Here is a 56275-nt window from a genome sequence, read left to right as displayed (position 1 = left end):
TGCTCGGCCGCGGCGTCACCCCCGGCCCCCCCCCCCCCCGGGGGGCGCCCCCGGGCCGGGGTCCGCCCACAGCGTCTCAGGCCGCCATCGCGTCCCGTTCGCCCCCTCCTTCTCCCCGTTTCCCGCCGTCGCGGTGGATCGGCGTCCCCGAGCCGGTCAGCGGGGCGCCGGAGCCGCCGTGCCGGGCCGCGACGATCTCCGCCGCGATGGACAGCGCGGTCTCCTCGGGCGTACGGGCGCCGAGGTCGAGGCCGATCGGCGAGCGCAGCCGGGACAACTCGAGTTCGGTGAGTCCCACTTCGCGCAGTCTGCGGTCGCGGTCGGCGTGCGTGCGCCGTGAGCCCATGGCGCCGACGAAGGCGACCGGCAGCCGCAGGGCCGTCTCCAGGAGCGGTACGTCGAACTTGGCGTCGTGGGTGAGCACGCACAGCACCGTGCGCGCGTCGGTGGCCGTGGAGCGCAGGTAGCGGTGCGGCCAGTCGACCACGATGTCGTCCGCCTCGGGGAAGCGGGCCCGGGTGGCGAAGACGGGGCGGGCGTCGCACACGGTCACGTGGTAGCCGAGGAACTTGCCCGCGCGCACCAGGGCCGCCGCGAAGTCGATCGCCCCGAAGACGATCATGCGGGGCGCCGGCACGCTGGACTCGACGAACAGGGTGACGCCGCCGGGGCAGTGCGAGCCGTCCTCGGAGAGTGCGACGGTGCCGGTGCGTCCGGCGGCGAGCAGCGCCCCGGCCTCGGCCGCCGCGGTGGCGTCGAGCGCCGGGTGGCCGCCGAGCCCGCCCTCGCGGGAGCCGTCCGGGCGGACCAGCAGGGCGCGCCCGAGCAGTTCGGCCGGGCCGTCCACGACCCGGGCGACGGCCGCGGGCTCGCCCCGGGCGGCGGCCGAGAGGGCCTGCCGCGCCACTTCTGCCCCCGGGGCGTCGGCGCGCACCGCCGTGACCAGGACCTCGATGACGCCGCCGCAGGTCAGGCCGACCGCGAAGGCGTCCTCGTCGCTGTAGCCGAACCGTTCGCGCACCGGGCGGCCGTCTCCGAGGACCTGTGCGCACAGCTCGTAGACGGCGCCCTCCACGCAGCCGCCGGAGACGGAGCCGATCGCCTCGCCCGCGCTGTCGACGGCGAGGGCGGCGCCGGGGTCGCGCGGTGCGCTGCCGCCGACGGCCACCACGGTGGCGACGGCGAAGTCCCGGCCCTCCTCGGCCCATCGGTGCAGGTCGGCGGCGATGTCAAGCATTCCCGGCACCTCGTGTTCCCGCGGCGAGCACCCGGTCGGGCCGGATCGGCAGCGCGCGGTGGCGTACGCCGGTGGCGTGCCAGACGGCGTTGGCGATCGCCGCGGCGGCGCCCACGATGCCTATCTCGCCGACACCCTTGATGCCCACCGGGTCGTCGGGGTCGGTGTCCTCGACCCAGTCCGCCTCGACGCGGGGCACGTCGGCGTGCGCGGCGACGTGGTAGTTGGCCAGGTCGGGGCCGACGTGGCCGCCGGTCGCCGGGTCCCGTACGGCCTCTTCGTGCAGGGCCATGGAGATGCCCCAGATCATGCCGCCGGTGAGCTGGTTGCGGGCGGTCAGCGGGTTGACGATCCGGCCCGCCGCGAAGATGCCGAGCATCCGGCGCACCCGGACCTCGCCGGTGGCGGTATCGACCGCGACCTCGGCGAACTGGGCCCCAAAGGAGTGCCGTTCGCGCTGGGCGAGGGCGGCGAGGGCGTCGGTGGTGTCGGAGCGCGCGGTGACGCCCTCCGGCGGGATCCCGGCGGTCAGGGCGAGCCGCTCGCGCAGGTCGCGGGCGGCCGCCATGACCGCCCAGGACCAGGAGCGGGTGCCCATCGAACCGCCCGCGATCCCCGCGGGGCCGAAGTCGCTGTCGCCGATCCGCACCCGGACCCGCTCCGGTTCGGTCTCCAGGGCGTCGGCGGCCACCAGGGTGAGCGCGGTCCGCGCGCCGGTGCCGATGTCGGCGGCGCCGATCCGCACGGTGAAGGTGCCGTCCGGGTGCGCGGTCACGGTGGCGGTGGAGGGCAGGGCGCCCGCGTGGAAGGAGGCCGCCGCGGTGCCGGTGCCGAGCAGCCAGCGGCCCTCGCGGCGGACGCCGGGGCGCGGGTCGCGCTCCGCCCAGCCGAACCGGCGGGCGCCCTCGCGGAAGCAGGCGAGCAGGTTGCGCCCGGCGAACGGCAGCCCGGAGACGGGGCCCGCCTCGGGCTCGTTGCGCTCGCGCAGCACGATCGGGTCGATGCCGCACTTCTCGGCGAGTTCGTCGAACGCCGACTCCAGCGCGAAGGAGCCCGGTGCCTCGCCCGGGGCGCGCATCCAGGTCGGCGTCGGCACGTCCAGCTCGACGACCCGGTTGACGGTGCGGTGCGCGTCGGCGTCGTACATCACCCGGGCGGGACCGGCGCCGGGTTCGACGAACCGGTACACCGTGGAGGTCTGGCTGAGGCTGTCGTGCTCCAGCAGGCGCAGCCGTCCGTCGGGGTCGGCGCCGAGCCGGACGCGCTGGGTGGTGGGGCTGCGGTACCCGGCGAGCGAAAACATCTGACGCCGGGTCATGACCACGCGCACGGGCCGCTGGAGGACCGTGGCGGCCAGCACCGCGGCCACCTGGTGGGCGCGTACGCCCTTGGAGCCGAAGCCGCCGCCGATGTGCTCGGAGACCACGCGCACCGCGCCCGGGTCGAGCGAGAACATCATCGCGAGTTCGCCCGCGACCCAGGCGGTGCCCTGGTTGGAGTCGACGATCTCGAGCCGGCCCTCGTCCCAGCGGGCCGTCGCGGCGTGCGGCTCCATGGGGTTGTGGTGCTCTTCGGGGGTGGTGTACTCGGCGTCCAGGACGACGGCGGAGGAGGCGAGCGCAGCCGCCGCGTCGCCCTTCTGCGCCACCGCGGGCATCGTGCCGTCCGCCTCGACGGCGTCGGGCCGCCCGGCGTGGAAGTCGATGTCGTGCGGCTCCTGTTCGTAGTGCACGACCAGCGCCTCGGCGGCCTCCCTGGCCTGCTCGGAGGTCTCGGCGACGACCAGCGCCACCGGCCAGCCCAGGCACGGCACCCGGTCGTGCTGGAAGACGGCCGCGGTCGGGTCCGGCGGGACGCCGAGCATGCCGATGAAGTCGGACTCGACGCGCGGCGCGTTGCCGTGGTGCAGCACGGCCAGCACGCCGGGCATCGCGAGGACGGGCCCGTCCTCGACCGAGCGGATCCGGCCGCGCGCGACGGTGGAGAGCACCAGCCAGCCGTGGGCGAGTTCGGTGAACGGGATCTCACCGGCGTACCGGGCGGCGCCGGTGACCTTGTCGCGGCCCTCGACGCGGGTGTGCGCTACACCGACGGAACCGACGGAGGTCTTCGGGCGGGTCGCGGTGGTCATCGGGCGGCCTCCTCGGTGAGTCGGGTCAGCTCGGCCACCACCAGGTTGCGCATCAGGGTCACCTTGTATCCGTTGTGGGGCAGCGGCGCGGCGGCGGCCAGTTCGGCGTCCGCTGCCGCCTCGAAGCTGCCCGCGTCGGCGGGCGCGCCGGTCAGCAGGCGCTCGGCGGTACGGGCCCGCCAGGGCCGGGAGGCGACCGCGCCGAAGGCGAGCCGCACATCCCGTACGACGCCGCCCTGGACGTCGAGCGCGGCGGCGACCGAGCCGATCGCGAAGGCGTACGAGGCGCGTTCGCGGACCTTGCGGTAGCGCGAGCGGGCGGCGACCGGGACGGGCGGCAGGGTCACACCGGTGATGAGCGCCCCGGCCGGCAACCCGGTCTCCAGGTGCGGGGTGTCGCCGACCGGCAGATAGAACTCCGCGAGCGGCAACTCCCCCGGCCCGTCGGCGGTTTCGTACGTCACCACCGCGTCGAAGGCGGTCAGGGCCACGCCCATGTCGGAGGGGTGCACGGCGACGCAGTGCTCGGTGGCGCCGAGGATGGCGTGGTTGTGGTGCTCGCCCGTCACGGCCGGGCAACCGCTGCCGGGCTCGCGCTTGTTGCACGGCTGGGAGACGTCGGCGAAGTAGCCGCAGCGGGTGCGCTGGAGCAGGTTGCCGCCGACGGTGGCCATGTTGCGCAGCTGCCCGGAGGCGCCGGCCAGGACCGCCTGGCTCAGCGCCGGGTAGCGGCGGCGGACCTCGGGGTGAGCGGCGAGGTCGCCGTTGGTGACGGTGGCGCCGATGCGCAGTCCGCCGCCGGGCGCCGACTCGATGCCGTCCAGCGGGAGTTCGCGGACGTCGACGAGGCGGGCGGGCCGCTCGACGCCGGTCTTCATCAGGTCGACGAGGTTGGTGCCGCCGCCGAGATAGCGCGCCTCGGGGTCGGCGCCGAGCAGCGCGAGGGCGCCGGAGACGTCGTGCACCCGCTGGTAGCCGAACTCCCTCATGCCGCCCTGCTCTCTTCCGTGCGGCCCGCCTGTTCACGGCCGCGGGTCCGGTCGTCGGCCGCCCGTGCCACGGCCTCCACGATCGACACGTACGCGCCGCAGCGGCACAGGTTGCCGCTCATCCGCTCGCGGATCTCCTCAGGACTCAGCGGCGGCGGGCCCGCCTCGGGCCTGACGTCCTCGGTGACGGCGCTCGGCCAGCCGGCGGCGTGCTCCTCGATGACGGCGACGGCGGAACAGATCTGGCCCGGCGTGCAGTAGCCGCACTGGTAGCCGTCGAGGTCGAGGAACGCCTGCTGGACGGGGTGCAGCCGGTCGCCGTCGGCCATCCCCTCGATGGTGGTGATCTCGCGCCCTTCGGCGGCGACGGCGAACTGGAGGCAGGAGACGGTCCTGCGGCCGTCGACCAGCACCGTGCAGGCGCCGCACTGCCCCTGGTCACAGCCCTTCTTGGTGCCGGTCAGATCGAGCCGCTCGCGCAGCGCGTCGAGCAGGGTGGTGCGGTGATCGACGGTCAGCGGGTACTTCTCGCCGTTGATGTGCAGGGTGACGGCGCTGGACGTCGATGGAGCCATGAGCAGCCTTCTCTCGTACGTCTTCGTAGACAAGGGCGGAGGCGGAGTAGTGGCCTGAGCAGGGCAGGGCAGGCTAAAAAGAGCGCCGGCGGGGTAGAGTGGACGCTAACCGGACAGCTGTCCGTTACCCGGAAACTTAACGGACAGCTGTCCGGTTAGCAAGGGCGGGGTTCCGGCCACGACCCTGGAGGAGGACCAGTGGGGCCCAAGAGAGACGCTCCCGTGCGCTCGGACGCACAGCGCAACCGCGAACGCATCCTGGACGTGGCCCTGACGGAGCTGACCTGCTGCGCCGACACCCCCCTCAGCACGATCGCGAAGAAGGCGGGCGTCGGGCAGGGCACCTTCTACCGCAACTTCCCCAACCGCGAGGCACTCGTCCTGGAGATCTACCGGCACGAGATGCAGCAGGTTGCGGACGCCGCCCGCGAGTTGCTCGCGACCCGGGAACCGGAGCGGGCGCTGCGCGAGTGGCTGGACCGGCTCGCCGAGTTCGCGATGGCCAAGGCCGGGCTCTCGGAGGCCATCCGCCAGGTCACCGCCGGGCCCGACGGACCGGAGAAGCCGAAGTACACCTCCGTCACCACGGCGACCGAGCTGCTGCTGCGGGCGAACGAGGAGGCCGGCACCATCCGGCCCGGCGTGAGCGCGGACGACTTCTTCCTGATCATCGGCGGCCTCTGGCAGATCGACCCCGCCGCCGGGGACTGCCGCGAGCGCATCGCCCGCCTCCTGGACTTCATCATGGACGGCCTGCGCGCGGGCGCCCCGCCGGCCTGACGACACGACACGACACAGCACGACACGGCACGACACGGCACGACACGGCACGACACGGCACAGCACGGCGCCGTCCGGAATGACCGGGCCTGATCGGAATCATTCGCCCCGCTCCGTCGTTTCCCCATCGGAACGAACGGAGGCGGACCGGTGCACGGTGAATACAAGATCCCCGGCGGCAAGCTCGTCGTGGTGGATCTGGAGGTCGAGGGCGGAAGTCTGCGCCACGCGCGCGTGGCGGGCGACTTCTTCCTCGAACCGGACGAGGCGCTGGACGCCGTCAACCACGCGCTGGACGGCGCCCCGGCCGACACCGACGCCACCGGGCTCGCCGCCCGGATCGACGCCGCCCTCCCCGAGGGCACCGTGATGTACGGACTGACCTCCGAGGGCATCGGGATCGCGGTGCGCCGGGCGCTCGCGCACGCCACCGACTGGACCGACTACGACTGGCAGCTCATCCACGAGAGCCCGCAGGCACCGGCGCTGCACATGGCCCTGGACGAGGTGCTGACCGCCGAGGTCGCGGCGGGCCGCAGACCGCCGACGCTGCGCGTGTGGGAGTGGGCCGCCCCCTCGGTGATCATCGGCAGCTTCCAGTCGCTGCGCAACGAGGTCGACCCGCGGGGCGCCGAGCGGCACGGCATCGAGGTGGTCCGCCGCATCTCCGGCGGCGGCGCGATGTTCGTCGCAACGCGAAGGCACTACTGCCTCGCTGCCTAGCCTTCGGGCGACGCCAAAGCACTACAAGTGCGGCAATCGCGACAAAGGTCGGCCGGAAAAACGACTTACTCTGCGCGATTGTGAGCATCACTGTGACAACCGCACCACTTCGGCTGCGCCCCTTGGAGGAGCAGCCCGCCTCCGCCGGCCGCCGTAAGCGCGGCCTGATCTACGTCCGGGTCTCGAAGGCCCGCGACGACATGATCAGTCCCGAACTCCAGGTCGGCCACGCCCAGGCCCTCGCCAGGTCGGAGAACATCGACGTCATCGCCGACCCCATCATGGACCTCGGCGAGTCGGGCCGCCAGTTCGAAGAGCGCCGGATCGAAGAGATCAAACAGATGGCGCGCGACGGGCAGTTCGACGTGCTCATCCTGTGGATCTGGTCCCGCTTCGGACGCAACCTCCGCGAGTCCCTCCAACACCTTGACGCGCTCATGGACTACGGCGTCGAAGTACGGGCCGCCAAGGAGGACTTCGACGGCAAGACCACCATCGGCCGCTTCGCCATCGCCCAGATGCTGAACATCGCCGAGCTGGAGTCGAACCAGAAGGCCGACTCCTGGCGCGACACCTTCGAGCGCCGGCGGAACAAGGGACTCCCCCACTCCAACCGCGGCCGGTTTGGGTACTACCGCTGCGAGACCTGCCCCAAGTGGGAGTTCGGCAAGAAGCTGGAGACGTGCCCGAAGTGCCGCAACGGGATCCTGAAGGTCGACCCGGTGACCGGCCCCGTATTGGCCCAGCTCTACCGCGACTATGCCGCCGGCATCTCGGTCCGCAAATTGGTGACTGACCTCAATCGACGGGGCATCAGGACCTTCACCGGCGCGCCCTTCACCTCCGGCGACCTCCATGCCGTCCTCGACAGCGGCTTCGGCCTCGGCTACGTCCGCTACCTCATACCCGAGCTGTCCCACCAGGTCGTCACGAACGACGACGGCAGTACGAAGAGGAAGAGGGTGAACCGGCAGCGCGACGTCACGGCGTTCCTGTACTACGGCGGCGCCCACGACGCGGTCATCGACGACCCGTCCGAGTGTGAGCGCATCTGGGACGCCTACGCCAAGCGCCGCATGGCCCAGAGCGGCCAAAGTTTCTTCTCGAACCGACCGCGCTACTCGCTCTCCCGACACCTCCGCTGCTCAGGCTGCGGCGGCCGGATGCAGACCGCCCTGCGCAACAAGAAGTACCGACGCCCACTCGTCGACGGTCTCCCCAACCCTCTCGACGTGACATTTCGGTGCGCCAACCACATCGACTCGAAGTCCTGCCCCGTCAAGGGCACCTACGTATCCCTGGCCGTCGCGGAGAAGTGGTTCCTCGAGTGGCTCGACCGCGAAGCACAGATGAGCGAGCGGGAGGCTGAGGCGCTCGCGGCAAGGACGGCCGCGCTCAGGACGCAGAACGACGGCGACCAGGCCCTCTTGCGCCGCCTTGAGGACGTCCAGAGCCAGTTGCAAGGTCTCCGGACCAAGGACGACAAGCTGACCGACGCCGTCCTCGCGGAGCTGGTGTCCGAGGACTCGGCACGCCGCAAGCGGACCGAGCTGGATGCCCAGCGGCATGCCCTGATCCGGGAACAGACCGAACTGCGCACCAAGTTGAAGGAAGTTCCGGTGCAGCAGCCCCGTCCGCCCCAGGGGGACCTCCTCACGGCCCGCAAGATCTACCTGGCCGCAGGCCAGGCAGACCGGCGCGAGCTCGTGTCGAAACTCGTCCGCGAGATCCGCGTGAACAAGGGCAGGAGCGGCCCAGAAAAGCTTCACGTCTATCCACTCTGGGAAGCACCGCCGCCATGGGTCCTTCGGGAGCCATCATCCGACTCGTGACCATCAGTAGCAACTTCGTACCGAACGGCTAGGACGACCGCCAAATCCCAGAAGTCCTTGAGGCACTCTTCCTTGCTCAGGATGTCTGCCCTCATCACGATCTCGCTCTCTGTGGTAGTTGCTGACCCTCCTGCTTGGAGGGGCGGCAGACCAGCCGCCCCTCCAGGGTTGGGAATTCTCCCGATTTGCACCGACCGAATTCTGGTGCTAGCGCAAGAGGCCTCGGCGACAGCACTCTATGTACGTGAAGTACGGCCGCCCTCACCCGTACCGCGTCTGCGCCTCAGTCGCCCTGCTCGTCGGTGGGCAGGGTGGAGGGCAGTCGGTCCGGTGCCGGCCGGATCTTCAGGGCGAGGGAAGCAAGGTATTAACCTCGCGCTTTCATGAGGAGGACTGTCCAGAGGTTGATCACAAACACAGAAAGTGCCCTTGACCTGCAACGATAGGACTTGCTGTGGGTCCTGTTGGCTGCAAGGAAAAGAGCACTTTCCAGGTGAAGCACTCTATCGGGTCCTATCCCCGTGTCCGCGTCCAGGACGACGGCCGCCAGGTCGTCTCCCAGGCCGGGTCGGTCCTGCTCGTCGAAACGGTCCGCAAGACCGGTCTTGACCAGGCCATATCCCAGGCTCTGGCTCCGTGGCGGGAAACCGCGGGCCGTCCACGATCCCGGCAAGGCACTCCTGGAGGTCGCACTGGGCGGGGACTGCCTCGCGGACGTTGCGATGCTGCGGTGTGAGCCGGCCGTCTTCGGCCCGGTCGCCTCCGACCCGACCATCTCCCGCCTGATCGACACCCTCGCCGCCTCCGGCGAGAAAGCTCTGCGGGCCGTCCGGTCCGCACGCTCCGAAGTCCGTCGGCATGTCTGGTCGTTGGCTGGCGAGAACGCCCCGGACGCGGACGGTCAGGTCGTAGTCGATCTCGACGGTGTCCTCGTGGTCTGTCGGCGTACACGTGAACGTGGCCCTGGCAAGATTTCCGTAGGTGGAGATCACGGCGGGGCTCGGGCTATCGGCATGCAGATCAGCGGGCATCCTCTGCTCGTGTGACAACGAACTCTTTAAGCTGCTACCGCACTTGACGTCGGTGGTCATCGTCTCGGTCGAGGCCACGGGCCCCATCGTGGCCATCCAGGGCCGCACCTTCGACGCTGTGTCCGCATGCTGTACGGGCTGCGGTGTCATGAGCGACTGGGTCCACAGCCGCTATGTGCGCCACCTCGCCGATACCGCTCTCGGCGGTCGGCCTGTCCGCATCGACTTGAGCGTACGGCGCTTGTACTGCGAGAACCCGGCCTGCACGAAGGTCACCTTCGCCGAGCAGGTCGACGGACTGACGGTGCGCTACCAGCGCCGCACTCCGCTGCTGCAGAACCTGGTGGAGACTCTCGGCATTCTCCTGGCTGGTCGTGGTGGTGCGCGGCTGCTGTGCATCCTGAACACGGTGCTGTCGCGCACGAGTGTGCTGTTTCATCTGATGAGAGTGCCGCTGCCGCCCACGGTCACACCGCGGGTGCTGGGCGTGGACGACTTCGCCTTGTACACGGGCACCTATGGGACCCTTTTGGTTGACGTCGGCACCCGGCTTCCGCTCACTCTGTGGCAGGGCCGTGACGCCGAGACGCTCGGCCGCTGGCTCGGCGAGCATCCTGGAGTGGAGGTCGTGTGCCGGGACGGCTCGCCTTCCTACCGGCAGGGCATCACCGCCGGCGCACCGAACGCGCTGCAGGTCAGCGATCGCTTTCATTTGTGGCAGGGGCTGTCCAGGCGGGTGCAGGAGATCGCTGCCACACACCGGGGCTGCCTGCCCGCCGCGACACCCGAACCCGAGCCCGTCATCCCTGAGCCTGCGGCGATCAGGAATCCGGAGGCGGCCGATACGCCCGCGCGACGGCACGCGAAGCGGCTGTTCGAAGCGGTGCACGCAGTGACCGACACCGCCCACGGCCGCAGCTACCACTCCATCGCCCGCGAGCTTGGATTGAACCGGCGCACCGTGCGCAAGTACGCCCGCGCCGCCACCTGGCAAGAGTGCATCCGTCGCCGCTACCCGCGCAGGCCCTCACCGCTCGACCCGTATCTCGGCTACCTGCGCCAACGCTGGGACGAGGGCGAGCACAATGCCTTCGCCCTCCACCAGGAGATCGCCGCCAAGGGCTACCGAGGCCACTACCAGCAGGTGAAACTCGCCGTTCAGCCCCTTCGTCGTGGACTCCCCTTGGAAGAAGTGCACGAACGGGCACCCACACCGCGGGAAGTCGCCCGGTGGATCGCCACCGGTCCTGACCAGCGCGTCCTTCACGTCCGCGAGCGGCTTTCCCGCCTCTTGGAGCACTGCCCGGAACTACAGCGCACCCACGAACTGGTCCGCGAGTTCGACACCATGCTCGACACCCAGGACGCAGTCCTGCTGCCCGTCTGGCTCGACCGGCTCACCTCCTCGCACCTCCCTGCCCTGGCCAGCCTGGCCAAAACCATCCATGAGGACGAGGCAGCAGTCGTCCAGGGGATCACCACGTCCTTCAGCTCGGGAGTCAACGAAGGGCGCATCACCGACGTGAAGCTGCAGAAGAGAATCATGGGAGGACGGGCCGGTATCCCCCTGCTCCGGCAACGAGTCGTCCTGACCGCACACCTCCGCCGCCGCTATCCAGGCTCCGATCCACAGGCCCCGCCGTGATCTCCACCTACGGAAATCTTGCCAGGGCCACACCGGGAGAGTACGCGGACAGGTGGTTCTTCTTCACGACGGCGATGTAGTGGGCTCCTCGTGAGCGCAGGTAGGTGCCGTGGCCGTGCTGAGTGTGCAGGGCGTCCGCCGTGATCACGGCATGGGTGAGGTCGACGCTGTTCAACAGCGGAGCGAAGAAGGAGATTTTGTTGCTGCTGTCGGCGACCTGGCCCTGGGCAAGGACCTCTCCGCTGTGCGCCATCGCCGACAGCAGCGAGCAGGAAGGCGCCGATCGCGGCATCCAGTGCGTCGCCGTCCAGACGGGCGAGGAGACGGCGCACCGTCGCCGGGTGCGGGATCACCACCTGCCCGGTCAGGAGATCCGGAGCGAAGCCGAGGGCGCCCACGGCCCAGCGCGGTGCGTCCGTGATCCACTCACCGATCGCAGCCAGGGAGCGGGCGTCGGCCAGCACAGCAGCCGCTGCCGCCGCCAGCAGTGCGGAAAGCGGATACAAGCGGCCCCTGCGGTCCCGCGGGTCGGGCACCGCGTCCAGGAAAGGACGCAGACCGGCTGCGTCGATGAGGGGTGCGGAAGAAGGAGCGTGGGCCAGGTGCTTCAGCACGACCGGGATGGGAGATGATGCAGGGGCAGGCACGGTCTCGTTCGGTTCTCATGGGTCTCGACAACCACATGATCACCGGCGCCGTGCCTGCACTGCTTCCCGGCCCTAGAACAGGACATCACACGACGTCACGCACGGGGCGCGTGAACCGGACGGAACCGCTTCATACAATACCCCTGGAAGCCGTAGCACGAGGTCCAGTCCGTCCGGTCCGCGGCGCTTCCGAACCGGTGCGCGAGACAGCGCACAGAGAAGTGCGAGAGTCGGATGCGACAGGCGTGATCAGGAAAGACTGCGACAACAGGGTCTCCTGGGCGCTCGATTGGCTTTGCAGTCCCGAGCTACCGGGGAGCCGTGTCTTCATGCGCCGCTGCTGTCGGGACTACCCGATCCGCACCCCAGTTCGACTGACCGCGCCCATCGAGGGGTATGCGGAAACTTTCTGAAGCACGCTAATCTCCCAGATTTTTCCACTGCAGTCTGTTAATGAATGCGGCGCGACGGGATCCCCCTGCGTTCCAGTCGTTGTTCGGATCCAATGCGCCTCCTGGTCCATGGCATTGCGCGCAGAACTGATTGACGTTCTCTCCGTTCCGGAATCGCTGCATGTTCCTTTCCATCAATACCGGGTCGATGGCGACCCAACCTCGTGGCCTCATCTCGTAGACCATGATGGGGGCGGCAATGATCAGCCCGACGCCCGATGCGGCTGCGCCCATCTCTGCTACGCCTGCCGCGCCGAACGCTGCCCCACCAATCTCCAGGCCTCCACCTATGAGACTGGCGGTCCCACTGGTGATCTTCCCCGCGGTGACGATTCCGGGGTCTCCCTCGGTGTCCACGCTGGCGAGCATGAATCCGCCACCGGCCATGTTGAAGACGCCCGCAGCTCCGGTGAGCCAACGCGCGCCCGATGACATGGAAGCAAAATCCGAGATCACCGGCGCCCCCGTCGTGGTTCCAGGCGGCAGTCCGAGCTGTCCTCCGGAGGCTTCCCAGACCATCTCCGCTGTCTGCGCGGTTCTCCGGCTCACAGCGATCCCGCCAATATCGACCGCAGGCTGATCCACGACAGCGGCACCGACCCGCGGATGCTCGACGGTCAGGTTCTGGAATTGATTTTCCCAGGCATCCTGCAGCATCAATCGCTCGGTGCCCCCGAGTTTGTCGCTGCCCATGTGACCCATCTGTACGAGGTCGGGTGCATCCGCCAGTTCGGCGTGCGACAAGCCTCTCGTCGGTTTGAATTTGCCGTTTTCGCCCAGCAGATAGCGCAACAGATGGTTCGGATCATTTGAGATGATCGCCTGTGCTGCACTGCGCATCTGAGATCGTGAGGTCCCGATCAGCACTCCTTCAACCGGCGTGGCCAATGGCGCGGCCGAGCTCAGGACGTTGCCGGCCACGGACAGGCCGGTACCGACACCGAAGGACCCGGACGGCGCCGAGGCTCCGGGCGGCGGCAGGTTGCGCTCACTCTCCGGGAGCGACTGCTGCAGCGCCTCTTCACGCGCCGTGGGTTGCGTCGGGTCAATGCACGACTGCAGGGTCGGATCGCAGGTCGTCCCGGTCGGGTCGCTGAACGTCAGCGGATTGTTCCGGCCGTAGGAGAAGAGATTCACTCCGTCGGCCATGCCATCCGGGTCGGCGCTCGTCCAGCGTCCCAGCCACGGCGGGTAGTACCTCGCCCCGTGATAGTAGAAGCCGCTCTCCTCGTCCCGCTCCTTCCCCGTGTAGCGATACCGCTTCGTCGTTTCGGTCTGGCTGCGCACGGCTTGATAGGTCGAGGAGCCGTACGGTGCGTATTCCTCGTAGGAGATGATTAGCGCGTGGTCGTCCAGCTCGAGACTAGTGGAGCCGAGGTGGTTGCCGAGCTGATACCGGATGAGACGCCTCGGCGCCTTGTCGTCTCCTACGCGGTCGAGCGTGCGCGTCTCGACAAGCGCCAGGCGCCCGGTGTCGTCCATCACGTGCAGCGTCTCGCGCTCGAACGTCGACGTCTGTTCGCCGTCGAGGTTCTCACGCCTGCGAAACAGCTCAAACCCGCCGAGATAGATGCGCTCCTCGGCAAGGCTCGATGTTTTCTCCCAAACCTTGCGCACGCGCTGGCCGGAGGCATCGTAGACGTAATAGGCTGTGCCGCCGCCACCAAGATCCGTCTCGTGCAGCTGATCCCTGTAGTCCCAGCGCATGTTCGGTTCCGGTGAGCCGCTGCCGAGGTGCGGCATACGAAGCATGTTGCCGTGGGCGTCGTAACCATCGGCGCCGGTGCTGTACGTCTCTGTCGTCGCCCCGATCGTGGTACTTGTCAGGCGGTTACTCTGCTTCCCAGGTTCGAGCTGACTCGTCTCATCGTAGGCGTAGGTCCTCGTCCACCCGGATCGAGCCGGATCACTGCCGCGGTGTTGCATCGAGAGGACGTTGCCCGCGACGTCGTAGGCGTACCGCTCGAGGTAGTGCCCCATCGCGGTGCCGTCGTTGGGGTGCGGCAAAACGACGCGTGGGGCGTCGTCGTAGGAGTACGCGATCGGCGCGTCCGCCTGCCCCACGTGCTCGCGCCCCGTGGCCTCGATCAGTCGGTAGATGGCGTCGTAGGTGTAGTCGGCGCTCGGCTCCACGCGGGTGTTGCGGAAGTAGACTGTCTGCTGCGCTTCGTCGCGGATGGAGGTGATGTTGCCCGCCGCGTCGTAGGCGTAGTGAAGATTCTGCACCTGGCAACCTGGCTGGCCGGCCGGTGGCGGCTGCGGGCAATCACCCGGAAATGTGGCGGCATCGCGGCGGGTGAGCAGATGCGTGAGGCGGAAGGTCAGCAGGTCGTAGCTGTAGGTCGTCGTGGCGCCGTTGCCGTAGACGATCCGCACGCGCCGGCCCTTGGCGTCGTAGTCGGTGTCCGTGACCGCGTGCACGTCCGCTGTGGCGGGATCGAGGAGATGGCCTGGCTCGGCACCCTGGTTGAGCCAGGCATCCACCCGCTCCAGGAGATTGGCGTCGTTGTAACGGTGCTGAACGACGTTGATCTCCGCCCCCGGCTGATCACTGTGCGGCGCGATCGACTGCGTCACACGGTTGAGGGCGTCGTAGCGGGTGTGGCCCGTGTACGTCTGCGGCTCCAGCGGCAGCGCCTCGGACCAATCCAGAATCGCGCTGTACTCCACAGCCAGTCGGCGGCGGCTTTCCAGCAGATTGCCTTTGAAATCGAAGCGATCGCTCGTGACAACGCCTGCCTGGTCGTCGACCTCGGCCACCTTGCCGCGCAGGTTGTCGTCTTCCGGGTGCGGGCGTCCCTCGCCGTAGATGTTCCGCACGACGACCAGCTCCGGGCCTCCGGCTTCGCTCAGCAAGGAAGCTGTTGGCCGCCGCAGCGCGTCGTAGGCGATCCGCATGCGGCGGTCGCGGCTATCCCAGGCGTAGAGCGACTTGCCCGCGACATCGTGCAGCACCCAACGCTCGCCGGCCTCCATGCTGGCTTGGTGGACCGGGTTACCGAGCATGTCGTAGGCGTAGCGCATGACGACGCGATCTCTGGCGTCGATGATCTCGCGCTGGTTACCTTCGATGTCGAGGAAGACTCGCGTCGCGTGGAATTGCTCGACGGGCGGATCCGTTGTCGGCGTGTCACTGTACTTGGCCTTGTTGGAGGCAACCGTGAGGAAGGTGCGGCCCAGCGGGTCGGTTTGGGCGATGGTCGGCGTCGCAGAATGAACTCGCGTCTTCTCGGCGGCACGCGTCTCGTTCGCGCGAACGGTGGGGTCCGGATAGCGCGCCGCAAAGGCTGCGGCATTGGCCGCATCGGTGCGCAGCGCGTGCCAGGTCGGCAGGTAGCCGGCGTTCGGTAAGCGGGCGAAGAAGTCGGCCACATCGGCATCGGTCTTGGGGTCGGCGATCAGGACCGTGTCGTTGACGTCCCAGGTCTCCTGTCGCCAGGCGTCGAAGATGGCCTTGTCCCAGGTGTGCTCGGGGTGCAGGGTCGCGACCGTTCGTTCGACCGGGTCATAGAAGAGCACGGGGCTCACGCCGATCTTGACGTCGAACTCGAAGCGGTGGGTGTCGGTGAAGAACGGCTCGTACTGGCGGACGGGCTTGCCCTTGTTGTTGAAGACCGTCCAGTCGCTGCCCACCCAACGAGGGCTCACATCGTGCGGCGTCGTCAGGGGGTGGCCGTCCGGGCCCAGGATGATCCTGCCGCTGCCGTCGCGTCGAGGCACGGGACCTGACTCGGCCTGGATCTTCTTCTGGATCTTCCGGCCGAAACCGTCGGAGTACGAGAGGCTGACCTGGATCTTCGACTGCTGACCCGCCGGAAGGTCGCTCAGGTGGGTCTCGCGGGCGACGGTGGCAGCGACGGCGGGCGGCTTCTTGGCCGGATCGGGCTCGCGCCAGTACGCGGTCAGGTCATAGATCACGCGGGTGGTGGCGCCGGCGAGCAGGGTTGCCGCGACCGGGCCCCTCGGATCGGCCAGGAACTGGTCGATCTCGGCGTGGGTGAGGTCGGGGGCGAACCCGTCCAGACCATCACCCTCCACCGCGGCCGGCGTTGGCTTGCCCATGACCGCGGTGCCGACGACCATGCCGAGGGCGTCGAAGGCGACCGCTGTCCGGTTGCGGTTGGCATCCATCACCAGCTTGGGCTGCAGCACGCGGTAGTCCTGCGCGCGACGGACGAGCCGCTGATCGGGACCGGCGTCTCGCTCGCCTGCGGTGACCCGGTTGTCCAGCGCGTCGCGCGTCTCTTCGATCAGGAGATCGTACGCATCGTAGGCCACGAAGCTCTCGGTACTGACCGCATCGGTATGGAATGGATCGCGGTAGCGGTGTGGTAGGAAGAAGTGCTGCCGGGCGTACGCCAGCTCCTGTACGGGCGTGTCGCCCGGGTCGCTGGAATAGAAGACCTGCCCGGACGGAATCCACCAGTTGGCGTCGCCCCCGGTGTGCACGTAGCGGCCTTCGTTCGCCAGCACCGCGTCGGGGACGCGGCCGCCGTAGACCGCGGCGACCAGGCCCGGCGTGAAGGCGAGCTTGTAGCTTTCGAAGGGCAGCGCCAGCGACTGCATCACCCCTTGTGGTAGAGACCCGCTGAGGTCGTTGCGTCGGTAGTAGGTGCGCACGTGCTTGATCAGACGCTTCTCCAGACGGCCGGGGGTAGCCTCCTGCTCGTAGTCCAGCGGAACGGCCGTGGACGCCGCCTCCAGAACTTCGTCGAAGGTGAAGCGGCCGCGCCCCGGCAGCAGCCTCAGGCCGGTCAGCTCGTGGGTGCGCGACTCGCACGAAACCGGCGTGCGGTAATGATCGGCCTCGTCGACAGCGTTCGTATAGGCGGTATCGGTCGCCGAGATCCAGGTCTTCGCCTGCGCCGTCTGATCGATCGGGTCCAGTGCCGGGTCCGGTTGGCGCCGCCCGTATCCCACAGTGGCCGACCGTTCCACGTTCCCGTAGTCGTCGACCGCGAGCGTGAACGCGTGAGTGGTGCGCGGATCCGGCGGAATGCGTTCGTAGTGGCGGGAGATCGCCTCCAGAGGGTGAGTGAGGAACACGGCATGCCGGTTCGGGCCGCGGTCCTGCAGCAGCCGGACCGTCACGTACTGCTCTGTGACCGTGTACGGATGGACGGACTGCGGTGTGCCGTCGTCGGCGTAGATCTCCTGGCGCAGCATGGACCCCTTCAGCGCCCGGCATGCCTCGCGCCGTGCACCGGTGTCGAGCCCTGGCGGCAGCACCGTGTCGGGCAGCAGCATCGCTGCCGCCTCGGCGTCGGTCAGCCCCGGTTCACGGTAGTACTCAGCGGCGAGGTGAGCCGAGACCTGTTCGCCCGGGCGGAAGACCCCGGTGTGGTACCAGGTCACCGTCCGTGCCGGCGGCACGTGGGAGACCTCGTCCTCGTTCGTCGCCGCGGCGCCCTGGGCCAGCTCCGGGTAGGTCTCGGTGTCCGACTGCTCGACCCGGCCGAATCCACGGAACTCGCGTTCCAAGCCGTCGAAGTACCCGTGGGCGTAGCGGAATCGACTGACGAACCGGTTACCGCTGATCCGGTCGATGGTCTCGACCCTGCTGACGCAGTGCACAGGGAAGGGCAGTCGGGTGGCCCACGGCCGGCCGGCCTTCAGATCATCGAGGTAGAAGCGGGTGGACGGTGCGTACTCGACCGCGGTCTCGCTGCCGAGATTGTTGACCGACCGGACGAGGAGATGCGGCTTCATGCCGCCCATCAGGTCGATGTACCGCACCGTCGTCCGGGTGTCTGCGGGCGCAGGCGAAGACCACACAAGGCACGCCGTGCCGTTGCCAAGCAGATCAGCGACCTGAACCGCGCTGAACTGACTGACCGGCGGAAAGCCCCGCAGGCGAAGCGGATCCGTCAACCGGTTGCCGGATTCATTGACATAGAGCCGTACGCCGTCGCGGCCGAGGTAGATGATATCCGTCGCGTTCGAGCCGTCGATGTCGGCGAGCCGGATCCGCCGCTGGTCGAAGGCCTCCGTGCGGTCGAACCAGGGCGAGTTGCGCAGGATGACGCGCGACCCGAACCGGCCGTACCCCAGGCTCGGCCAGTAGACGACCTGTCCGTTGCGGATCCGCACCAGGTCGACGAGGCCGTCGCCGGACATGTCGGCCAGATACACCGCCTGCTCGCCATCGGCGAAGACCAGCCGCGGCCCGGCACCGGCGTCGTCCGGCTGCGCAAGGCGCTGCCCGGCGGCGAAGCCGTCTTCGCCGAGCGAGGGGTACCAGGTGAAGGCGTCGGCCTCGGTCAGCAGGATGTCCGCCAGGCCGTCGCCGGTCAGGTCGACGAACCGCAGGTTCGGGTCATCGGGCCGGACTGTGGGGACGGCGCTCACAGCGCGCCACGGCGTCCAGCTGCCGTCGTCGGTACGGCTGCTGAAACCCGGCGCCGGTCCGTTCAGCACTGTGGCGTCGAGCCGTCCGTCGCCCTGTAGGTCCAGCAGTTGGCCGCGGCCGGTTCCCGGCGTGACGGCGGCCGGTGTGTCCCGCAGTGGGGTCGTCGGGCCGAGTCGGCCGGATCCGAGATTGGCCTTCCAGTACCAGGTTCCGTTCTGCGCGCTGAGTGCACCCGGCAGGCCCACGCCTTCCAGGTCGACCCACTGGTACAGCGCCCCGTCCAGACCGATTGGCAGGTTGCGCAGGCTCTCGTCGTCCAGGGTGTGCACGGTCGGGTCGATCACCGGCTTGCTGTAGGTGAACTCGACCGGTGGGAAGGAACTGCGCAGGTACCGGCCGTCGGGCTGGCGGATGTAGCCGGACTGGGTGACCGACATCAGGAACGACGCGATGCGGGTGCTCCCTTGATGGGCGAGTTCGTCCTCGGACGTCACCTGACCATCGTCCGCGAGGTCGCGGTAGTCGAACTCGGTCGACCGGACCAGGAAAGGGCCCCGGCCGAGTTCCGGGATCCGGTGGAACATCAGCACCGCGGTGCAGCGGCGATGGGTCCGGATCTCGAATCCTGCCCGGTAGCTGGAGAACGGATCGGGCCGCACCGGCCACGTGCCGGACGCATCGACCGAGGCGTCGGCGTACTGGTGCTGTTCGTCCGTCGGCACTCCGGGGACGGGCGGGCGATGGGTGAGATGGCCTTCGGCGTAGTCGAGAACGGCTTCGAACATCCAGTCGCCGGCATCGGCCTGGACCAGACGCGAGGTGCGGTTGCCGTAGAAGATCCGCTTCAGATAACGCATGCGGACGTGGTCTCGGACCGTACTGCCCGGCAGTGGCGGCTCGATGCCGCGCTCGTCTTCGGGCACGTACTCGTAGACGATCGCATTGCCCCGGTCGTCGTGGCTCTCGCATATCAGCCACTGAAATGTCCGTGCTCCGTCCTCGAGCCGGCTCTCTGGGGTGCGGCCGTAGAGCGTGGTCACATTGTCCCGGCTGATCGAACGCCAGTGTGTCTCACCGGTCGCCGTGTCCACCCAACGCTCGATCCGAGCGAAGAGCCCCTCAATCCGCGGGCGGTACCGGTGAACGCTGAACCCCGGGAAGGTGGTGATGTCTGCGTGCCGAGTGCCATCGGCGTTCAGCACCGGCACGAGGTCCTCAGCACCGGAGATGAGGAACACATCCGACTCGTCCGCATCCGCGTATCGCGGAAGACCCTTGTCCGTCTTCCGCGTGATGACTGGTGCGTTCAGGGACCAGCCGAATCCCCATACGCCGTCGCCGTTGCCGGAGTCGTAGCCCAGAGAGAGCGATGGCCCGAACCCCGACCGCCCAGGTGACAACGGGATTGGGATGCCCATCGAGGCCGTGCCGGTCACGGAATTGGTGCCGAACTTCTCGCCGATCCCCTTGATCGCGCCGCCGCCCTTCGGCGTGCTGATGGCTGGAAACGCGGGTTGTGAGCCTGCTCCGGTACCGGTCTCGGCGGTGCTGCCGGAACTGATGTCGGCGCCGGATGGACCACTTGGCTGGCCCTGCGAAGGCGTGCCCGGCTGACCCGGGTTCTCCGGGATTGCACCGGGGAAGGGTGGGCCGGCCATCACAGGAGGGTGAAGCGCTCGACGACCCAGAACTGGCTGATGCTCGCCGTGAGATCGGCGATGGTCAACTTCAGGCTCGTCACGGGCGCTCCGGTCTCGTGGGCCACGAAGACAGCGAGGTCGTCTCCGGCGGGCGCACCGTTGGTGAAGGAGACATCGACGCCGCCCTGGACGGCGGTGATCTGGTCCGCGCTGAGGTCGCCTTGGACGAAGAGGTAGATGTCGCTGGCCACGACCTTGTCCGGGGCGCGTCCCTGGGTGAAGAAGGGCAGGGTGCGCGCGACGTCGGGCAGCTCGACGACCCGCTCGGTGGCAGCCGCCGGTGGATGCATCCCGGCATGCCAGGAATCCGCGAACTCGTTCATCACGTCGAAAGCCGTGAAGAGCCCTTCGTTCTGGCTCAGGTCCTCGACATCCTTGACCCAGTCGAGCAGAGCGCCCTCCGCCGCTGTGCGCAGTGCGTCGCCGCCGTCTCGGCTTGTGTACCGCAGGCGTATGGTGACGTCGGTGATCGTTCGGTAATCGAACTGACGAAAGTTCCGGGGGAGTTCGAGCCGCCAGGAGCTGATCACGCCGGCGCCCTCCCCGAACAGGAATCGCTCACTGTTCAGATTGAGTTCGAAGGATCCGTTCTCGGAGTCGGCCGAGCTGAACGCTGCCGCCGTGAGCGGAATGTTGGTGGTAGCGAAGCGCGGATCGTCCTCATCGCTGCTCTGCGGGTAATTGCCCGCATTCCTCGCCTCCGGTGTGGCTCGGTACTGGTGCTTGACCAGCCTGACGGTGGCGTTGAGTCCTGTGTGCGGGCCGATCGTGCAGGGAATGCTCAGGCCGACAGTCTTGATCCGGCGCTGGTAGTGACCGGGGTAGTCCATGTCGAAGAGGACCTCCGGCAGCGAGAACTCGCAGGCGCCCGTCTCGCGCAGGGTCATCAGGGCGGCGGGACTGAGTTGCCGCAGCGAGATCGATTTGGTGATTTCGAAGTCGTGGCCGCGGGAGTTCTGGTAGGCCGACTCCAACTGCTTAAGGCCCTGCCAGAGCTTCTCCCCGGCCAGCAACCCGTCGCGGGCCGGATCCCAGTAGCCGAACTGGATGAAACTCGGGCCGGTGTAGCCACGTTCGTACCGGAACAGTTTCTCGGCCTTCTTCGCCAGCTCGTAGGTGAGCGTGTAGCCCTGATAGTCCAGGCCGTTAAGCTGACCGCATACCCAGGTGTAGAGCGCTGGCCCGCTGTACTTGCTCTCCAGGAAGTCCAGCACGGCCTGCGAGTTGTCGATCGCAGCCTGCTGATTCGCGATCTCCTTGCTGGCGATGTCGATCCGGATGCTCTGTGCGACCATCTGCTTGTCGATGTTGGTGATCTCGTGCCCGGCGATGTTCGCCTGCTGGACCCGTTCCTGCAGCTGCCTATGCAGGGCCGCCTTGCGGCCAGCGTTGGTCGACTCGAACGACGTGCCATTGGCTGCGACCTGCAGCTCGCGCGCGATGGCCTGGGTGAGATTGCCGAGATTCGAACCACCCCAGCTGATCTCAGCGCCGACGCCGAGCGGCGTCCCATGAGCGGCCGCCAGTGGAATCGCGTGGAACACACTGGCCAGTGCCTCGATGTGCCCGATCGCGGTCTGCTGGTCCCGTGCCTCGGCGGCTTTGTCCAGCTCCTGCTTCTCCAGCGAATTGACCTTGAGCCCGCCGACGTCCACTGGTGCCTCGATGAGGTCGGGTAGTTCGGCGTAGTCGGTGGTCTCGCTGGGCAGCTTCGACAGATCCTCACCGAGCAGCTTCAGCTGATGGGTGAGCCGATACACGGCCGCCGTCCTGCTGGCCGCCAGTGTGTCGCGGGCCGCAGTGGCCTCCTCCAGTTGCCGTGTCCGAACCTCCATGACCAGGCCGTTGATGGCGTGTTCGTGAACCGCCCGCAGATGCTGGAGTTCCTCAGCATCGCCCTTCTCCTTCGCCGAGAGGAACGCCGCGCCGAGCGATTTCAGCTCACTGCAGGCCTCCAAGGCCTTCTGGATCAGGTACACGAACCGGTAGTCCGGGATCGGGGTGTCCAGATCGTTGAGCACGCTCGAGATGCTCAGTCCCGCGGCTGCTGCTGCCACCAGCAGGTTCGGATCCAGCGGTGCCTCGAACAGAGGCAGTGGTGAGTAGACGCCGTTGATGTCCTGGCACGCGCGGATCTTCGCCAGCCGGTCGTCGATCGTTGCGCGCAGCGCCTGGATCTCGGGGTTGGCCGGGATGCAGAAGTAGAGACTGGACGCCGACCCGAACAGGTTGGCCGGTTGCGGCTCGATGATGGTCTGGCCGTCCGGAAGTTCAGCGGGGTCAGGTAGGTCGGGCTGGTTCGTGAACGGGAAGGCGAGCTCCAGATCGACGAGCGCATTGCTGAACGCGTCCCACCTGTCGAGCAGTGAGCGGTACGTGGCCGGCTCGGTCTTCCCTCGCTTCGGGATCTCCTGGCCGGCCGGGCCGTAGAGGTGTGACGCCATCACGTAGCACTGGATGGCCATCGGAATGGTCTCCAGGGTGTTCTGCCGGAAGTAGTAGTCGCCGTACTCGATCCAGATCCGCACGTACTGCATGGCGGCCCAGCGCTTGTAGGCCGAGATGCGGCCGCGGGCCACGACATGCGGGTTGAACGGATTGTTGCGCCATTCGCTGATGTCTTTGTCCGGTGTGTTCGGCTGCAGTCGCAGGAACAGGTCCTGGGCGTCTCGGTCGATCTCGGTCAGCCGCAGAGGGCGGAAGCGCCATACCGGATCCTGTGCGGTGTCCTTGGCCATCGGGTTGACGATCCAGTGCATGACGCGGAGCGCGTCATCGAATTGCCGAGCGCTGAGTAGTCGCTGCGCCAGCAGCATGAGTGCGTGGAAGCCGAGTTCCCAGGTGTAGAGGGAGACCGGTGACCGCAGCTCGTGGAACAGTGCGACGGCGTTCTGCTCGTATTGGCCGTAGCGCTCATCGAACGGTGCGACGTCGAGGTAGTACTGGAACAGCCCCTCAATGCCCCGCGTGTTCAGCCTGCCGAGCAGCGGCGGCACGTCCGCGTCGTCCAAGTGATCCTCGGGACCTCCCGAGTATACGAGAGTCACTGAACGCAGAGCGCGCAGTGCGTAGGGCCGGTCCGTGTGGAGCGGGCCTCCTGTCTCCAGCGCCTGCATGGACCGGAGCGCATTCGAGCTGTCCCAGTGGAACGTCAGCGCGGGACGGGGGGCCCAGTCCTCCGCGGTGCCGCGCGCGTCCAGGTGATGACCGCTGAACTCGAACCGCCCCACCTTGCCCGTGTGATAGACGTCGATTAGCACGGAGTCGCTGGTGATCCGTGGCACGAAGATGTACGAGCCGATGTCGGGCAGCACAGCGCCCTTGTCCGAGTACAGCGCGCTGGTGGACAGCCGCTTGGGCGACCATTTGCCGTTGCGGAACTCGCTGTAGTTGAGTTTGATCTCCCAGGACAGCAGGCTCTGGGTAGCGCTCACCGGTTTGTCGCCCACGGCGTTGAAGGTGTCGTTCCCCGACGCCGCGGCTGGCGGGTCCGCCTTCCGGTTGAACTGCGGGAAGAAGATCAGCAGCCGGCCCTGGAAGACGACCGGAGTGAGGTAGCAGCCGTTCACATTCGCCTGTCCCCGGATCACGTCGTAGCTCGGCACGTCGACCGGGACCCGCTGCCAGGGGTACCAGCGGATGTTCTCGGTGTCTAGTACTCGGTAGTGGAACAGGTGGGGCGCGGCCTGGGTGCGGGCAAACAGGTGCACCTTCGAGGTGGCGGCATCGACGAAGAGCCCGGCCGGTTCGAGCCGGGCGACCTCGTCCAGGCCGTCGACGTAGGTCCGCAGCGCCGCCTCGATGGTGTCCTGGTTGATGTCCTTCTGTAGAAGCTGCGCCTGCAGCGCGTCGAAAATTTCCGAGGTGTCGTCGCGCAGCTCGCCTCGCAGGTAGCTCTCGGGGTTGACGAACACCTTTCGGTTCGCCTCCCAGACGCGGTACTTCTGCATCCACCCCCAGCGACCCCGGTCCAGCACCGTGGCGTCGACCCCGTGGTCAGCCTCCAGGCCCAGCAGGCACCGTTGGACGAACGTCTGGACGCTGGAGAGCGCCTGCTTGATCCGCGACGTGTCCCGACAGGTACCCATCTCGACGTCGATGAGGAAGAACTCGAAGAGGCTATCAGCGTCCAGTACGCCCCACTCGCGCAGCTCCGGCCGGGCGACCAGGTAGTCGACCAGGGCCCGGCGCTGATGCGCTCGCAGCTCGTCGTACAGCGGCTCGACCGCCTTCTCCCAGTCCTCCTGGATGAAGCGGCCCCGGTAGGCGGCCTCAATCCCGCAGGCCAACGCATGCGCTGGCCAGAACCGCGACCCGGGGTCGGCCCAGGCGAACAGCTGCTGCACCTCGGCCCTGCAGGCGTCCACGACCTCCAGGGCACGGGCCATCCGGGTCAGCATGATTTCGTCGCGGAACGATGCCGGGTCCCGGACGTCGAACCCCACCGGCGCGAGCAGCGCCGAGACCTGTGCCGGATCCCAGCCGGTGGCCGTCACGATGCGGTCGGCCAGCTGGGCCGGGTCGGGTGCCGTTCCGCGAGCCCAGCGGAATAGGGCGACCATGGCGGCGCCGTTGCTCGAGATGCTGCTGCGCAGCCGGGCGTACGCAGCCAGCCGCCGCCAGCCGGCGAGGCCCGGGGCATCGAAGTCCCAACCGCCGAAGTCCGGCTGGTGCAGGTCCAGCCAGCTCGTCTCCTCGGTATCGAGTTGGTGCGCGTTCACCAGCACGGCCGCGCGCCAGAGCTTCACGAGCACCTTATCCACCCCGGCTGTCGCGTGATCGGCGAGCAGGGCCGACGCTGGGATCGCTGCCGTGGGGCGGCCCGTGGTCCGCCATGCCAGCCTGGCCAGCGGGATGGCGTGGGTGTCGAAGCGGATCAAGGAGCCGGAGCGCAGCCGGACCGGCCCGCTCTGCCACACGTTGTTGGGGTCCTGCTGCTGGCGGTCCAGCGGCAGCGCGGCGCCGTCGATCGACAGGGCGGCCGGTTCGGCGTCGGACTCCGAGGCCACGAAGACGTAGTCGTCGGTGGCGGGCACGATCAGGTAGCCGCTGAATCCGGGCTGGGCCGAACCGGAGACCCTTAGCGACAGCAGAGCGGCCATCGCCGATTCGCCGTCCGCGCTGAGCACGGCGGAGAGCAGGACGTCAGTCACCGGCCCGTCGAGACCTGCGGCCAAGGCGACGGTGTCCACGACGAGCTTGTGCGCCAGGCGGCTGCGCAGTTCCGGCAGCAGAGCTTGGAGGAAGGCCAGCCGCTTTCCTGCCGCGCTGGACGGCTCGGTGGGGGCCGGCTCGCCCGCGCCGGGCACGGGCCAGACGTCGCCGGCCAGCAGGACGTCGGCCGACTGCTGTTGCGCAGCCGGATCCGGCAGCAGCGACGCTATCGTGGCCTCGAAGAACCGCTTCGGCTGTGCGGCGAGCCGGTCCAGGGCGGCATGCCACGCGGGCAGCGCGGAGAGCGCGTGTACCAGGGCGCGGTCGTTGTCGTCGAGGATCCCGGTCACCGACAAAGTGGCGGACGGCGTCGGCTGTCCTGCTTGCGCGGCCGGTGATGTGTACGTGACCCGTCCCGCCAGCGCCTGCGGAACCTGAAGGGCCAGGCCTGCGGGCGCGTTCGTGATCCAGGGCCAGCTGCCCTGCAGCAGGCCCACGATCTGGTTCACGATCGGATCGTCGAACAGCAGGCTGCACTCGGTGCGGACGCGCTCCACCGTCGCGAGCGCCTCGTCGTCACCGCCCAGATCCGCGTGCTGCTGATCGATTGCAGTCAGCCCGTCGTACAGAGTCTTGGCCAGCCGGAGCACCGCGACCTTCGGGGGCGCCAGGGGGCGCCGGACGTCGTCGTGGCCGGTGAGTGCGAAGTCGAGTTGGCGCAGTGACAGCCCGGCGTCCTCGGCTCGCTGCCAGTCCTCGAGGAAGGCCCAGGTCGTCCGGGCGTCGACGAAGGGGTCGCCCAACACTGCCCGGAGCCGGACCAGGTCTGTTGCCTTGAGCCTGAGCCGACGGCCCAGTACTGCGTAGCGGAGCAGCGCGGACAGCGTCGTGACGGTGAGCTCGTCCGGCAGGCCCAGCTCCGTGCGCAGGACGGCGACGTCCTGCGCGGCCATACCGAGCGCGGCCTGGAGGCCGGCGAGGTGGTCGGTGAGCGGCCCGGCGCCGACCAGGACCTGGCCGTTGGCGTCGGGGCGGAAGACGTCGTCGGTGCCCAGCACGTTGTGGCGCAGGAAGACCCGGGCGTAGAGCGAGTCGTCTCCGGCCGTGCCGATGTCGTCCCAGAACGCCAGCACGCGGTCGAGTTCGAGGCCCGTCCGCTCCATTACCCGGTTGACGAAAGTGAGTTCGTGCAGGAAATCCGGGCTGATCGAGGCCGGGCGGGCGACCGGCGGGCACCCGTCGTCGGGCCGGTCGCACGGGCCGGTCGAGCACCCGCAGTCCTCCTCAAAGTCCCACGCCGTGGCGGGGTCCTGGCCGCCGTCGTCGGGGGTGTCCGGGTCGTCCTTGGCTGGGCCGCCGTCGGCGCCCAGGCCGGCCAGCGCCTGGTCGGTTTCGGGTACGGTCCAGCCCAGTGCCCGCCACAGCCTGGCGAAGCGTTGGATCCGTCCGTACTCCGCCTTGGTGACGGCGGACCCGTCCAGGTGGGCCAGCCGCACCGGGTCCAGGTCGCAGGAGTCGGCCGGCGGCAGCCAGCGGATCCGTGAGCCCGGCCCGGTCTCACCAGGTGCCCCCTCCCGGGGCGAGGCGGGCCGGATCAGGAAGCCGTTCCCATCGGTCTCGCCGATCACGAAACCCTCGGGGCTGAAAATCTTTATGTTGCTCAGCGCCTGCCCGGTGCTGAGGACCGCCTTCCCGTCCGGGTCCACCCGTCCGGTGAGGGCGCCGTCGAGGTCGGTGATGGAGCCGGCATGGTCAAGGCGGCCGAACTTGCCCCAATCCTCGATACCGATGGGTCCGTACAGGTCTCCGGCGATCGGAAGTCGGGGGCGCTCGCCGGAGTCCAGCACAATCAGCCGGCCGAGTCGATCGAACCAGCAGTGCACCCAGGCGGTGAGTTCCGCGCGGGTGAGGCGGTCCTCCGGGGCCGTCGGCCCGCAGGGCCCTTCCTGGCTCAGCCGCCGCCAGAGCCCCGGCACCACACCCTGCTGGGAGACCAGGAACTCGATGAGCTTGGCGAAACGCCGCTTCGGATCGGTGGTTGCGGTATCGACCAGGGTCTGCAGGAATCGGTAGCTCGCCTGGATTGCCAGCGTCAGCCTTTGCGCGGGCCCACTCGGCATCATCGGGTTGACGAACCGGGTCCGCAGGATCTCGACGAGTTCGGCGTAGGTCAGGCCGGTCCGTGGCAGGAGCTGGTCCTTCACGAACGTGAGCCCCAGGTGGCGGGTCTCGTCGGCGTCCAGCATGTCGTCCGCCGATCCGTACCCGTAGTACTCGTGCACCGGACGGACACCGATCCGCCGTCGGTATTGCCGAGGGCTGATCGTGTCACCCGTGCACAGTTCGAGATAGGCCCTGGGCGGGAACGCCTCGCCGGTGAGGATGACGTACTGCTCCTGGGTAAGACCGAGAAACTCGGCATCCGCCGCGCGCTGCCGCAGGACCGCCCAGATCTCCCGGATCTGCGGAAGGTCGTCCGGGTCCGCGTTCTTCGTGTCACTGTCCGGCGGCCCGCTGCGGAACCGGTCGAGCACGTCGAACCGCGTGGTCTTCATCGCGCGCAGCCAGATCCGCATCCGGTCGATCGGCTGGTGGTAGGGCAGCCCGATCGGGAAGACCGCGCTCTTCAGGATGCAGTAGGCCTCCTGGTTGACGTGATGCGGCTGCGCCTGCAGTTCGCCACTGGTCTCGGTGCGCACGTTGAACGTCTCGAGCGTGACCTGCTTGGGATCGTCCGTGTTCTTGGCGTAGTCGCCGAGGTGGACGACGAAACTCTCCATGATCTCATTGACCAGGTCGACGTACGGCAGCACCACATTGGTGTTTGCGCAGGTGAGTTCGAGACAGCCAAGATCGGGCCGGCGCCGCAGCAGCTTCTCCAGCGGTGTCCCGGCGATTCCCGGCACCGCCGGCCGGTCCGGATCCAGGTTGTTGTTCCGCAGATACTGCAGCAGCTCCACAAAATATGCGGCCGGGCTGTAGACCGACAGGCAGTCGTCGCACTCGCAGAAGTCCAGGTCGCCGAACAAGCCCTGGATGTCGAGGGTGGCCCCGGTGGTGTCGGCTGCTGTCTGCACCCGCTCGAGCCGCTCGCGCTGAGAGAGCGTGCCGTCGGCCAGCTGAATCCCGGAGCCGGTGATCTGCTGGCGCATCGCCGCGAGCGCGTCCTCGTTGCGGATCTGCACCCGTACCGCATTCTCGTGCGTCACAACGGCCGCGGCCGGATCCAGCTGCCCCTCCACCCGGCGGAGAAACTGGTCGCGCGGCGTCATCGCCACGGCCATGGCTGACCGATTGCCCGTGCCGATCACCGCAGCTAAGGCTTCCGGCGTGGGGCTGATCGCCTGCACGCGCTGTAGAGTCTTGAGCCCTTCGATCACGCCCGCCCGCTGGTCCTCCGAGACGCCGTCCAGGGCATCCGGGGCCTGGAGAGCGGAGTTGAGCGAGTTCTGCCGCAGATCGAATCCGGCGCCCAGATTGTCGAGCACCCGCACCACACCTGCCTGCTCAGCGGCATTACCGACGGAGATCTCGTCGTCCTGCACCATCCGCTGAAGCACCGCGGTCGGCTCGCGCCGGAACAGTCCGGTGCGAAGCTGCCGGGCGAACGCCATACGGCGTTCCTGTGGCGTGTCGCCGGACAGACCAGTCGGCGGCGCGGACTGACCGAGCGCCGCCACTAGGTCATCAAGTCCGTTCTGCAGAGCGATCGTTCGGAAGCTGGGCACGGTACCCGGAGCCGCCAGCGCTGTCTCTAGCGGCCGATAAGCGCCGCTCCAGGCGACAAACTCTTCGGCTGCAGAGACCTCGTCGGGCTTGGTGTCGTCCGGGGCCAGCCGACGGATGGCAGCATCACGAGCATTCATGCGAAGTCCCCGTTCAGCTCTTCCCGGTCGGTTGAAGCAGCCCTGGACTGACCATGAACAGCGCTTCGACCGTGGTGTCGCGAAGCACGTCGGCCAACGCGTCCGAGGCCCAGAACGAGGCGTGGAGCATCAGTTGATCGCTGTCCGTGTCGGCGGACAGCAGCTCCCTGGTCTGCGGGAAGGTTTTCGGGCGTGGGGTTCCTACCGACAGGGCCCACGCCTCGATGTCTGCTTCTAAACGGGCTTCGATATTTACAGCACTGGTGCGTCCACCATGGGCAGTTGGTGTCCAGCCAGGGTGGTACGCCAGGGCGCCAGGATCGTGTGCGATGAGGGAGGGAGTGTGCTGCAGGCCGGCCTCGCAGCCGGTCTGCGGTGACCGGGAACGCATGATCAATCCGTGCACAGCCATATCCCGACCCCCCGTGACGGCCACGTCGAGTTCTACGTGCCCGCAGTGTGGCCGGGATCCGGAGCCAGGACAATGCGACGTTCGGCGTATGCGCAGTCCGATCAATTCTCTCCTACACCTGAGGGTGAGTCCCTCGAAACTATCTAGCGCAAACGCGGCGCCTGCGCCCCACTGGCGCCGCATAATTCTAAGCTTTCGTGAACAATCAGAGTTCGGGCTTACGCTTGCCTACGGCGCTTTCAATAGCCAGTGGGAGCCGAGTGTGGTCGTTGAGATCGGTCCGTGTCTTCCAAGCAAGGCACGCTCCAGGGCTTCCGGCTGCCCGAACGATTGACCACGCTGAGCTGCCGCAGCACAGTGTCCAGCATGGACCGGTCAGCGGGGCCCTTCTGGCCCGGCAGCGCGCGCTCGGCACTACTCGCGGTGCCGGTAGTACTGATCGGCTTGCTGATACTGCTCGGCGTGTTGCGTGCGAGTATTGACTGGCCGAGCGAAAAACATGAGGGAACGACCCTGATCGGGATCTTCTTACTTACGATTCTGCCGGTATTGCTTGTTCTCTTCGGAAGCCTTACCGATGGCGGAGAGGTTGAAGCCTTCGGTATTCGCATACAGTTCCCGGCTGCGGAGCGTCAGCCTCGAGAAATCGCAGTCTCACCACGCATGGGCCTTACTCCCGGAGCTACGTTAAACGACAACAGTACCGCAGCGATCCTGGATACTCTACAAGAAGCGGCACGAAGCGAAGTGGCGGTTGTTGACCTGGAGGACGGTACGGCATGGTGGGAGACAAGACTCTTGGTGCTCTGTTCCGGCGCTGTGCGACTTGAACGACCCCAAGCAATAGTGTTCTTGGCGACCGTCGGCGACTCCGGTGCTGGCACTTTCCAGGGTTGGGCTACACCGGCTGTACTTCTGGAGCGCTTGCTTACCCGCCCGGCTCTGCGCAGGTCGTACGAGCGGGCCTTGGCTGTGAGTCGTCAATGGGACCAAGCCATAGCTGATACTGAAGGCGGCATTCCTGACCTCCCCTTCACCTCTCCGGCCGCCAGCAGGTATGCGCAATGCTTCTTCCCTGGCCCGGGCGGGGAGCGAAACCCGTTCGCCTCCGAGCAGGTCTTGGCTGTCGAAGTCGGACATCTGGAGAGCAGGCGAGAGCACGGCGTCATCACCATCACACGCCTCGAGGAACTATTCTTACCTGTGCTACGGCGTGAAGCCGCCGTCGTTGACGCACGCCTGAACAGCCCCGAGTCCTGGCAGCAGAAAATACTGGACACGGAAGAGCCATTCATTCCGCTCGTGCATAAGGGGGGGCGCTACGAGCATCTTCTTTCCAGGGAGCAAGCCATCAATGAAATACTGCGAGCTCTCACCACCGTTGAGACGAACTGACCGAGATGCTTCAGCGTGACCATTTGTCACGTGGCCGGCATGAGTTCCGGGGCATACAAGAAAGTCACAGGCTCTCGGCACGAATCATATGGCGCAGACTTTCCCGGGCGCCCACGAGGTCTCGAGCGCTTTGTCACTGCGGGCTTTGCTGGTGAACAATATGGCTGTTGCGGGCTGACCCACGGCCGGTGGCCGCAGCGGCGCAGAGTCGCCCCCACCTACACGGGTAGGAACGGGCTGGGCCTGCCGTGCCAGGAGATGCGCAACGCATCGCGGGCTCGGGTAGTGGCGACGAAGAGCTGGTTACGGCTTTTTTTGAGTTCTCTCTCGTACCGCTTGGGGGCGGTCGTCTCATACTTCTCGACGACGGCGGTGCGCGGCAGGATGCCGTCGCTCGCGCCGATGACTGCGAGCTTCTGGTACTCAAGCCCCTTGAAGCGGTGCATCGTTCCGATGTGGACCTCGCCGCCGCCCTGCGGGCCGTCCTTGGTGAGGGTCGCTGTGGTGATGCCGTGCTTCGTTTCCAGGTCGACGGCGACCCGGCCGGCCATGTCACCGTCGGCGACGCAGACGGCCATGGTGCCGCTAGGGTCGCGTACGGTGCCGTCCTCGGCGGGCTGGGTGATGTCCGCGCGCCACTGCTTGAGCGCCTCGGCGAGCTGAGTGATCTCGTCGGTCCAGTCGGTGCACGCGACGTACTTGGGGGCTGGGCCGTGCAGCAGGGAGTGGTAGCCGTCGAGGGTGTCGGTGCCGTCGTCGAGGTCGTCGTAGGTGGCCCCGCGGACAACCTTGGCGGCCTGGTCGAGAATCTCCTGGGTGGTGCGGTAGCTGAGCGTCAGTTTCGAGGAGCGACCGCGGATGTTGACGCCGACGGTGGAGAGGGTGACCTGCCGGTCGTAGATCCGCTGGTGGGTGTCACTGGCGATGAACAGGTCGTCCGGGCCAGGCGTGGCCATGGCGCGAAGCATCTTCCAGTGGGCGGGGCTGAGATCCTGGGCTTCGTCAACGACGATGTGCCGGTAGCGGTGGCGGAGGTAACGCATCCCGGAGCTGTTGTCGTCCAGGTGGGTCAGGTCTCCGCCGCCGATGTGCTCCTTGCGTTCGGCCCGGATCTGGATCTTGCGAGCGCGTTCCATCTCGTAGCGGGCCGCGCGTTCGGCGGCCTGGGCCCAGGTCTCACGGCCCATACCGTTGAGGCGCAGGGTGAACTGGTCGAGCAGCTTCCAAATTGCCGCGCGTTCGGGCCGACTGAGGGCACGGCCCATGCCGGCGCGGCGGGCCTTGAAGTAGTCCTGGCGGGTGGCGAGGGACTGGCCGAGGATGATCTGTTCCCATTCCTCGAGGAGGAACTCGGCATCCCAGCGCTGTTCGTCGTGTTCGAAGAGGACTTCGCGTAGTACATCCATGGCGTGGTCGTCGGTGATCAGGCTGCGCTGCGAGCCGGGCGCGATGTTCTCGTTGAGGACGCTCTGGGCGAGCTGGTCGATGTGCTTGATGTCGATGCGGCCGAGCAGTGCCGGCTCCATGAGCGAGGTGAGCCGGGAGCGCAGGTCGGCGGTGAGGTTCTTGGTGTATGTGGTCAGCAGGATCGGCTTGCCGTGGCCGGGCGGTAGAGCGGCGGCGAGGCGGGCGACGCGGTGCAAGGCGACAATGGTCTTGCCGGTGCCGGGTCCGCCGCTGACACGGGCAGGACCTTTGTAGTTCCGTTCAACGATTTTGCGCTGGGTGGGGTGAAGGTAGACCTTCCAGGCGCGGAAGTCGCCCTCGGCGAGGACGTTGCGGATGTCGTCGTCGACCGTGGTGACCGCGGTGCGGGTAAGGGCCGCCGCCATGTCGTTCTCGAAGCCCGGTTCGAGTTCGGTGGAGGCAGGTTGGGTGATCTCGCGTTCGACCTCGTCTACGGACATGCCGGAGCCGAGTCCGGTGAGGACTTCAGCGGCCAGGCGCGGGGCGCCGGCGATGAGCTGGTCGAGTTCCTCTTCGGTGGTGACGGTGAGGGCGAGGTCGATGAGGACGTCGGCGACGCCAAGGCGATGCAAATCCTCAGGGGTGCAACCCGTGAGAAGCGGTTCGGCGGGGGCGGCCGATTGCTGCGTTACGACGGGTGCGGTCGTGGGCTCGGCCGGTGCGGTCTGCTCGTCCGGGGCCGGAGTGAGCTGGAGTCCCGCGCGCTGGAGCACACTCTGGCCGACCACACCGAGGTCGACGAATTCGATCTCACCGGTGATCCGGTTGATGGCGACGCTGAGCTCTTCGTAGACGTCCTTGCGGTGGCGCACCGCGACGATCAGCCATTGTTGCACCCCGTCGGCGCCGACACCGGCCCGAGCAAGGAGCGCCCGGTACGACCGGTCGATCTTGGCACGGAAGATCCGGCCGTCGCCCTTGAGTGGCTTGAAATCAAGGCTGGGGTGATCGGGGTCGAGGCGAAACTGATGACAGAAGTCGTAGAACTTCGTCTTGACCGACGAGTCCATCTTGTAGAGCTCGTTTTCGGCCTTCTGGTAGAGGCTCAGGCGTGCGGTCATCGGGCGGCACTCTGTTCTTCGGAGTCGGGGTGAACGGCCGCGTCGGGGAGAGCGGCGAGGAGGGCGTCGAGATCGGCAAGCCAGTCGTCGGCCGAGCGGACGGTGAACCCGGCGTCGCGGTAGGCACGCCAGGTCTTGTCGCTCTCGTCGTCCTCCTGGTCGTACGGCTCGGCCATGACGGCGATCCGCTGGTCGTCGTGGTCCCAGGCGAAGTCGGCGAGCCAGCCTCGTTCGCCGAGCTCATAGCCATAAGCCGGGGCTTTCTTGCCGCCGTCGGCCAAGACGTGGGCGAGGCGGGTGAGGGGGGTGTCGGGTTCGTCCTCATCAAGATATTCGAGGATCTCCCGGTCCCACAGCAGATCCCGTACCGCCGCTTCGAGAGGCGTTTCGTCGGACGCCTCCAAGGGGGACACCTCCGAGGACACGGGCTGCGGGGCAGGTGTGCCGGTGCCGTACCGCACGACGAGGGACTCGAGTTCGCCGAGGCCGCCAAAGGCCTTGAGTAGCGCGGCGTCGAAGCGGCCCGCGGTGGTCGTGGTCAGTTGGACGCCGTCGCCGCCGTCGTGGGCGAGGAACTGCAAGATGTTGGACCACTGGAGCCAGGAGCGCCAGCGCGCCTTGTGCTCGGGTGTGCCGAGCTGGTCGGGTTCGCTGTCGTCGAGGCAGGCCAGGGCGGACCAGTGGCCTGTGGACCCGTCGACGAGGAAGGCTATGGGCAGACCGGACTGGTCGCAGGTCTGGAACAGGTTGAGCGTGCCCGTACCCCGCACGGGCGCCGGGTCGATGCCGTCGGTGCGTCCCCAGGTACCGAGGAGGTGGCCGAGTGTCTGGCGAGTCTGGTCAGGGGTGCCGTTGCCGACGAGGATCTCCTGGCCGGTGCCGAGGAGTCCGCCGACCACCGCCGATGCCCGCTTGCCCCAGACCGCGTCGTCGGGGCTGCGCAGGTAGGCGAGGAGCATGTTCATCGGGTCGGTGAAGGCGGTGGTGGCGAGGTCGTCACCGCCACGCTCGGCGTAGAGCTGCTTGGCCACGTCCTGGGCGCTGCGCGGGTACGGCGGCCACACCGGCTCGGCCGGCTCTCGCTCCGCCGACGACTCCGCCGTGTTCGTCTGCTGCTCGAAGGCGTCGAGGTCGTCCCAGGCGAGCTGAAAGACGGCACGTCCCTCGGCCCGGAGCCGGTTGCGCTTGTCGGCATCGCCGGCGAGCCGGTTGTGACGGCGGGTGGCGTGGAAACGGTGTCCGTCGAGATAGACGGTGATCTTCTGTTTGGAGCCCTTGGGGCCGTCGATGCGTTCGAAGGTAAAGTCAGTACGGGTGAAACCCTCGTTGCGCTGGGCGGTCAGACGCCAGCCGTGCACGGTGCCCACCTCGTCCAGACGCAGATAGGCGCTGTTGTCGCCGCTCTCCTCCAGCACGGCGTCGCCGCGCTGTCCGGCCCACCCACGCAGGGCCTTGAGGAAGCGTGCCTCCAGATCGGACTCGACCTGCCCGTCCAGACCGATCTGATCGGTGTTGCCGACCTTCTTGGTGTCCCAGGCGTCGGTGTCGGTGCCGAGGAGTTCGTCGAGGATCTCCAGGGCGGCCTGGCGGGAGACGCTCTCGATGTACTGCTCGTCGGCGTAGAGGTACAGGCAGCGGTGGCAGGCCGGTCCGCCCTCTCCGTTGCAGGGGCACTCCACGAGGAGCCGACGTGCGCCTTCTAGCACCTGACGGAAGTTCGCGGGGGCGGTGAGCCGGTCGAGGTAGCCGGTGCCGTGCGGGAGGCGGTCGTAGAGGACCAGGAAGTGCCGCTTCTCTGCCGTGTCACGGTCCGGCATGGTGGCGAGGGTGGTGTCGAGGTGCTGCGGGTCGCCGCCGAAGGCGCCGTCCACGCCCAGGCGCAGGGCGGCCTGGAAGGAGTGGACCTTCTCCTTGACGAGGACGGTCGCGGCGGGCAGCAGGATGCGCAGGGCTTCGGTTTCCAGCTCGTGGGCGAGCAGGACCTCTTCCTGGGATACGCCCTTTTTGCCGCGCCGCAGCGGGCACCAGGGGGTGTGGTGCTTGAGTTCGCGTTGCCGATTGGCGGAGTTGTCTACGGAGTCGCGGTCGTCGTCGAAGACCGGTCGTCCATCGGCGCTCGCCGCTCCGCAGGCCGTGCACACATGGAATGGGGCGATACGCACGGGCTGCCCGGCAAGCTGGTCGTTGTCCTGGGCGCCGATGCTGAGCGGTCCGGTGTTGACGCTGCGGATGACGGCCCGGCGGGTGTAGTCGACGCCGAAGATCTCTTTGGTGTGCCGCCAGGACTTGCCCTTGGCGAAGTGCTCAGGGTGGATGTCGACCATGTCGACGACGGTGTAGAAGCGGCGGTCGCGGTCGTCGCTTTCGTCGCCGATCCTGGCGTCCTCGCGCTTGTCCCGGGCGGTGACAACACTGGGCTGGACGATCTGCCACAGGCAGCCGGAGTCGGCGATGCCGGTCTCCCCGCAGCGCGGGCAGGGCGTGATGTCGTTCTCGGCGTTCTCGGTGCGGACGTAGCCGCACGAGGGGCAGAAGCGCCAGTGGCGCCAGTCCTGGTCCCGGCCGGTGACGATGTCGATACCAGTGATCCGGTGCTTGTAGCCCTCGGCGTAGAAGGTGTTGCCGGGGGCGAGCTCGGACAGGGCGAAGCTACGCGGACGCCCGTAAGAGAACGACTTCGACTTGTAGCGGGGTCGGCCTTCGGGTGTGGTGCCCTCGGGCCAGAAGACGGTGGCGTCGAGGGTGGTCGTGGCGTCGATGAGGGCGTAGTTGGGCAGCAGGCCGAGGTCGCACAGCACGGTCTGGGCGGGCTGACGCTGCCGTGTGGCACCCTGCTTGGAGATGGCGCCGAGCTCGGCCTCCAACTCCGCCTTCGTGCTCGCCTGTTCGTCGTCGCCGTCCTTGAGTTCGTCGATTGCGGAACGGATCGTACGGATGCGGGTGCGCAGCTTCTGGTTCTCGCGCTCCCACTCCCGTTCGGCCTTCTCGATCGCGCTGCGGATGCCACGGACCGCGTACTTCTCCAGCTCCTTCTTGGCGGCGTCGCTCACGCCGGTCGGAAACAGGGCGAGGAAGCCAGCGACGAGTTCCTCGCCGTGGGCGAGGGCGGCGTCGGTGAAGTCGGCGAGATAGCCGGAGGGACCGAAGAGCTCGTCGACCCGGCGCGACAGCGCGGCCAGCGGCCTGCCGTCCTCGCGCAGCAGTCGGCCGCGCGCCGCGAGATCGAGGAGGTGGGCGGTGTACTGACGGCGCAGGATCTCGATGGCCGACAGATACGAGCCCGGCGGTACGATCCGTCCGTCGATCATGTCCCGCGGCCGGTCGAGGAAGTACAGGTCGCGACGCTTGCGGTCGGGGATAGTCAGCAGGAAGGCGTTTCCGGTACGGCGTCCGGCCCGACCCGCCTGCTGAGCATAGTTGGCCGGACGGCGCGGTAGGGCGCCGAGGACGACGGCGGACAGGTCGCCGATGTCGATGCCCATCTCCAGGGTGGGCGTGCAGGAAAGCACGTTAGGGTCGTTGAATCCCTCGCCGTTGCGGAAGGCGTCCTCGACACGTTCGCGCTTGCCGCGGGTAAGCAGACCGGTGTGCTCAGCGGTGATGACCTGGTAAGTACCCGCTCGCCGGTACAGGCTGCGGTAGTAGTCGTCACGGTAGTCGCGGTCCCGGTCGTGCCGGTCCACGGTCTCCAGCCACCGGTCGCCGGCGATCAGCCGCCCCGTCGTGCAGCGATACGCCTGGCAGGGCTGCCCGTGGTACTGGTCCAGCAGCGAGGGGTGGACGGTCTGCTCCCAGAAGCACTTCGGGCAGCGCACATAGGCCTCGTTGACCTGGGCGTCGGTCAGCAACTGCAACCGGATGGCCCCTGGCTGGAGGCCGTACAGGCGGGCGGCCGTGTCGCTCGGGGTACGTGCTGCAAGCAGCCCGGCATCGGTGAGCCGGGGCAGCAGCCGAACCCAGAACTCGTCGGCCTGTTCGCGGGTCATGTCGAGGCAGCGCTGGGCCCAGGTCTGGTACCAGGACAGCCGTCCGGCGGCGAAGTCGAACTCGCTGCTCGGCTTGGGCCGCGCGAGCAGGAAGCTCGGTGCGGAGACCCCCTTGGGGAAGGCCTTCATGCCGCGCGGGCGACCTCCCCAGATGAAGTAGCGGCTGGTGCCCGCCTCGTCGAGAAACTTCTCCAGCCACCGGTGTCCAACCGCTCCACGTGTACGCAGTCGCTCCATCAGGCCGCGCAGAAAGGCCAGGTAGCGGGCGTCGTCGTGTTCGGTGAGCGTCAACCCACGGTGGGAGGCCTCCTCATGAGCGGCGCGCACGAGCGCCACAGCCGCCTGCTCATCGGGGACGTCCACCCAGGCGGCTGAGGTACGGGTCAGTTCGAGGGTACGGCCGTTGCGGGAGCGGTGGCCGAACTCCATGACGGCCCCGAACGCGAACCGTTCACCGATCAGGTCCCAGGTCTTCTTGTCCCCACCTCGTCCTTGGCCGGACAGCAGGCGTGCGACGCCCGTGTCGTCGTGGAGGTCTGGCGGGACGACGGCGGCGAGTGTCTCACGGTCGGTGGTGGCCGCGACGACGTTGGCGACGAGGTCGTTGAGGGCGCTGGACTGCTGTTCGCTCAGGTGCTTGGTGAACAGGGCCCGCAAGGAGAAGGTATACGAGCGGGAGGCGACGAAACCGGCCCGGTGCGCGGCGTCCTGTACCGAGTCGTTGAACATCAGCGTCTTCGTCTCACGCTGCTTCTTGTCCATCTCCCCGCCGGTGAACAGCTGGGTGATGGAGGCGGCTGCGAGCGCGGCGGCACCCGTACCGACGAAGCGGATCGCGTTGTGGGTGCCGCAGGCAGGGCACCAGTCGTCCTTGGCGGCGCGTTCCGCGGTGTCGCCGAGCTGGACGAGGACGAAGGCGGAGTCAGGGCCGGCGGGCGCCGGGTTGCCCTCGTCGTCGTAGTCGCCCTGAGGGTCGGGCAGCCGCAGGCGCTGGGACAGGCCGTCGAGCACCATGAGCACGCCCGCGCCGCCGGTTGTCAGCGACCTCTGCGCCGCCGGGTCCATGGCGGTACGGCCGTTTCCCTCGCGGGCCTCGTTATCGGTGGCCGCCACCAGGGTGCGCACCTTGGCCTTCTCGGCGGTGACGGTGGCCCGGCGGATCTTGTGGGCCTCGAAGTTCAGCTCCTCGAAGTTCGACTCGGGAGCGAGGACCGACCAGCCGGAACGCCCGCACTCGCGGCAGTACACCGCAGGCAGGAAGATCTTGGTGTCGCGGGAGGTGGTGGTGTCCGGAGTCGTACGCGATTGGCTCTGCGCCCCGGCCGCGTCCCATGCGAACTCGGCTTTCGGCCATGGCAGTACGCCACGCAGCATGCGGGTGACGGACCGCGCCCACTGGTGCACCTCGACCTGGACGAAGGGGCGGCTGATCGCGGCCGGCGCGTCAGGGGCACGTGCCACGGACAGCAGCGCGACAAAGCGGGCGAGTGCCAGCGCGGCGATCTGGGGACGTGTCGTGATCGCCTCGTCCCAGCTCTTGGCGCCACTGCGGCGCATCACGTCGAGTACCTCGTCGTAGGTGCGCACCGTGCCGTCGAAGGCGTTCAAAACGGCATACGTGAGCCGGTTGCGCTTGAGTGCCGCGCCGAGGGCGACCGGGTCGGTGATCCGGCTTCCGATGACGGCCTCGGCGAGGTCCGCGAGTTCTTCGGGGCCGCCGGATGCCGGATCCGGCAGAGCGGTGAGTGTCTCGGGGGCTGTGGCCTGGCCGGGGAGGAATCTCGCGTCTGGGATCGACTCGTCCTCGCCCAGGATGAACTCGTCGACCGTCAGCCGGTCCTCGCCGACGATCGCGTCCTCGGTGAACTCCGTGCCGAAGACGTTGGTGGCCACGGAGAGGAGTTGCTGTACCCCGTCCGCATCGGTACCGGAGGCGAGGGTCGCAGAGGTGGCAATGGGGGTGATCGAACCCAGCGGCATGCCGGGCCGGTTGGCATCGACGGCGATGGCGAGACGGCGTAGCAGCATGGCGACGTCAGTGCCCTGCGCGCCGTCGTAGGTGTGGAACTCGTCGACGACGACGTAGCGGATGTCGCTGCCGTCCCACAGCGGGGCGTCGGCCGCGCGCTGCAGAAGCAGGTCGAGCATCTTGTAGTTGGTGATTAGGATGTCCGGCGGAGACAGCTGCATGTCCTGGCGGCGGGTGTAGACCCGGTCGTAGTGCGTCGCCGCTTTCTCCCCGATGTACAGGCCGGCGCGGACACCGCTCAACTCGTCGTAATCGGTGAGCAGATCATTAATACGGGCCGCCTGGTCCGTAGCCAGGGCGTTCATCGGGTACAGGAAGACCGCCTTGACCCCGTTGTTCCCGGCCGCGCGTTCGCGCGCGCAGTGATCGAGCACGGGGTACAGGAACGACTCGGTCTTGCCGGATCCAGTGCCTGTCGTGACGAGCGTGGGCTGAGGTGTGTGGCCATCCTTGGAGGTGAGCCGGGCGAAGGCGCGGGCCTGGTGCGCGTACGGCGTCCAGCCGTCGGTACGGACCCAGTCCAGGTGCTGCTGCCAGCCGTCGTCGGCCGGGGTGAAGGGGGTACGCAGGCGGAGGTACGGTCCGCGGAACATACCCGTCGTCTCGTCCCCAAGGAAGGCATTCAGCGCCTTACGGGCGCCCTCGTCCGCGAGGCCATACGTCGTGGACAGGTACTGGAGCAGGCTTTCCTTGAGTCCCTGCGCTTCGAGGGTCGGCCTCACGGGGTCGGGACCTCCATCTTCTCCGGGTCCCAGAGACCCTTAGTTACAGCTTCATCGAGGCGCTGCTTGAAGTAGGCGTGAGCTTGGCGCATCTCGCGCTCGCGGTTCGCCTTGTAGAAGGAGGCGGTGTAGCCGGTGGGGACGGGGTTGTTGTCGGGGTCGTCCTGGTAGGCCTGGAACTGGGTCCAGTGGTCCTTGGTCTGGTGGATACCGTACGCGTACCGATCTCCGGCCATCTTTCGCTCTTTGGCGTCAAACCAGGTCACCCGGTCAAAGTCCTGCATGATGCCGAACCGGGCCCGGTACATAGCGATAAGCGTTTCTGCATCGATGCCGAGCCAGACGGCGACCAGCGCGTCGATCTCCACGAGCGCGGCCCGCCTGGCGTACTCGGTGCGGAGCGGGGTGTCGCGCTGCCAGGTGGAGGTAACGGCGTGCAGCTCGGTGGACATGTTGGGCCAGGTGATGGCCCACGGTTCATAGCCCAACCACTTGGGATCGTAGAGCTCGGACCAGAGGTCGGCGTACGCGCTCGTCAGGACGTTGAGGCGGAGTGCCCGAAGGATGAGGGCAGGCGCGAGGGGGTGATCGGCTTGGGGAGCAGGCAAGCTCTTTGCCTGGGTAACGTCCAGATGTCCGACGCCCGCAATCCGGAGAAGGTAGTCAACCGGCAGAGCAGCCATGAACCCGGACACAAGGACTGTCAGCCGCTCGGACGCGCAGCGCCCCGACCGCACGGCGTGAATGTGCGTCGAACCGGGTGGAACAACAGCCGCGTACAACGTACGCTCGGTGCCGGGCGCAATCATCTCGCGCCATGCCACCCGGTATAGCTCGCTGTACGGGGTCCCCGCCTTGGCCTTCAGAAACGCCTCGACCTCCGCGTCAGTTACCTCCTCCGGGGCGACCTTCCCCCTTTTCATAACCTTCGCGATGTGCTCGCGTGCCTGCGTCCGCTCCGTTACCGACGCGCGAAGCTCCTCATACGCGTCCCAGTCGGTCCACTTGTCCTGCTCGCTCAGGAACACTTCGGGCGTCGCCACGCGCCGGTACTCCGACTCGGGCAGCGCGTCGTCTGCGAGTTCGCTCGGGTCGAGACCCCACATCTCCGCATGACCCTGACTCGGCTGCTTGAACATCGGGTTGGCAACGCCGATCTGCGGCCCCTTGAGGATGACGTCGTCCCACGACGTCGCGTGGTAGTCCTCCTGCCCGTCGATGCCGGTGTTGTAGTCGATGAGCCGCTGGTTCTTGTCCGGCCCAAACTGCGCTTTCTTAGCGCCGCTTTCGTGGTACCCAGGGGTGATGTCTGGGTTCAGCTCCCCAAGTCGCAGCGGGTACAGGCCCAGGGCGTCGATTGCTGGGTCCTCCGCCGTACTCACCGGCGTGAGCAGTCGCGTGTGCTCCAGCGGACCGCTATCCCCGGCTAGCCGCTGCCAGCGCTCCAAGGTCTCAGTGGTGACGTGGATAATGCGATCAGGGTGGGGGCGCTCGTCCCATCCACCATCGTACTTAACGCCGGGAGCCGCGCCCGCCCTCTCGGCGGTGGCCGACAGCCGCAGCGCGTCAACGGTGAACAACCACGACAGCGAGTCGAAGCCGATCGCCTGCGCATTGCCGTAGACATGCACACCGAAATGCGTGGGCCGTCCCACTGGCGGCGGGAAAAAGCGGTTCCCCGCGTTGACGAAGTCCCCATGCACCCGCAACCGTCGATATGCCGCCGCCCGCAGGCTCGCCTCCTTGTCCCCCGCGAAATGCGTGTCTGGGTGGACCATCCCAGCCGTACCGCCGGACCCCGAGTGGTCCCACACCTCGCACATGAACGCCCGGTACAGGTCCGGCTGGCTGCCCGAAATGAGCGGGTAGACGGGGGCCACCGAGAGGTAGCTCGCCATCGTCACCGTATTCGTCACCTCGCCGAGCAGATACTCCTGCACTTCCTCGCGCGCGAGCTCGGCCTCCCGCCGTCGGTTCTTGTCCTCCGCCTTCGGCTTCTCCGTGAGCATGAACCAAGGCTCATACTCCGCTAGGACCGGATCCTCTTTCCACTCCGGCCGCACCCATGGCGGATTACCCACCTGAAGGTCGAAGCCCCCCGCCTCACCGGTGAAGACACCAGCGAAGTCCAACTCCCAGTGCAGAAATCCCTGCTCCTCGGCGATACCGCGAACGACCCGCATCCACGGATACCGCGTCTCAACCGCCTTACGGGCATCGTCCATACCCATCTCGGCCTGCACCAGGTCTTCGAGCTTCTTCAGCTCCTCCAAAGAGTCGACCGTCGTGGCGAAGGTGTCCTCCGGCACCGATCCCGTGCCGAGCATGGACTCCAGGAAGGCGATCCAGTCGTCCAGGTCCGCCAGCGGAATGACATCGCGGCGGCGCGCCGGTCCACTGGGCTTCTTGGGAGCGGAGGAGCCGCGCTTCTTCTTGTCCTCCTTCTTCTTCCCGGCCTCGTCGTCACCCTCGGCATCACCCAGGGAAATCTGGTCACCATCCATGGTGAACAACAGGCCTGGTTCAAGGCATTGTGGCACAGGCGTCGGCTTGGGCGCGCGCTCCTCGACCTGCACCGCCGGCCCAGCCACCGACGACAACAACGCATCCAGGTCGGCCCCGGCCGCTGCTGGCACCACCGGAGCTGTCGCGTACTCTGCGTCCGCCCCGTCCAGCAGCCCCACCTTCTCCAGCGGCCAGAACCACAGCGCGCACCACGCGTCCATGACCTGCTTGAGCCGCCAGTAAGGGGAGCCCTCAGCCGCGAAGAGGTCCTTGAAAACCTGCTCCTTGGTCAGCGGCAGGATCTGGTCAGGGTTCTGCTTGTCGCGACGGAGGAAGGAGTACTCCTCCGCGTCCTCCTCGCGATCCGTCCCCCACACATCGATGGTGCGGGCGATCTCTCGCTCGCTCAGCTCCATGCGCTTGGCGACGAGCTTCCACAGGAACTCGACGCGAAGGGCCGCCGCCTGCAATCGAGCGAGCTGGCTGCCCTTGCCGCCCGTTGTTGTGGGCTTCGCCTTGATGCTGTTCTTCCACGCCTTCAACTGCTCCAACTGCGGCCCGGCGAGCTGCTCCACCAACTTCTTCGCATCCCCGCTCGCCCCTGCGACCGCACCCCACCCAGGCGTCGGCAGAAGGAACTGATGCACAGCCCCATCCGGCAACAACTGCTCCGAACCATCCCCAGCCGCCCGGAACGGCAGCTTGATCGGCGTGTGCGCACCGATCGTCCGCTCCTTCTTGACGCGCTCGGCCTCGTACACCCAACGCCTGGCTCCGATAAGTGAGTTGCCTCGCCGTAGATGCAATCCGAACCACGGTGCACGCATGCCGGGGTGCATAGTGTTGAGCCACAGCGACACCTCCGCCAGCTCCACACCCGTCGAGTTCAGGTCGATTCCGTACGCATTGTGAAGGGCGATGTACGCCTTCACCTTCTGCTCGGCATCGAGCGTCTTCGACGTGTCCAGGCTGACACCCAACTCATCCTGACGGCGCTTCAGGTACTCCTTGGCGACCTGGTTGATCGCCTCGTTGAGGAACGCGCCGGACCCCAGAGCAGGTTCGCAGATCGTGTAGCGCAGTAGCTCGCTCGCGCGGGTCTGGACCGTATTGCCGTCGGCGTCCTTCTCCTGGTCGAGGCGGTGCTTGAGTGCCAGCTCGACGGTGACCTTCGTAAGAGACTCAGGGGTGTAGTACGAGGCGGACGTTTCACGGTCGCGGCCGGCCAGTCGGTAGACGAAGGTGCCCTTGTCGTACTTCTTGGGGCCACGCAGACCGTACTGTTCGGCGTCCTGGGCGGAGTACACAACGTACGTGTTCTCCCTGTATTTGGTCAGCTGGTCGGCGGGGATGAGCCAGGATCCCTTCTCGGGGTCGCCGTACTGCTTGCCGCCCTTCTTCGCGCCGGGCTTGGCGACCTCGGCCAGCTCCTCCTCGGCGATGATGCCGGTGTAGGACATCAGGCCCTCGTAGACGGCGCCGAGCTGGTTGATGCCGAGGTTGCGGTAGGAGATGAAGCCGCCCTGTCTGCCCTTCTGGCCGGCCTCCTTCATGGTCAGCAGACGCAGCACCTGGTGCAACGCCTCGTTGCGCAGGCGGAGGTCCAGCCATTGCGGCGGCTCGTCCCCGTCCTCGTCCCATCGGGGGTGGAGGATGCTGCGGCCGATGAGAGTGATCGCCTTCGGATCGAACAGCTCGCTGCGGAGAGGCTCGAAGCGCAGGCCGCGCTGCTCGCTGCGCTCCTCGGCGGGCTTGTCGTCGTCTGCTTCGGTGCCGTGCGGGCGGTGACCGTAGTTGACCTTGTTGAAGAGGACGTCGAGGGAGGCGTAGAGGTGGAAACCTCTGCGGCTTTCTTCCTCAACCAGCTTTCGCTCGCGCGCCACCAATTCGCGCAGGCGGGCGATCGAGTACCCGGTCTGGTACGTCGAGTCGTCGGCGGGCAGGATGCCGAGCTCGGGGCGCGCTTCGGCGTAGAGGAGGAAGAGGATGCGGTAGAGGTAACGCAGCGATTCGCGGGTGAGCTGCTTGGCGAACGGGCCCTTCTTGAGGTCCTCGATCTCCCGCGGCTCGACCTCTGCCTCGCGCAGGCGGGCGAGTACCTCGTTCGCGATGATCTCGACCGAGTGCTGGAGTCCCTTGCGCAGCTCGGAGTTGACGCCGACCGCATTGTCACGAGAGGCCTTGAGCAGATCGTCGAGGCGTCGACCCTTGCCGTCAAGGCGGGGCGCGAGCATGTCATGGGAGAAGAGGGCGGCGAGGAGGGAAAGTTCGCCAGCCTTCGCCGTGTCGTTGCGGGCAAGAGCTGTGTCGAGATTGGCGGCGAGATAGCGGCCTTCGGCCCAGGAGCTGCGGTCGGCGAGGACGAGTACGCCACCGCACAGCAGCAAGATGAAGCGGGGTGCGTCGCCGCCAGGCTCGTGCAGTTCGCTCTGAAAGAGCCAGCCCGCCAGCTTCTCGCCGACTTCGAGGAGGCCGTCGGCGGTCTTGAGAGGATGGAGGAGCTGTCCGGCCTCGTCGGGGTCGAGGGCGTCGTCGAGCTTGGCGGTCCAGCCGCAGTCGACGGCGAGGATGCCGTCTCCGTGCCAGGCGACTTGGAGTTCGTACTCCTTGCCCGCGTTGTGCACGGTGATCGGCTCGGGTCGGTCACCGCCGTAACCGAGAGCCTTGAGGACGGCGGTGTGCCAGGTCGTGAGGCGCTCGGCCCACTCGCCAGTGGGGTCGTCGTAGGTGCTGCCGAGTTCTTCCTGCTGGGCGCGGGAGGCCAGGAAGGGGCGCATGGCGGCCAGGTACTCACCGCGGAGCCGGGGAAGGAGTTCGCGAGAAGTGGGCTGCGGGTCGTGAGGATCGGTCTCGCGACTGGTCCACAGGGTGAACAGACCCTCGTCACCCGCCTTGCTCTTCTTGAGGGTGTTCTCCAGCTCTTCGCTGAAGTAGTGGGCGGAGAGGTACTCGCCGCGGTTGGCAAAGGAGTCGTAGGTGTAGCTCATCGCGAGGACTCCTCGGCGTGTGCGGCGAAGACGGTGGTGGGGTGGAGAGGTTCAAGCACACCGAGGACCCGCAGCATCGGGTCGCCGTCGGTCCGTAGACGACTTACGAGGTCGCGGCGGCGCTTGGCGGTGTCGGACACCTGCTTGCGGCGACGCTCCTGGTTGCCGACGGCGATCAGGGCGCCCTGTTCCCAGACCTGCACCCGGTCCTCGTACGGGGCCAGGTAGGAGTCGACCTGCTTGTCGTAGTCGGCGCGGCGTTCACGCAGGTGGGTCTCTGCCGCGTCGACGGCCGCAGGGACGAGTTCCTGGAGGAGGTTGGGGTCGATGGGCTGGGCGCGGCCGGGCATGTCAGGACCCACGCCGCAGGCGGCGAGGAACGCCGAGTCCATGCGCCATACGCAAGGAGTGGCCTCGGCGAGGCCGGTGACCGCCATCCACTCCACGATCGTCGGCTTGCCCGCCGCGTTGGAGTAGACGCCCTGGAGGAGATAGACCGGACCGGTCAGGGCCGCGGGCAGAGCGGCGTCGATCCGTTTGGCCTTGGCGGCGTCCGGCTGGTAGGCGAGGACGAACGCCTCGTCGTACTTGAGCTTGGCGAGCACCTTGTCCGTCACCCAGTCGAGCACGGGGTGAATGTCGGAGACGTAGGACACATTGGGCCACTGGGACGTGGGCTCGTCGGTCTTACCCTGCTTGGCGTTGCGGGCGGCCTCCAGCCGGTCGGCGGCGTACTGCTTGTCGAAGGTGAGACGCAGCGTGCCGTCGTACTTGGGCGTCGTGAGGATCTTCTCCTGCTCCAGGTACGACTTCGGCAGCTCCCGGAAGCGGTACTGCAGGTCGTCGGGCGGAGTGAACTCGATGCGGCCTCCCGCCGTCTCCGGCTTCCAGGCGAGGGCCTCGCGCTCGGCTTGCGGGTAGATGAGGTCCACGGCGGTGTGGAAGTACGCCTTGGTGTCGCCAAAGACGTGGGGTACATCGGCTTCGGGCACTGCGGCCGTACCTAGAGTGGTCGGAGCAACCGTCGGGTCGGAGAGCCGGGCGTTGGCGCCGGCGAGGAGCCCCGCCAGGACACCGCCGGACTCCTGCTGGGACTGCTTGATGGAGCGTTCGACGGTGCCGCCCTTGATGAGGTCGCGGGTGAGGCGGTCCTCTTCCTTCTTGTCGTTGTAGAGACCGGTGACGGCCTCGGCGCTGCCCTCGCCGGTCTCGATCTCGTGCGCCTGCTCCTCACGGCGCAGCAGACGGTCGCCGACGAGCCGGTCGTCGAGCGTGAGCATCTCGCCGCTCTCCTCATCGCGCCGCCAGGGCACGTCGGCGGTGAGAATGAGCGCACGGAACTCGGGGCTGACCGCCTGCCCGTAACGGTCGATACGTCCGTTGCGCTGCTCGATACGGATGAGAGACCAGGGCAGGTCGTAGTGGATGAGGTCATGGCACTGGTGGTGCAGGTTGACGCCCTCGGAGGCGATGTCACCGGTGAACAGCAGCCGTACCGGCTCCTCGCGCCGACCGAAGCGGTCGACGATCTCCCGCTGTTGTTGGTCGTTGGTGGTGTCGCCGTGCATGACCTCGACGACGCCGTCATACGCTCTCCACGGACGCGTCTTGTCAGGCTTGGCCAAGCTCTTCTTCCTGAAGCCGAGCCGGGCTGGCACCTTCTCGGCCAGCCAATCCAAGGTGTCGACGCGCTCGGAGAAGATCACGACGCGCCGCTCGGCTCCGGGGCCGACGTCAAGCTTCTTGAGGGTGCGTACAAGTGCATCGAGCTTGGCGGAGTCCTGGTCGGTAAAGTCCGCGACCAGCGCCTCCAGCTCCGCCAGGGCCTTACTTTCGGCGGCGAGAGCAGCGCGGCGCTCGGGAGTGTCCGGCGCGGTCTTGGCCTTGCTTTTCGCCGTGACGCTCTTCGGGTTGTCCAGGTAGGCACGGCGCTTGGCCAGGGATTCCCGCAGGGCAACGTGCGAGGAGAGGAACGCCTTCAGGAAGTTGTAGCCGACCAAGGGATCGGCGCAGACCGACGAACGGTTCGGGTCGCCCGGCGTCCATTCGTTCGCGAGCTTCTCCAGGACGGCGACCTCCTTCCGTGTCGCCGGAGCCGTCACCGGCAGGGAGTCGCCGCGTTCGGCCCAAGGCTTGTTCTTGAGGCCGTCACGCACCTCATGATCGGTCTTGGTACGCCTGATGTAGAGGTGGTCGAGGTCGGCGACCTTGTAGTTCTTGGGATCGGCGATCGCCGCCGGGTCGAGCATCCGGATCAGCTCGGCGAAGGATTCGGCGTCGCCGTTGTGCGGGGTGGCGGAAGCCAGGATCAGCGCATCCGTCTGCTCGGCGAGGCGGCGGGCGAGGAGGTTGTTACGGGTGCCCTTGTTCACGAGGTTGTGAGACTCGTCGATGACCACCGCATCCCAGGTGATGTTCTCCAGGTGGTGGGCGTACGTCGCCGACTTGAGGGTGTCGACGGAGACGATGACGCGCTTGAAGTGGGCGAACGGGTTCCGTCCCGCCGGGATCTCCTGCTGGATGCGCTGAATGCCGGTCGAGTCAAGACGCACCAGCGGCAGGGAGAAGCGGGTCCACAGCTCGCGCTGGAACTGCTCCAGTACATGGGCGGGCGTGACCACGAGGATGCGCTCGCCGCGCCCCCGACGGATCAGCTCCGCGAGCGTGATGCCGATCTCCAGCGTCTTGCCCAGACCAACCACGTCGGCGATCAGCAACCGAGGCTGAGGGTTACGCATGGACAGCGCCAGCTCGGCGGGGCGCAGCTGGTGCTCCTGCCGGTCCATGAGGAAGGAGTCGGCGAGCGCGATGCCATGCTCGGTCTGCGGCAACGCGGTCTTACGGATCACCGCCTCCAGGTAGAGGCGGGCCTTGGCGTGCTTGGAGGTGTCGTCGGGTACGAGTCGAGTCTTGCGCGGATCGAGCACCTCGATCAGGTCCAGCCCGGAGTAAAACACCGCGTCCGTGCCACGCACGAACGAGGAAACACCGCTGACCTCGACCATGAGTCCGTCACGGGACTCCGCAACGGACTTCACGAGCCACTGCTCGTGTCGGATGCGCACCTGGGCGCCGGGGGCGAAGACCGGCCTCGCGCCGGCCGGGTACGCCGACTGCTCTGCATCGGCGTCACGCGCCTCAGGAACCTCGGGCTGCATCGCCGTGGTCACGTGGTGCTCCTCTGTGGACTGTGTGCTCGTGATGTGCAGTGTGCTCGTGCGGGGCATGAGGCGGCCGACCGGTCGGGCGGGATGCCGACGAATACGAGTCGGCGTCCCTCACCCTCTGTACCGCGCCGGACCGACCTCGCCGACGAAGGGTGGAAGAGAGGTTCAACGCTTCAGCCAGGCGAGCGCCGGCCCCACCGCGTAGCGCTCACGCAACTCTTCGGCGACCCGCCGGGAGGCGGGAGGACGGCCCTTTTGCGGTACAGGCTCAGCCGGGCTTCCGCTCCCGGGCTCGGGCCCCTGCGCGGACACGAGCACGGGCGGGGGCGAGCTCGCGACGTCGCTCTCGGCCGGAGTGTCCGGACCGGATCCACCACCACCGGGGGGCGGGGCAGGGATGTTCTCCGCCGGGGACGCCGACTCTTCGCGCAGCAGCCTCTCAAGTGAGTCGAGCCGGTCCAGCATCGGCCCATCAGGCTGTGGCTGCACCATCGTGGGATGGTCTTTCGCCGTCGTCTCCTGGATCAGAGCGCGCCGTGCACGAGCCGGGCTCGTACCCAGCTGGCGCATGAGGTCGGCACACTGCCGGGTCACCTCCTCCAGGGAGGGACGGTCGTCTGCCCTGTGCGCCAGCATGCCCGTCACGATCGGGGCCAGCTCATCGGGCAGCCCAGACAGATCGGGTCCAATCTCGGGGTTGACCACCTGCGCGGCAACTGCCTCCCACCGAGCGCCGTCATACGGGTAGTGCTCGGTCGCCGCGTACAGAAGTACGGTGCCCAAGCCGTACACGTCAGCGGCCTGCGTCACGTCCATCTCGCCCAGGGCCTGCTCGGGCGGCATGCAGCGGACAGTGCCGATGACCATGCCGGCCTGCGTGAGTGACCCCTTGGACGCTCCGACGAAAGCACCGAGGCCGAAGTCAATGATCACCGGGCCGAAATCACCGAGAATGACGTTCTGTGCCTTCAGGTCACGGTGTACCAGGCCCGCGGAGTGCACGGCGGCAAGCCCCTCAGCAAGCAGCGCACCGAGGCTCGCCACGAGCGGCGCGGACAGCGGACCCTGGTTTCGCACGACGTCGGAAAGCGGGCGACCGGGGACATAGTCCATGGCCAGCCAGGGCTGCTCGGCAAACGGGTCCGCCTCGATAAAACGGGCCACACGTCCCGTACCCGAGATCGTGCGCGCGATTGCCGCCTCGCGTTCGAACCGGGCGCGTGTGTGCGGATCCGTGCGGTCGGGCCGGATCACCTTCACGGCGACCGGTTCACCCGCGACCGAGTAGGCGAGGTACACCTCCCCCATCCCGCCCGCGCCGAGCCGACGCTCGACGAGGTACGGACCTATACGCGACGGCAGAGGCGCGCTGCTCACCGCACACCCCCTGACTCCCGCAATAACAGCACAGCCGCGCTCGGTGCCTGCCTTCGCCCCGCCGCAGAAGGAGCAGAAGGTAGAGGCACCGACGAATTATGCCCACAGCCTACCGATCGGTCCCCACGGGAGAAAGTGATCACCCCGGAGAAAGTCGATCTTCCCGGCTCCGTGTCCGAAATTAGGCCCCTTTGAAGAGGTGACGAGGCTACTCGTCCTCACCGCCCATCTCGTCGTCAAGACTCTCGGGAGGGATGGTGCGTCGGTACTGCGGGTGGTCCTTGTCCATCTGAAGGGCTGCGTGGAGGGGGATCGGGTAGCGTGTGCGGTGCTTCCAGGCGAGGGCCTGGTGGCAGAGCCTGGCGGTCACCATCATCAGCTCTCGGCGGTGGTCTGTGTTCACGGCGATCGGGAAGATTTCGGTTGCGGTCATGGCGTAGTAGTTCGCCTTGATTTCGTTCTTCCCCTTGTTCCACGGCAGTGCGCCATAGCGGGTCTTCTTCGAGCCCTGTCTGCCGGCGCCGTTGCCGTCGAACTGGTGGGTGGTGTTGACCAGCAGCCAGGTGCCCTGCTCTCCGAGGTCCGGATCCGGGTCGATCCGGAAGACCTGCGTGGTGCGTTCCTTGCTCTTAATCTCGCTGTCGTCCTCGTCGGTGATGGTCACCTGCACCGGGCGTGGGACCTCCTCGTCGGTGGTGTTGAGACGGATCACGGCGACCGGCCGGTACCTGGGGGCGATCGTGGAGCCCGGGAGCCAGGTGGTGGTGGGCTCGGGCGGCTGGCCCTGGGTCCTGTTGTTCAGGCCCTTCCACAACCGTCGGCAGGCCACGCCGTCCACCGTGACCGTGTACGGGACTCCGCTCAGGTAGTCAGCGAGGTCTTCCAGCGCCTGGTCGATGACTTTGGCGGTACTGGAGTAGCCGGCGAAGTTGTCCATGAACTCCGTCATTTTCCCGGCCGGGTAGTCGGCGGCATGGAAGGCGGCTTCGGCCAGGTGGTACGGCCTCCAGGTGCGGTCGGTGTAGGACCATCCGTGGAGCGTCCACGCACCGTCCGGCGCGGTGGGGGGCTTGAGGACGCTCGCGGAGACGGAAATCCGGGCGTCCCTCTCGCCCTGGCGGCGTGACTGCCTGCGGACATGAACGCCGCAGTGAGCGACGCCGTCGGCCGAGAGCTCACCGATAGGCTTGGTCAGAACACGGGAGATCCGCCGGTCGATGAACCCGAGGTTGCGGTAGAGATCCATGAGGCAGGACAGGCTCTGGTGATCCATGCCAGTGGACTTGTCGATGCCGGTCTGGACGGCCCTGTCGATGTACTGGACGACCAGGTCCATTTTGGCCAGGATGCGGTGGGTTTGGTGCTTGGCGTCTTCGCTCTCCTTCGGCCTCTGCGGGGAGCCCTTCTTCCCGTCTCCGTACTCGGTTTCCGCCCACACACCGACGATTTCTCCCGACGCAGCCTTCAAGGAGACCAAACCGGCCGTGTGCGTGGACCGACCGGCTGCGGGCCCGTGCTCGAGGAAATCGGGAACGTGGTGGAAGACGACGCTGACCCGGGTGCCGTGCAGCGTGACGCTCTTGCCTTCGGCGGGGTTGAGACCGGCGGGGTCGAGTCCGTAAGCGCGAGCAAGTGCATTGATCATCCGCTGACGGATTTCGTCGGTCACCCACAGGCACACGATGCGCAGGTGATTGAGACCCATGGCATCCAGGGAGCGGGTGATGTCCAGCGGCTCCATGAGGACTTCGTCCTTCTTGGCCTGCTTGAAGTTGCCGCCTTCGAAGAAGCCGTACAGCGGTTGGCAGTCGTCGCCGAGAGTGGCATGGATGTGGTCGTACAGCCCCCGGTAATAGTCCATGCCGACACCGGAGCCGACGGGGAAGTAGAAGTTCTTGGACATGATGGGCCGCACGGTGCCCAGTGGCTGAGGGGCGGGCCTCTCCTCACCGTTCTCCTGGGCTTGCTGGCGGACCAGCCTGTCGGCCTGGATTTGCTGGTCGACCTCGTGGAGGACCGAGCGGCCCATGCCGAGTCGGGAGAGAGCCTGGAGGGCGAGCCTGTTGACGTTGCGCACGCGTCCCCGGCCGTCGAGTTCCACCTCGACAAGCGGCCGGTCGGCGCGGTCTTGTTCGGCGAGGACGGTGCGGGCGAAGTCCATGGAGCGGCTGATGCGGGTCGCCGAGGCGGAGACAAGGATCAGGGGGTCCTTCACGTTGGGCGCGGTCTTCATCCGCATCCGGATTCGTGGAAGGGCGAATCGGGTTCCGGTCTCGTCCGGCCACGGGTCGTTCCATGCAACGAGGCCGCCTGCCGTGTCGGGGCGGAGCCGGACGGACAAGTCTTCGATCGCCCAGGGTTCGGCTGCGACCCGGCGGGCGAGGTCCCAGGCGACCGTCTCGTACACCCAGTTGGGGGCGTCTGGCTGCCTGCTTGGCGAGGGCCGCAGATAGTCGGCCAGCGCGCGCTGCTCCTGGGGGGTGGAGGCGAACTTCTCCGCGATGCTGACAGGCTGGTTCAGGTCGATGTCATCGATATCTTCGCCCGTCGCCAGCCCGTACAGCAGGGTAAAGACGTCGCGAACCGTGTCGTCGTCGATGGGGTCCCGACTGGCCAAAACGGCTTGTTTGGCGTCGAGCCAGACGTACCCGCCAGTAAGGGCGCGCAGGGCCGTTGTCACCACGGAGTGCGGAGCCTGGACCTCGTTCCGCCCAGCCCGTCGACGGTAGGCGTTGTCGAAGACGTTCCACAGCTTTACGCCGACCGGGCCGCAGTCGCGGACGTGGACAGAGGCACCTGAGAGGAGGCCGCGCGTGACCCGGACGGCGAGGAGGTCGAGACGCTGGGTCGCCTTGAGCGGGCGGGAGGACATGTGGACGGGTTCTCCTTCGGAGGTCATGCGGCCAGGTCGATTCCGGCGTAGGCGAGGAAGGCGGCGAGGGCTTCGCGGTAGATGTCGCTCATGCGGCGGCGTTCGTCCTCGTCCCAGTTGAAGTGCATCCGCTGGAGGATGCTGGCGAGGTCGGCCTGCCACGAGTCGCGGTGGAAGGCGTAGTCCACGAGGTGCAGGGTCATGTCCGTTCCGCCGCGCCGTGCTCGTCCGGCGAGCTGGATCATGTCCACGACCATGCCTGCGACGATTTCCTCCTGAAGGACCTTGTGGGTCGACCCGAAGCCGGGCGCGGAGCGCATGATCAGGCTCAGGCGTCTCCAGGCCTCGGTGCGTGCTGCTGTGAGAGCGGCGACGGGGTCGTCGCTGGGCTCCTTCGGCAGGCTGTTGAGGCCGGCGGCGTTGACCGAGGCGTACATCTCTGGCGGATCGCTCAAGAGCGCCAGGGGACGGGTGCACAGGTAGACGGGAGTGATCGCTGACTTGGTGCCGATGACGATGTTCAGGCCGCGGGCGATGCGTGCCATGGGGACGACGAGGATCTTTCCCTTGGTGGGGAAGGTCTCGAACTCCTCGGGTGTCAGCTCGACGATGCCGGCGGGCAGCGGAGGCAGGTCGCTGCGGCGTTCCTTGTCCGGTGGGACGGCGACGCACAGGCCGCCGGTGTAGTTACCGGAGTTGTAGATACCCAGGGCCATGTAGCGGCAGTGCAGGTAGGAGTTGACCACCACGGCGGCATGCGCGCGGTCCTTATCCTCCTTCTCCAAGCGTTCGAGCTCGGGGTAGATGCGGGTGTCATAGAGGCTCTCGCCGAGTGCTTTGAGGGCGGCGGCCTTGAGGTTCTGAGGGAGCCCGGAGATCTGGATGGGATTGTTGAGAGAGTCGGTGATGGTGTGCTTCTTCGCGCGGATGCTGTCCGGCGCGGCGTCGGTCATCCACCACTTCACGGTGCTGTGGATGTGCTCGCGGACGGCTTGGGGGAAGTACGCGGTCGCGGACAGGCCCATGACGGGCCGCTCCACGCCGGCGAGAGCGAGGGAGACGATGCTGCCCAGCTGGGCGGTGTAGGTGTGTGGGTCTCCGGTGATGCTTTGGGAGGTGAGCTCGCCGGTCTTGGCCGGGTCGTCCAGGCCGGTGACGCGGTAGCCGAACAGGGCGCGGCCGAGCATGCCGAACGGGAGGATGTTGGCTCCGACGCCTCGTTCGAGGCGTTCCGCGAGGGAGCGGGCCGAGGCCAGACCGCTGGAGCGAAGCTGGGCCGTCTTGCCCGTGAGGTCGTTGAGGGTGTCGTCCAGCTCGGACAGCCAGGTTCGGACGATGAGCAGTTCGATGGCCTCGGCGCGGTCGTGCTCGTTCTTGACGATGCCGCTGAGGATGTCGTCTAGGCGGTGCTGTGCGTGGGTGAGCAGATCGGTACCGCGGTGGCCGAGAAGGTCACCGAGGACACCGCGGACCTCCTGGAAGTGGTCTTCCAGTTCCACGGTGCTGAACGGCTCGGCGAGCGGCTCCTGGCCAGGTTTGGGCGGCCTGAGCGAGTTGAGTTTGTCGAACAGCTCTTGCGGGATTTCCTGTTCGTTTGTGATGCCTGATTCGGGGAATAGCAGGTGGATCAGGCGGCGGTCTCGGCCCCCGGAGATGTGCCATCCGGTGCTGTTCATACCCGCCCGGTCACCGACGGGGCCGCCGTCGCCCTCGTAGTGCCGCAGGTGGAGTTGGCCTTCGCAGACGGCGGCCAGCAGGAACTCGGTGAGGTATCGGGCGTAGGTGACCGGCGGAACGAGTTCCTTGACCGTGGCGGGCGGCTGTTTGCCCAGCTCGTCGTGGAGCTGCTGGAGCGGGATCTTCTTGTCGAGGCGGGAGTCCAGGACCAGCTCACTGGAGCACTTCCCGATGGCCGTGGACTGGAACTGGTCGATCTCGTCGATGAGGGTGGCATGGCACCGGCGCAGCAGGAACTCGGCCACGCTAAGGCCGTCGGTGGGCCGACCGTCGAGGTCGATGCCGATGGGCATCCGGCCCATCATGAAGTTGTGGTGGTTGGTTACCACAACAGAGGCGGTGCAGGCGTTGTGGTGCTGCTGGTACTTCCCGCAGACCGGCACGAACGGGCAGCGTCGGGTTCCCTTGGCTGGGGGCAGCGGGTAGAGGCTCATGCAGGATTCCGAGCCAGCCGGGTAGGGGTGCGTGGACTCGGTGAAGCGGTTCAGCGAGCAGCCGTAGGAGAGCTGGCTGATCTTCCACCGGATCTTGGCCGGCTGCTCGGCGATCGAGCCCTCGATGCGGGAGGCGACCTTCATGGCCCGCTCGTGCAGTCCGTAGGGAGACATCAGGGGCGTGCACGTCTCGTGGTGGCCAAGGTATGCGAGGTCCTGGCTGATGTCCCAAGCTGCCGCGAGTGTCGCCTCGACGGTGGGCAGGACGATCGCGAGGGTCAGCCTGTTGATGGCGAACCACGAAGCCATGACGCGGACGAGGACGCTCTTCCCGGTACCGGTGGGGGCGTTGAAGACCTCGGTGGCACCGGCGCAGAGGCGGATCATCTCCTTCGGAGAGATCGTGTCCGTGGTGTTGAGCTGGCCGAAGAGCGCCTTGAGTACCTGGTGCAGGTGCCGGCCTTCGGGCTTGAGTCGCTGATCCAGCTGTCGGGCGAGGTCGAGAAGGCCGCTGGTTGGGATCTCGACGTTCGGTGTGTGGGCGGCGGTATACACCTGCGGCGGGCTCTGGCACGGGTCAGTTTCGGAGCTGCCCGCGAACGTGGGGAGAACGGCGCGGCCCTGGATCTCCCCGATGCCCCCGGCGTAGAGCTTGCGGGTCATCCACATCCCGGCTCCGGCGGGCGGCGCAGGCTTGGAGCGGGGGTGATCCTTGTGGACCCGTTCCAGGGTGCGGTCCACATAGCCCAGGAGAGCGCCTCCGACCCGGGGCGAGGCCGCTTCCGTCACGGCCGGTTCACCGACTGGAACGAACTGGGGGGCCTGCCCGGCGGGAGGCGTGGCCAGTCGTTTGCGGGCGGCCTGCGCGAAGGCCGGAGCGCTGGCGAACTCACCCGGAGCGTTGACGAGAACGTCCGCGAGGCGTTGCTTCTCCTCGTGCGGGAGGCTCGCCCAGGCCGACCACTTGTCGTACTGGCCGGACAGGAGGAACGCGGCGTGTCTGAACCTCGCGG

General features: G+C 67.5%; 19 protein-coding genes and 3 pseudogenes (1 of these 22 only partly in view). 6 read left to right on the top strand and 16 right to left on the bottom strand.

The window, feature by feature from the left end:
- Positions 1 to 76 precede the first annotated feature (76 nt).
- The 4 genes from ACFV6E_RS20445 to ACFV6E_RS20430 are packed head-to-tail and all read right to left on the bottom strand — an operon-like array spanning position 77 to position 4932.
- Positions 77 to 1237 (bottom strand): XdhC family protein, encoded by a 1161-nt coding sequence (locus tag ACFV6E_RS20445; RefSeq protein ID WP_385463317.1) that lies wholly within the window; start codon positions 1235 to 1237, stop codon positions 77 to 79.
- A complete protein-coding gene (locus tag ACFV6E_RS20440) occupies positions 1230 to 3368 on the bottom strand; it encodes a xanthine dehydrogenase family protein molybdopterin-binding subunit (protein ID WP_385463314.1) in 2139 nt (712 codons plus the stop codon). The genes ACFV6E_RS20445 and ACFV6E_RS20440 overlap by 8 nt, the downstream gene beginning before the upstream one ends.
- Positions 3365 to 4357, bottom strand: a complete 993-nt coding sequence (locus ACFV6E_RS20435; RefSeq protein ID WP_385463311.1) for an FAD binding domain-containing protein — start codon at positions 4355 to 4357, stop codon at positions 3365 to 3367. Before ACFV6E_RS20435 ends, ACFV6E_RS20440 begins: the two co-directional genes overlap by 4 nt.
- Positions 4354 to 4932 carry a (2Fe-2S)-binding protein gene (locus ACFV6E_RS20430; RefSeq protein ID WP_385176332.1) on the bottom strand — a complete coding sequence of 193 codons (579 nt, stop codon included), beginning with the start codon at positions 4930 to 4932 and terminating at the stop codon, positions 4354 to 4356. The genes ACFV6E_RS20435 and ACFV6E_RS20430 overlap by 4 nt, the downstream gene beginning before the upstream one ends.
- Before the next feature lie 198 nt (positions 4933 to 5130).
- On the opposite strand from ACFV6E_RS20430, the gene ACFV6E_RS20425 reads away from it, so the two are divergent.
- The 5 genes and pseudogenes from ACFV6E_RS20425 to ACFV6E_RS20405 all read left to right on the top strand — a co-directional run bounded on the left by ACFV6E_RS20425 (position 5131) and on the right by ACFV6E_RS20405 (position 10943).
- Positions 5131 to 5712, top strand: a complete 582-nt coding sequence (locus ACFV6E_RS20425; RefSeq protein ID WP_385176329.1) for a TetR/AcrR family transcriptional regulator — start codon at positions 5131 to 5133, stop codon at positions 5710 to 5712.
- Positions 5713 to 5862: 150 nt separating this feature from the next.
- A pseudogene (locus tag ACFV6E_RS20420) lies at positions 5863 to 6402 on the top strand (biotin/lipoate A/B protein ligase family protein); the annotation flags it as partial.
- A 113-nt stretch (positions 6403 to 6515) separates the two neighbouring features.
- The gene (locus tag ACFV6E_RS20415; protein ID WP_385463309.1) at positions 6516 to 8267 is read left to right on the top strand and encodes a recombinase family protein; all 1752 of its coding nucleotides are present in this window, start codon (positions 6516 to 6518) and stop codon (positions 8265 to 8267) included.
- A gap of 493 nt (positions 8268 to 8760) precedes the next feature.
- A pseudogene (locus ACFV6E_RS20410) lies at positions 8761 to 9223 on the top strand (transposase); the annotation flags it as partial.
- Between the two features lie 25 nt (positions 9224 to 9248).
- Entirely contained in the window at positions 9249 to 10943 is a 1695-nt protein-coding gene (locus tag ACFV6E_RS20405) for an ISL3 family transposase (protein WP_385463306.1), read from the top strand.
- A 7-nt stretch (positions 10944 to 10950) separates the two neighbouring features.
- On the opposite strand, the gene ACFV6E_RS20400 is transcribed toward ACFV6E_RS20405, so the two are convergent.
- The 5 genes and pseudogenes from ACFV6E_RS20400 to ACFV6E_RS20380 form a co-directional block, all read right to left on the bottom strand.
- The gene (locus tag ACFV6E_RS20400) at positions 10951 to 11235 is read right to left on the bottom strand and encodes a hypothetical protein (protein WP_385463343.1); all 285 of its coding nucleotides are present in this window, start codon (positions 11233 to 11235) and stop codon (positions 10951 to 10953) included.
- Between the two features lie 40 nt (positions 11236 to 11275).
- Positions 11276 to 11479, bottom strand: a pseudogene (locus ACFV6E_RS20395) (transposase family protein); the annotation flags it as partial.
- A 530-nt stretch (positions 11480 to 12009) separates the two neighbouring features.
- Complete coding sequence (locus tag ACFV6E_RS20390; protein ID WP_385463303.1) at positions 12010 to 20049, bottom strand: SpvB/TcaC N-terminal domain-containing protein; 8040 nt, start codon at positions 20047 to 20049, stop codon at positions 12010 to 12012.
- Positions 20049 to 29111, bottom strand: a complete 9063-nt coding sequence (locus ACFV6E_RS20385; RefSeq protein ID WP_385463300.1) for a neuraminidase-like domain-containing protein — start codon at positions 29109 to 29111, stop codon at positions 20049 to 20051. The genes ACFV6E_RS20390 and ACFV6E_RS20385 overlap by 1 nt, the downstream gene beginning before the upstream one ends.
- A gap of 13 nt (positions 29112 to 29124) precedes the next feature.
- The gene (locus tag ACFV6E_RS20380; RefSeq protein WP_385463297.1) at positions 29125 to 29517 is read right to left on the bottom strand and encodes a hypothetical protein; all 393 of its coding nucleotides are present in this window, start codon (positions 29515 to 29517) and stop codon (positions 29125 to 29127) included.
- A 288-nt stretch (positions 29518 to 29805) separates the two neighbouring features.
- Here ACFV6E_RS20380 and ACFV6E_RS20375 point away from each other — a divergent pair, with 288 nt between their 5' ends.
- On the top strand, positions 29806 to 30918 hold the full coding sequence (locus tag ACFV6E_RS20375) for a hypothetical protein (RefSeq protein WP_385463295.1): 1113 nt from the start codon (positions 29806 to 29808) through the stop codon (positions 30916 to 30918).
- Between the two features lie 218 nt (positions 30919 to 31136).
- On the opposite strand, the gene ACFV6E_RS20370 is transcribed toward ACFV6E_RS20375, so the two are convergent.
- From ACFV6E_RS20370 to ACFV6E_RS20340, 7 genes are all read right to left on the bottom strand, one after another.
- On the bottom strand, positions 31137 to 33446 hold the full coding sequence (locus tag ACFV6E_RS20370; RefSeq protein WP_385463290.1) for a UvrD-helicase domain-containing protein: 2310 nt from the start codon (positions 33444 to 33446) through the stop codon (positions 31137 to 31139).
- On the bottom strand, positions 33443 to 40183 hold the full coding sequence (locus ACFV6E_RS20365; protein ID WP_385463287.1) for a DEAD/DEAH box helicase: 6741 nt from the start codon (positions 40181 to 40183) through the stop codon (positions 33443 to 33445). Before ACFV6E_RS20365 ends, ACFV6E_RS20370 begins: the two co-directional genes overlap by 4 nt.
- Positions 40180 to 45675 (bottom strand): hypothetical protein, encoded by a 5496-nt coding sequence (locus ACFV6E_RS20360; RefSeq protein ID WP_385463284.1) that lies wholly within the window; start codon positions 45673 to 45675, stop codon positions 40180 to 40182. The genes ACFV6E_RS20365 and ACFV6E_RS20360 overlap by 4 nt, the downstream gene beginning before the upstream one ends.
- Positions 45672 to 48845: a DEAD/DEAH box helicase gene (locus ACFV6E_RS20355; RefSeq protein ID WP_385463281.1), complete on the bottom strand. Its 3174-nt coding sequence runs from the start codon at positions 48843 to 48845 to the stop codon at positions 45672 to 45674. The genes ACFV6E_RS20360 and ACFV6E_RS20355 overlap by 4 nt, the downstream gene beginning before the upstream one ends.
- 162 nt (positions 48846 to 49007) lie before the next feature.
- Positions 49008 to 50219, bottom strand: coding sequence for a serine/threonine-protein kinase (locus tag ACFV6E_RS20350; protein ID WP_385463278.1), 1212 nt, complete (start codon positions 50217 to 50219; stop codon positions 49008 to 49010).
- 208 nt (positions 50220 to 50427) lie between these two features.
- Entirely contained in the window at positions 50428 to 53091 is a 2664-nt protein-coding gene (locus ACFV6E_RS20345) for an RNaseH domain-containing protein (protein WP_385463275.1), read from the bottom strand.
- A gap of 23 nt (positions 53092 to 53114) precedes the next feature.
- Positions 53115 to 56275 carry the 3' portion of a hypothetical protein gene (locus tag ACFV6E_RS20340; protein ID WP_385463272.1) on the bottom strand. 106 nt of this gene lie beyond the right edge of the window, so the window shows 3161 of its 3267 coding nt (coding positions 107-3267); the start codon falls outside the window, past its right edge — the gene reads right to left on this strand; its stop codon occupies positions 53115 to 53117.

Source organism: Streptomyces sp. NPDC059785 (assembly GCF_042732375.1).
Taxonomy (GTDB): Bacteria; Actinomycetota; Actinomycetes; order Streptomycetales; family Streptomycetaceae; genus Streptomyces.
Note: the sequence above shows the minus strand (reverse complement) of the source record. Positions and strands in the feature narration are given on the sequence as shown.

Excerpts from the sequence above, each read along its gene's own strand:
- ACFV6E_RS20445 (WP_385463317.1), bottom strand. The coding sequence starts at position 1,237 with ATGCTTGACATCGCCGCCGACCTGCACCGATGGGCCGAGGAGGGCCGG.
- ACFV6E_RS20440 (WP_385463314.1), bottom strand. The coding sequence starts at position 3,368 with ATGACCACCGCGACCCGCCCGAAGACCTCCGTCGGTTCCGTCGGTGTA.
- ACFV6E_RS20435 (WP_385463311.1), bottom strand. The coding sequence starts at position 4,357 with ATGAGGGAGTTCGGCTACCAGCGGGTGCACGACGTCTCCGGCGCCCTC.
- ACFV6E_RS20430 (WP_385176332.1), bottom strand. The coding sequence starts at position 4,932 with ATGGCTCCATCGACGTCCAGCGCCGTCACCCTGCACATCAACGGCGAG.
- ACFV6E_RS20400 (WP_385463343.1), bottom strand. The coding sequence starts at position 11,235 with ATGCCGCGATCGGCGCCTTCCTGCTCGCTGCTGTCGGCGATGGCGCAC.
- ACFV6E_RS20390 (WP_385463303.1), bottom strand. The coding sequence starts at position 20,049 with ATGGCCGGCCCACCCTTCCCCGGTGCAATCCCGGAGAACCCGGGTCAG.
- ACFV6E_RS20385 (WP_385463300.1), bottom strand. The coding sequence starts at position 29,111 with ATGAATGCTCGTGATGCTGCCATCCGTCGGCTGGCCCCGGACGACACC.
- ACFV6E_RS20370 (WP_385463290.1), bottom strand. The coding sequence starts at position 33,446 with ATGACCGCACGCCTGAGCCTCTACCAGAAGGCCGAAAACGAGCTCTAC.
- ACFV6E_RS20360 (WP_385463284.1), bottom strand. The coding sequence starts at position 45,675 with ATGAGCTACACCTACGACTCCTTTGCCAACCGCGGCGAGTACCTCTCC.
- ACFV6E_RS20345 (WP_385463275.1), bottom strand. The coding sequence starts at position 53,091 with ATGTCCTCCCGCCCGCTCAAGGCGACCCAGCGTCTCGACCTCCTCGCC.